Consider the following 55376-nt stretch of genomic DNA (forward strand, 5'->3'; position numbering starts at 1 on the left):
GTCGTCGGAGCTAACTTTAACAGCAAAATCAATACGGACGCGCCACTTCCATCGACATGATTCTGGATATCGATCCGTCCCCCATGCTCGTCGACAATTTTCTTCACCATCGCCAGGCCCAGGCCAGTGCCGCGCGACTTCGACGTCACGTACGGCTCGAACGCGCGCGCCAGGATTTTCGGCGCGAATCCGGGCCCGTTGTCGATGATCGCCAGCCGCACCGCCGTGCGCGTGCCGCCGTCCGCACCCTGATAATGGATCGCTTCGCTGACGACGTCAATGCGCGGGCGCGCGGCGCCGTCGACCACCGGCTGCTCGGCCATCGCGTCCTGCGCGTTCTGCAGCAGGTTGTGGATCACCTGGCGCAGTTGCGTGGCGTCGCCCATCACCAGCGGCAGGCCGGCGGCCAGCTGCGGATGGATGATGTCGTCGCCCTCGCCGCTGACGTACAGGTGCAGGATCTCCTCGACCAGCGCGTTCAGGTCCAGCGGTTGCAGCACCGCCGGCGGCGTGCGCGCGTAGTCGCGGAAATCGTCGACCATGCGCTTCATCGCCGCCACCTGGTTGACGATGGTGGCGGTGCCCTTGTTGAGCAATTCGACGTCCGGCGAGGTCAGCTTACCCTCAAGTTTCATTTGCAGGCGTTCGGCAGACAACTGGATCGGCGTCAGCGGATTCTTGATCTCGTGCGCCAGGCGCCGCGCCACCTCGCCCCAGGCGATCGAGCGCTGCGCCGAGATGACGTCCGAGATGTCGTCGAACACCACCAGGTAGCCGCTGCCGCCCTCGATCGGCAGGCGCGAGCCGCGCGTGAGCAGGGTCAGGTCGTTGTCGTCCAGGCTGGCCGAACGGCGCGGCACCTCGATCTGGCGCTGCCAGTGCAGGCGTTGCAGGTTGCGCCCGGCGGCCGACTGCGCGCTCTGCGCGGCGAACGCGGCGACGATGGCGGCGCCGAATTCCTGCATGCCCTCGACCTCGTCGAGCTTGCGCCCGATCATCGTCACGCCGGCCTGCTGCAGGATGCGCTCGACCGAGTCGTTAAAGCTGATCAGATGGAATTCGTGGTCCAGCACCATCACCCCGGCCGACATATTGGCCAGCACCGATTCCAGGTGGGCCTTGGCGTTTTGCAGCGCCGCGCGGTTGCGCTCGACAGCGCTGCGGGCGTCCGACAGCTGGCGCGTCATCGTGTTGAACGACTGCGTCAGCGTGCCCAGCTCGTCGGAGGTGGCGACGATCGGCCGCGGCGACAGGTCGCCCTCGGCCACCGCGCGCGTGCCCTCGGCCAGCAGCAGCAGCGGCTGCGCCAGGTCGCTGGCGATCAAAAAGGCGCTGGCGATGGCGCCGAACACGGCCAGCAGCAAGGTCAACGTCAGGGTGACGATGTACATCTTGCGCAGGCCGACGCGGGCCACGAAGCGTTCCTTGTAGTTCGAATAGGCGCTGCGGATGGTCTCACCGTCGGCGGCCAGCTGCGCCGGCGCCAGCTGGATCAGCTGCAGGTAGCGCGGCGCCAGCTGCGTGCCGTTCGGCCGCACGTGGTCGGGAATCGCCATCACCACCCGCAGGCGCAGCTGGCTGATGCTGTCCTGGGCGTTGACGGGGGCGTCGATCATGTCGCTGCGCAGCTCGTTGCCGCCCTCGGGCGCGCCGTAGGCGTCGTCGCTCTTGGCCTTGGCCATCATCTCGCGGGTCGGCAGGTCGGCGCTCAGGTTGCCGCTGCGGCTGGCGCGCGCGCTCACCACCAGCCCGCCCTCGGCGTCGACGATGATGGCGTTCTGCATGCCCGGCTGCTCCTTGACCAGCTGCGCCAGGATCACGCGCTCGGTGCCGTCGCCCTCGGCGGCGAGCCGCTGCGTGGTGCGCGCGGCCGTCGCGCTCAGCTCGTTCAGGGCGCGGTCCAGGCCGGCCCGGCTGAGGTTGATGCCCGATTCGAGCGCCTCCTCGACCGGCACGTTGAACCACGATTCGATCGAATGGGAGACGAACTGCACCGACACCAGGAAGATCACCAGCCCCGGCAGCACGCCGACGGCGGCGAACAGCAGCACCAGCCGCGTCATCAGCTTGGAGCCGAACTTGCCGCTCTTGTAGCGCGCGTACAGCCGGAACAGCGACACCGCCACCAGCAGCAGCAGCGCGCCGGCCACCGCCGCGTTCAGGCCCAGCAGCCAGGCGTAGTAGCGGTCGAAAAAGCCGGAATTGTCGGACGCCGACGCCAGCAGGAACAGCAGGATGCTGACCACCGCGCCGCCTATGACAAAGAAGTACCGGAGCGCTGTGCTCACTTACTCGGCCTTGTAGAGGAAGGTTTTCTTGTCGGACGCCAGGCGCCATTCATTGTTGTTGAGGGCGTTGATCTGGAACGGTTTGGGCAGGTAGTTCGGGTCCAGCCCCATGCTCAGCTTGACGCTGTAGGTCTCGCCGACCTTGAGCGCGCCGCGCGGCGCCACCACCCAGCGGTTGGGCCGGCGTATCAGGAACAGCGCGTCGTCGAGCGAGGAAAAGCTTTGCCGCACGCTGCCGATGACGGCCACGTGGTACTGGCGCGTGAGCACGTTGTACGACAGGCTGATGGTCTGGCGCGCAACGATGGCCTTCTCGTCGAACCAGTACCAGCGCGGGCGGGTAAATTCGATGCTGGTGGTGAAGTACAGCACCACGCCGTACTGCAGCGCGTCCTCCAGCCCGTGGCTGAGGTCGAAGCCGTAGTTGGCCGACAGCCGGTAGCCCTCGTCGGTGGCCTCGACGTAGGCCCGCTTGATCTCCACGCCGTCGGCGGCGCTGGCCGCCTGCGGCAGCGCGCAGGCCAGTATCAGCAGCAGGGGCCCGATCAGCAGGCGAAAAAATCGTTGTATCACGTGTGGGCCGGTGCTCAATAGGTGCGTAATACGCGGGGGTGCGGCAAACATACAGGTAAAACGCTTACGCATTTTTCTGGAAAAGCGCGTAGAACAAACCATCGTGATCCTGCCCGGAGCCGCCGGCGGGGAGCAATTGACCGGGCGCGTCCAACCTGGCCGCATTGTTGCGCACGGCGAAAGCGGCCGCCTGCGCCTCCGATTCCTGCGGCCACAAGGAACACGTCACGAATAGCAATTTACCACCCGGGGCAAGCATCTGCCAAAGATTGTCGAGGATTTTGGCCGAAAGTGTTGCAAGTTGGAGCGTGTCGCCCTTGCGCCGCAGCCAGCGGATATCCGGGTGGCGGCGCACGATGCCGGACGCCGTGCACGGCACGTCGGCCAGGATGCGGTCGAACGGTTTGCCGTCCCACCAGGTCGACGTTTGCGCCTCGGCCGCCTGCAATGCGGCTTTCAGGTCCAGGCGCCGCAAATTCTCGTCGACCCGCGCCAGGCGCTTGGGGTCGGCGTCGAGGGCCGTAACATGGACATTCGCGTCGGCGCCGGCCAGCTCCAGGATGTGGCAGGTCTTGCCGCCCGGGGCGGCGCAGGCGTCGAGCACGCGCATGCCGTCCTGGACATCGAGCAGCGGCGCGGCCAGCTGGGCGCCGGCGTCCTGCACCGACACCAGGCCGTCGGCGAAGCCGGGAATCTGCCCCACGCCGACCGCCTTGGCCAGCCGCACGGCCGACGGGCCGATTTGCGCCGCGTCCATGCCGGCCTGCGCCAAGGTCGCCAGATACTGTTCCACCGAGGTTTTGCGGACGTTGACGCGCAACGTGAGCGGCGGCGCGGCGTTGCCGCTCTCGAGCACCGCCTGCCAATCCTGCGGCCAGGCCGCGCGCGCCGCGTCGATCCACCACTGCGGGTAGTTCCACTTGGCCAGCGGCTGCAGCAGCGCCGTCTCCAGCAGCGCCTTGCGCTCGCGCAGGAAGCGGCGCAGCACGGCGTTGACCATGTTCTTGGCGCGCGCGGTGTCCGGATGGGCGTCGGCCGCCGTCACGGTCTGGTCGACCACGGTGAATTCCTCGTACGGGCGCACCGCGTCGGGCGCCGTCATCAGCGCCAGCGCGCAGGCCAGCAGCGCGCCCACCAGCGGGTCCGGCGCCTTGGGCGCCATCAGCCCGATCAGGGTCTCGCTCTGGCCCAGCTGGCGCATGCAGCGGTAGGCGATGTCCTGCATGGCGCCGCGCGCCTGCGGCGTCAGCTCGTTGTTGACATCGATCTTGGCCCACACCTGCGCCAGCGCCTGCGGCAGATTGGTGCCGGTGCGGACCTGGGCCACCGCGTGGGCGGCGCCGATCAGGCTGAAAGCGAGCGAATCGGGCTTCAAGCCGGTCTGGAAGCTGGTTTGCAGCGCCGGTTTCAGGTCACGGGCATGGCTGGCGCGCAGCTTGGGCGCTGCCGCCTTGGCGGGTGACTTCAGTGAGAGCGTCGGGCGCTGCTTGTTCATATGCTAATTCCAGAGAGCGGCCGGCAGCCGTGATCGCGCAGTATACAGTAGTGCCACAGGAGCGCATATGACAAGTCGCCCACAAGAATGTAAATGTCGGTTGCCCGTGTCCCGCCCGCGCACCGGCGGGGGCGCTCGAGTACCGTCACCGGTGCCCGGCAAACCAGTATAATGGACCCTGTTTGGCCGGTGCCAGAGCGCCGGCCGTTTTCGCTTTCAGATGATTTTTTTAGCGCGGCCCGGCCGCCATTTCGCTCATGCTCGCCCAACAAAAACAAGATATCACCGCCCTGTTCCAGGCCGCCCTCGCACCGATCCTGGCCGGCACCGACGTTAAAGCCAACGTGGTTCTGGAGCGCCCGCGCGACCCGTCGCACGGTGACGTGGCCTGCAACATCGCCATGCAACTGGCCAAGCAGCTCAAAATGAACCCGCGCGAACTGGCCACCAAGGTGGTCGAGGCGCTGCTGGCCAACCCGGCCGGCAAGGGCCTGGTGGAGTCGGCCGACATCGCCGGCCCCGGCTTCATCAACCTGCGCGTGAGCGCGGCCGCCAAGCAGGCCGTGGTCAAGGCCGTGCTGGCGCAGGGCGCCGCCTACGGCAGCAGCGACGCCGGCGCCGGCAAGAGCGTGATCATCGAATTCGTCTCGGCCAACCCGACCGGCCCGCTGCACGTCGGCCACGGCCGCCAGGCCGCGCTGGGCGACGCGCTGTCGTCGCTGTTCGGCTCCCAGGGCTACGCGGTCACCCGCGAGTTCTATTACAACGACGCCGGCGTGCAGATCCAGACGCTGGCCAACTCGGTGCAGGCGCGCCTGCGCGGCTTCAAGCCGGGCGACGCCGAATGGCCCGAATCGGCCTACAACGGCGACTACATCGCCGACATCGCCGAGGACTTCAAGGCCAAAAAGACCGTCTCGGCCTCCGACGGCGCGCCGGCCACCGCCTCCGGCGACATCGACGACATCGACTCGATCCGCGCCTTCGCCGTGACCTACCTGCGCAACGAGCAGGACATCGACCTGCAGGCCTTCGGCGTCAAGTTCGACAACTACTACCTCGAATCGTCGCTGTACGCCGACGGCAAGGTCGACGCCGCCGTCGACATGCTCAACAAATCCGGCAAGACGTACGAGGAGGAAGGCGCGCTGTGGCTGCGCACCGAGGACTACGGCGACGACAAGAACCGCGTCATGCGCAAGAAGGACGGCACCTACACCTACTTCGTGCCGGACGTGGCCTACCACATCGTCAAGTTCCAGCGCGGTTTCGGCCAGGCGATCAACGTCCAGGGCTCCGACCACCACGGCACCATCGCGCGCGTGCGCGCCGGCCTGCAGGCGGTCAACGTCGGCATCCCGCAGGGCTTCCCCGACTACGTGCTGCACAAGATGGTCACCGTGATGAAAGGCGGCGAGGAGGTCAAGATCTCCAAGCGCGCCGGCTCCTACGTCACCGTGCGCGACCTGATCGAATGGTCCGGCGGCGGCGACATCACCAAGGGCCGCGACGCCGTGCGCTTCTTCCTCATCTCGCGCAAGGCCGACACCGAATTCGTGTTCGACGTCGACGTCGCGCTCAAGACCTCGGACGAGAATCCGGTGTATTACGTGCAGTACGCCCACGCGCGCATCTGCCGCATGCTGGAACAATGGACCGGCGACGCCGCCGCGCTGGCCGATGTCGACCTGTCGCCGCTGACCGCGCCGACCGAGGCCACCCTGCTGGCCACGCTGGCCGCGTATCCGGAAACGCTGGCGCGCGCGCAGGCCGAATTGGGCCCGCACCAGATCGCGTTCTACCTGCGCGACCTGGCCGCCAACCTGCACAGCTTCTACTTCGCCGAACGCGTGCTGGTCGACGACGAGGCGCTCAAGGCGGCCCGCATCGCGCTGATGGTGGCCACCCGCCAGGTGCTGCAAAACGGTCTGGCGCTGATCGGCGTCTCCGCTCCCAACAAAATGTAATTGCGAAGGATATCCCGCACAATGAATTTCCGTACCAGCCTCACCCCACGTTCGCGCCAGCAGGGCAACACCTTCGTCGGCATCGTTATCGGCCTGGTCATCGGCCTGGCCGTCGCCGTCGTCGTCGCGCTGGTGATCAACAAGGGGGCCTCCCCGTTCACCGACAAGGGGCGCAGCAACAAGAGTACGGAAACAACCGCGGGCCAGGCGGCCGATCCGAACAAGCCGATGTACGGCAACAAGGAGGCGGCGCGCGCGGCGGCCAAGGACATCGGCCGCGACACGCCGGCGGCCCCGGCCGCTCCGGCGCCCGCCCCCGCGCCGGCACCGGCACCCAAGGCGCCGGCGGCCGATCCGCTGCAGGCGGTGGTCGACCGCATCCAGGGCGCGGCCGACAAGCCGAAAACCCCGCCGTCGGCATCGAACGTGACGCCGACGCCGGTCGCCAAGGCGCCGCCGGCCACCACCACGGCCGGCGACGCCGACGAAAAATACATCTACTATCTGCAGGCCGGCGCCTTCCGCGAGGTGGCCGACGCCGAAAGCGCCCGCGCCAAGCTGGCACTGCTCGGCTTCGAGGCCAACCTGTCGGACCGCACCACCGACACCGGCGTGCTGCACCGGGTTCGCATCGGCCCGTTCAACCAGGTCGAGGCGATGAACAAAGTGCGCAGCAAATTGTCTGAAAACGGCGTCGACGTCGCTGTCGTACGCAATCAAAAGTAACCGAAACAAGTCAGGAGTGATGATGCGAATTCTGAAATACGTTTTGAGCGCGCTGTTGTTGAGCGCCGTGGCCCTGTCGTCGGCTTCCGCGTCGCCGGCCGAGCCGAAGAACGGCGTCGAATACAAAACCCTGCCGACGCCGCAACCGGTCGACACCGGCAAGAAGGTGGAAGTGATCGAGTTCTTCGACTACGCCTGCCCGCACTGCTACGCGCTGGACCCGTCGCTGACGGCGTGGGTCAAGAAACAGGGCGACAACATCGTCTTCAAGCGCGTGCACATCTCGCGCAGCAACACCGAACTGCCGCAGCAAAAGATGTTCTTCACGCTTGAAGCGATGGGCTTGATGAACGAGGCGATCAACACCAAGATCTTCAACGAGATGCACGTCAACCGCAACCGCATGAACCGCGACGAGCTGGTGTTCGACTTCATCGCCAAGCAGGGCATCGACCGCCAGAAGTTCATCGACACCTATCGCGGCTTCGGCGTGCAGGGGCGCGTGCGCAAGGCCACCGCGATGATGGACACCTACGGCGTCGATTCGTGGCCGATGTTCGCCATCGACGGCAAATACGTGACTTCGCCATCGATGGCCGACGAAGGCTCGAAGAGCGCCACCACCGAAGCCCAGCTGCACGCCGAGGGCCTGCAGGTGATGGACTTCCTGGTCGCGAAAGCGAAAGCGGAAAAGAAGTAAGCATGTACCTCGACGACGCGTTGACACCGGCTTCGGCGCCCTTGCGGGCCCGCGCATGAGCGGTCAGCGCGTCTTCATCACCGGCGCCTCCAGCGGCCTCGGCGCCGCGCTCGCGGCCGAATACGCGGCGCAAGGCGCCACCCTCGGCCTGCTGGCCCGGCGCGGCGACGCGCTCGAGCGGCTGGCCGCCTCCCTGCCGCGCCCGGCGCCCGGCGCCCCGCATCACCGCACCTACGCCGTCGACGTGCGCGAGCACGGCGCCATCGCCGCCGCCGCGCGCGACTTCCTCGCCCACGCCGGCGGCATCGACGTGGTGATCGCCAACGCCGGCATCTCGGTCGGCACGCTGACCGAGTACGCCGAGGATCTGGCGGTGTTCGAGGACATCATCGCCACCAACGTGGTCGCCACCGCCGCCACCTTCGCACCGTTCATCGCGGCGATGAAGGCGCAGCGCACGCCGGCGCGGCTGGTCGGCATCGGCAGCGTAGCCGGCATACGCGGCCTGCCCGGCGCCGAGGCGTACAGCGCTTCCAAGGCCGCCGTGATCAGCTATTGCGAATCGCTGCGGCTGGAACTGAAACCCCACGGCATCCAGGTCGTCACCCTGTGCCCAGGCTATATCGACACGCCGATGACCAAGGTGAATCCGTATCCGATGCCGTTCCTGATGGCGGCGGACAAATTCGCCGCCAAGGCCGCGCGCACCATCGCCGCCGGCAGCAGCTACGCCGTCATCCCGTGGCAGATGGGCGTCGTCGCCAAGGTGCTGCGCCTGCTGCCGAACGCGGTGTACGACTTCGCTTTCTCCAAGGCGCCGCACAAACCGCGCAAGGACGCGCCATGAACGATGGCGCCATGACCAATAGCTCTATGACTGATACATCGCCACCGCTGTCGGCCGACGCCATCCTCGCCCGCTGCGCCACCAGCGCCACCCACGTGGCGATCGAGGTGGTCGCCGAAACCGGCTCCACCAACGCCGACCTGCTGGCCCGCGTCGACACGCTCGGCGGACCGCTGCTGCGCATCGCCGGCAACCAGACCGCCGGCCGTGGCCGCGCCGGGCGCAGTTGGCTGTCCGCGCCGGGCGCCGCGCTGATGTTTTCGCTGGCCTGGCGTTTCAAGGGGCCGCTGCACCGCATGACCGGGCTGCCGATGGCGGTCGGCGTGGCGCTGGCCGAAACCATCGCCGCGCTGGGCGTGCCGGTGCAAATCAAATGGCCCAACGACCTGCTGCGCGACGGTAAAAAACTGGCCGGCATCCTGGTCGAAACCCAGGCCGCACGCAGGGACGGCGGCGGCGACGGCGCCGTCTGGGCCGTCATCGGCGTCGGCATCAACCTGCTGATGCCCGACGAGCTGGAAGAACAGATCGGCCGCGCGGTGGCCGCCGCGCCGTGGCTTGCGAAAATGGACCGCAACGAGCTGATGGCCGCCCTGCTCAGCCGCCTGGCCGCCGTGCTGGCCGAATTCGACGACACCGGCTTCGCGCCGTTCGCCGAGCGCTGGAACCGGCTGCACGCCTGGCAGGGGCGCGATGTCGTCATCCTCGACCACGGCCGGGTGCTGCAGCAGGGCCGCGCCGCCGGCGTCGACGCCATCGGCCGCCTGATGCTCGACACCGCGCACGGACCGGTCGAGGTGCTGTCCGGCGACGTCTCGCTGCGCCTCTCGTCCACGATTCCATCTTCTAACGGACTATCATGATTTTACTGATCGACGCCGGCAACACCCGCGTCAAATGGGCGCTGGCCGAAGCGGACGCGCCACCCGGCACCTGGCTGGCGCATGGCGCCGTGGTCCACGCCGACCTCACGCAGCTTGAGCTGATCTGGAGCGAGGCCGCCGGCCAGCGCGCGGTCGAGCGCATCCTGATCGCCAACGTGGCCGGCAACGCGCTGCGCGTCCACCTTGAATACGTACTGCAGCGGAGCTTCCCCGCGCTGCCGCTGGCCAGCGCGATCGACTGGTTCGAATCGCGGCCGGCGCTGGCGGGGCTGACCAACGGCTACCGCAATCCGGGCCAACTGGGGTGCGACCGCTTCGCCGCCGCCATCGCCGGCCACACGCTGGCGCCGGGCCGCGCCATCATCGTCGCCAACTGCGGCACCGCCACCACGATCGACGCCATCACCGCCGACGGCGTGTTCCTGGGCGGGATGATCCTGCCCGGCCTGGGCCTGATGGCCAGCTCGCTGGCGCGCAACACGGCGCAGTTGCCGCAAATTGCGCAAGACGGTAAGCTGCCTGACGGATTCGCCGACAATACCGACGACGCCATTTTGAGCGGCTGCCTGGCAGCGCAGAGCGGCGCCATCGAGCACGCGTTCGCGCGGCACCACGCGGTCGAATGCATCATCTCCGGCGGCGCGGCGCCGTACATCGCGCCGATGCTCAAGGTACCGCACCGCATCGTCGAGAATATCGTGTTGATAGGCCTGCACGCCGCCGCCGGCGCCGGGCAAGACCACTGAGCCACCAAGGAAGCCCGTGCTGAAGTTTATTTTCTGGTCGCTGTTAGCCGTCAACGGCGCGCTGTTCGCGTATGGACAGGGCTACCTCGGTCATTTCAGCGGCAACGAGCGCGAGCCGGCGCGCCTTCTGAACCAGCTCAATGCCAACCAGCTGACGATCGTCTCGGCGGAGCGGGCCGGCCATCCACCGGCGGCCGCGGGCGGGGCCGATGCGGCCAGCGCGCCGGCCGAGGGCAAGGCCGCGCCGCAACCGCTGGCGTGCGTGGAGATCGGCAGCTTCGTCATCGCCGACGCGCGCCGGTTCGAAGCGCGCTTGGCCGCGCTGGAACTGGGCGACCGGCAGTCGCGCCGCAATTTGCCCGGCACCGAGATATCGAGCTACATCGTGCACATTCCGCCGCTGGGCAGCAAGGAGGCGGCCGACAAGAAGGCCGCCGAACTGCGCGCGCTGGGCGTGACCAACTACTTCATCATGTCGGACAACACGCCGATGCGCTGGGCGATTTCGCTGGGCGTGTTCAAAAGCGAGAGCGCGGCGCAGAACCAGCTGGCGGCGCTGGTCAAACAGGGGGTGCGCAGCGCGCGCGTCACGCCGCGCATGAGCGGGAGCAAGCTGCTGGCGTTCCAGTTCCGCGACGTGGACGCGGAGCTGCAGGGCAAACTCGAACAGATCCGCGCGGATTTCCCCAATACGCAAACGCATGGCTGCAGGTGACGCATGCATGGCGGATTACGGCGTTCCGCCCAATCCGCCCTACGTGGTTCAGAAAACGCACGCGTCTCGAGGAGACACGTAGGGCGGATTAGCGCAGCGTAATCCGCCATCCATGAGCCGCCACCGCCGCAAACCTCACCGCTGCACCACAATCGGCTTAAGACTCAACGAAGACGGCAAGCCCTGCGCCGCCTGCAGCGCCTCCTGGCGGCTGGCGAACGGCCCGCCGAACAAGCGGTGCACCGAACCACTCTGCACCACCTCCAGCGTCGCGAACCCGTTCCCCACCAGCTTACCGCGTATGACTTCCGCGTTCTCCGCGCGCGCGTACGCCCCCAGCTGCAGATAATAGCCACCAACCACCGCCGGCGCACGATCACCCAGCATCAACGCCTCGATCTCCGGCTTGGCCGCCGACGCGGTCGCGAGCGGCACCACCGGCGCGCTCACCACCGCCACGCCACCCGGCACCGCCTGCGGCGTCAACACCAAAGGCTGCGGCGCCGTCGACGGCTGCTTGCCGCCCTCCCCCGCATACGACGACAACCTGGTCTCCGACCGCGACTGCGACTGCAAACGCGGCGCCTTCGTCCCCGACACCCCCTCCTTGGTCGCCAACATGCGGTCGACTTCCTCCGGCAGGATGCGCTCGATCTTCAGCTCATGACTGCCCTTGCCCAGCAAGCCCAGTTTCAGCGCCGCCGTGTAAGACACGTCGATCGCCCGCTTGGCGTGGAAAGGCCCGCGGTCGTTGATACGCACGATCACCGTCGCCCCGCTGACCATGTTGGTCACGCGCGCATACGAAGGAATCGGCAGCGTCGGATGGGCCGCCGTCATCTTGTACATGTCGTAGATCTCGCCCGACGAAGTACGCTGGCCGTGGAATTTCTTCCCATACCAGGTGCCCATGCCGACCTGCGTGAACGGCTCGTTGTCGGTGATCGGCGTATAGGTCTTGCCAAGGACGACGTAGGGCCGGTTGGAGCGCGGCAGCAGCGGATCGTTGCGCACGTCGGCGTCCGGCACGTCGGCCAGGTTCTCCGGCGGCGAGTCGCCGGGACCGTCATCCTGATAATAACCGCCGCGCCCCGAATTAGCAGGCGGCAGCGCCGGCAAGCCGGTGGCCGGCTTGGTGGTGGACGGCGACTTGATCACCGGCCCCGACGCGCGCGGCGGCCTGGATGGCGCATCCTCCGATGTCGGAACGGTGCCGCAACCGGCCAGCACCAGCAGGGCCAGCGCCGCGCAGGCGTTGCGGAGTTGGCGTCGATTCATGCGCATGGCGTCCTCCTCATTGTGTTTTGCGCGCCGGCGGCACCGGCTGCGTGGCCGGCGCCGGGGCGGCGGGGGCGGCCGGTGCGGCCGGTGCGGGCGTCGTCGGAGCGCCCGGTGCCGCCGGCTGGGCCGGCGCGTTCGCATCCACGCCCGCGCCGCGTTCGAGCCGCGCGGCGGCGGCCTGCTCTTCCAGGGTCTGGCCTTCCACCGGCACCACTTCTTCCGCGTCTTCTTTTTCCACTTTGGTTGTATCCTTTCCGCCCTGGCGCTTGCCCAGCAGGTAATAGTCGAGCGCCTTGCGCGCGATCGGCGCGGCTTCCGCGCCGCCCTTGCCGGCGTTTTCCACCACCAGCGCGATCGCGATGCGCGGCTTGTCGGCCGGCGCGAACGCCGTGAACAGCGCGTTGTCGCGCAGCCGTTCCGCCAGTTTGGCGGCATTGTACTTCTCGCCCTTCTTAATCGTGATCACCTGCGCCGTGCCGGTCTTGCCGCCGACCCGGTACTCGGCGCCGGCGAAGGCGCGCACGCCGGTGCCGCCGGCCTCCGTGGTCACGCCGACCATCGCGTTCTTGATGAAATCGATGTTCTCCTGCTTGAGCGGAATCCGATAGCTCTCCTTCGACACCGTCAGCGTGCGCGCCCGGGTCGATCCATCCTCGAGAATCTTCACCAGGTGCGGTTTCATCACCACGCCGTCGTTGGCCAGGTTGGCCACGGCGTGCGCGATCTGCAGCGGCGTGTAGGCGTTGTAGCCGGAGCCGTTGCTGACCGAGATCGTATCACCACCGACCCAGCGCCCCGCCGCACCCTTGAAGCGCTTGCGCTTCCACTCCTGCGACGGCAGCACGCCGACCTTTTCGTTGGCCAGGTCGATGCCGGTCTTCTGGCCAAAGCCGAAAGGCTTCATGAAATCGTGGATCATGTCGATCCCCATGTCGTGACCGAGCTCGTAATAATAGGTGTTGCACGACACGACGATGGATTTGTGCATGGCGACCGAACCATGGCCGCCCACCACGTCATCGTTGAACTTGTGGCCGCCCAGGTAGTAGTAACCCGGATCGTAGGTGGTCTGGGTGGTGGTGCGCTTGCCCAGCTCCAGCGCCGCCAGCGCCATGAAAGGCTTGAAGGTCGATCCCGGCGCGTAGGTACCCGACAGCGGCCGGTTGACCATCGGCCGGTCCAGCGAATTATTAAGGTCGTTCCAGCTCTGCGAGTCGATGCCGTCGACGAACAGATTGGGATCGTAGCCGGGCCGGGACACATAGGCCAGGATGTCGCCGGTCGACGGCTCGATCGCCACCAGCGCGCCGCGACGGTCGCCGAAGGCGTCCTCCACCACTTTCTGCAGCTCGATATCGATCGACAGTATCAGGTTGCTGCCAGGGGTGGCGGGCTTGCGCGACAGCGTGCGAATCGCCCGGCCGCCGGCTGTCACTTCCACTTCCTCGTAGCCGGTGCGCCCGTGCAGCTGCTGCTCGTAGCTTTTCTCCAGCCCCTCCTTGCCGATATGGTCGGTACCCTTGTAGTTGGCAGCGTCGTCGCCGTCCTCGATGGCGTCGGCCTCGGCGCGGCTGATGCGGCCGATGTAGCCGATCACGTGCGACGCCGTCTCCCCCAGCGGATACTGGCGGAACAGGCGCGCCTGGACTTCGACGCCGGGGAAGCGGAAACGCTGCGCCGAAAAGCGCGCCACCTCCTCGTCGGTCAGGCGGGTGCGCAGCGGCACGCTCTCGAAGCGCTTGGATTCCTCCAGCAGCTTCTTGAACCGCTTACGGTCCTTGACCTCGATGTTGACCAGCTTGGACAACTCGTCGATCGTCTCGTCGAGCGTCGCCGTCAGCTTGGACGGCGTGATCTCCAGCGTATAGGCCGAGTAGTTGCGCGCCAGGACCACGCCGTTGCGGTCCAAAATCAGCCCGCGATTGGGCGTGATCGGCACGATGGCGATGCGGTTCTCCTCCGCCTTGACGACAAAGTCGTCGTGCTTGATCACCTGCAGCCAGATGAAGCGCGCCAGCAGCAATCCAAAGCAAACGAAAACGGCGATGCCCAGCACCGCGATCCGCAGGCGGAACTCTTTCAGTTCGCGCTCGGTGTCCTTGATCTCCATCATGCCAGCGCACCCCACGCCGGCGCGCCGGACGGGTTGCGCACACCGCGGCTATGCCGCTGGATGCTCATTAAAATGCCGGCGGCGAGGCCCAGCGTCAGCAAGGCGGTGCCGCCATAGCTCATGAACGGCAGGGGCACGCCGACCACCGGCACGATGCCGCTGACCATGCCCATGTTGACGAAAGCGTAGGTAAAGTAAATCATCGTGATGGCGCCCGCCAGCAGGCGCGTAAAGAAAGTGGATGCATTGAGTGCGATGGAGAGCCCGCGCCAGATCAGCAGCAGGTACAGCACCATCAGCACCAGATTGCCGGTGAGGCCGAATTCCTCGGAGAAGACGGCGAAAATAAAGTCGGTGGTGCGCTCGGGGATGAACTCCAGGTGCGCCTGCGTGCCGTGGGTCCAGCCCTTGCCCGCCGCGCCGCCGGAGCCGATGGCGATCATCGACTGGATGATGTGGAACCCCTTGCCCAGCGGGTCGTGATAGGGATCGATCAAGGTCAGCACGCGCTCGCGCTGGTAGTCGTGCATCACGGCCCACAACAAGGGCATGCCGGCGCACGCCGCCGCCACTAGCGCCGCCAGCGCCTTCCACGACAGCCCCGCCAGGAAGATCACGCAGGCGCCGGCCGCCACCACCAGCATCGCGGTGCCCAGGTCCGGCTGGCGCGCGATCAGCAAGACCGGCACCGCCAGCAGCAGCGCGGCGATCGCATACACCTGCCAGCGCAACTGGCCGGCCTGGCGCTGGAAGAACCAGGCCAGCATCAGCGGCATGGCGATCTTCATGAATTCGGACGGCTGCAGCTGGATGCCGATGGTGATCCAGCGGCGCGAGCCGCCCTTGATGGTGCCGGCCAGCGCCACGGCCACCAGCAGCGCCACCGCCAGCGCGTAGGCCGGCACGGCGACGCGCATCAGCGTTTGCGGCGGGACGTTCGCGGCCAGCCACATGACGAGGAAGGCGGCGGCGATGTTGCGCAGCTGGTCGGACACCTTGCCCGGAATGGCGAGGCCGGCCGAGTACAGCGTGACCAGCCCCACCGACAGCAGTGCCAGGATGACGAGGGCCAGCGGAATGTCGAACACCATGACATGGGTGCGGAGGCGCTGCCATGGCGAGCGCCCGTCGTTGAAACGCATGCGGCGGCCCCCTACCTGGCGCCGATGGGCGTGCTACCTGCGCCCATCACGTTTGCACCAGCTTGCGGTGACGTTGAATGCTCATCAGGATGCCGCCGGCGATGCCCAGCGTGAGCAGCGCGGTGCCGCCGTAGCTCATATATGGCAGCGGCACGCCGACCACCGGCAGGATGCCGCTGACCATGCCCATGTTGACGAACGCGTAGGTGAAGTAAATCATCGTCATGGCGCCGGCCATCAGGCGGCTGAAGAAATTGGGCGCGTTCCCGGCGATCATCAGGCCACGGCCGATCAGCAGCAGGAACAACACCATCAGCAGCAGATTGCCCACCAGCCCGAACTCCTCCGAATACACGGCGAAGATAAAGTCGGTGGTGCGCTCCGGGATGAACTCCAGGTGGGCTTGCGTGCCGTGGGTCCAGCCCTTGCCGGTGATGCCGCCCGAGCCGACCGCGATGGTCGACTGGATGATGTGGAAGCCCTTGCCCAGCGGGTCGGAGGTCGGATCGATCAAGGTCATGACGCGCTCGCGCTGGTAGTCGTGCAGCAGCGACCAGATCACCGGCAGGCTGGCGGCGCCCGCCAGCAGCAACCCGGCCAGCGCCTTCCACGCCAGGCCGGCCAGGAAAATCACGGCGAAACCGGCCGCCACCACCAGCAGCGCGGTGCCGAGGTCCGGCTGGCGCACGATCAGCCCGACGGGCATCATCAGCAGCAGCGCGGCGATGCTGTAGCTTTGCCAGCGCAACTGGCCGGCGCGCTGCTGGAAGAACCAGGCCAGCATCATCGGCGTGACGATCTTCATGAACTCGGACGGCTGGATGTCGATCCCCACGTGCAGCCAGCGCCGCGCGCCCAGCTTGATGGTGCCCACCAGCGCCACCGCCACCAGCAGGATCATGCCGACCGTGTAGGCCGGCACGGCGATGCGCATCATCATTTGCGGCGAGATGTTCGCCACCACCCACATCACCAGGAACGACAGCAGGATGTTGCGCAGGTGGTCCTCCATCTTGCCGGGGATGCCGATGCTGGCCGAGTACAGCGTGACGCTGCTGACAGTCAGCAGCATCAGGATGATGAAGGTCAGCGGCCCGTCGAAGACGGTGAAGTAGGGGCGAAGGCGGCGCCACAGGGAACGCCTTTCGTTGATGCGCATGCAGGTCCTTTATTCGGTATTGCCCGGGGTTTCGGCGCCCGGTTTTTTCTCGTCGACCACGCCCTGTTCGGCCTGGAGTTCCGGCACCGAGCGCAGCACCGCGTCCTCCTTGGGCACGGGCGTGGTGTCCTTGTCGCCGGAGCGTTTGCCGAGAATGTAGTAATCGAGCGCCTTGCGCACGATGGGCGCGGCCACGGCGGCGCCGAAGCCGCCGTTCTCCACCACCACGGCGATGGCGATGCGCGGCTTGTCGGCCGGCGCGAAGGCGGTGTAGAGGGCGTTGTCGCGCAGGCGCTCGGACACCAGGTTGGCGTTGTACTTTTCGTTCTTCTTGATGGCGAACAGCTGCGCGGTGCCGGTCTTGCCGCCGGACGTGTAGCCGGCGCCGGCGAACGCGCGCGCCGCCGTGCCGCCGGTGGTCACGCCGACCATCGCGCTTTTGATGAAATCGACGTTTTCCTGCTTGAGCGCGATGCGGTAGCTTTCCTTGGGCACCGTCAGCTTGCGCGCGCGCGTGGCCGCGTCCTCGATGATCTTGACCAGGTGCGGCTTCATCACCACGCCGTTGTTGGCCAGGTTGGCCACGGCGTGCGCCATCTGCAGCGGCGTGTAGGTGTTGTAGCCGTTGCCGATGCTGATCGAGATGGTGTCGCCGCCGACCCACTTCTGCGCCGCCACGTTCTTCTTGAAACGGGTGCGCTTCCATTCCTTCGACGGCAGCACGCCCTGCTTCTCGTGTTCCAGGTCGATGCCGGTCAGCTGGCCGAAGCCGAACGGCTTCATGAAGTCGTGGATGGCGTCGATGCCCAACTCGTTGCCGAGCATGTAGTAGTAGGTGTCGCACGAGTCGACGATCGATTTGTACATGTCGACCGTGCCGTGGCCACCCGGCTTGTCGTCGCGGAAGCGGTGCCCGCCCAAGGTGAAAAAACCCGGATCGAAGATCGCCTGGTGCGGCGTGCGCTTGCCCAGCTCCAGCGCGGCCAGCGCCATGAAGGGCTTGAAGGTCGATCCCGGTGGATAGGTGCCGGACAGCGGGCGGTTGACCATCGGCCGGTCCAGCGAGGTATTGAGCTCGCTCCAGCTTTGCGCGTCGATGCCGTCGACGAACAGGTTGGGATCGTAGCCGGGGCGCGAGACATAGGCCAGGATGTCGCCCGTCTCCGGTTCGATCGCCACCAGCGCGCCGCGCCACTCGCCGAACGCCTCCTCGATCACTTTTTGCAGTTCGATGTCGATCGACAGGATCAGGTTGTTACCGGGCGTGGCGTTGGTGCGCGACAGCGTGCGGATCGCCCGCCCGCCGGCCGACACCTCCACCTCCTCGTAGCCGGTGGTGCCGTGCAGGTGCTTCTCGTAGCTTTTCTCCAGGCCTTCCTTGCCGATCTGGTTGGTGCCGTTGTAGTTGGCCGCGTCGTCGGTGTCGGCGATGGCGCGGGCCTCGGCCTGGTTGACGCGCCCGATGTAGCCGATCACGTGCGAGGCCACCTCGCCCAGCGGATACTGGCGGAACAGGCGGGCCTGGATCTCCACCCCGGGAAAGCGGTAGCGCTGGGCCGAGAAGCGCGCCACCTCCTCGTCCGTCAGGCGGGTGCGCAGCGGCACGCTCTCGAAGCGCTTGGAATCCTCCAGCAGTTTTTTAAAGCGCTTGCGGTCCTTGGTCTCGATGGCGACCAGCTTGGCCAGTTCGTCGATGGTTTCGTCGAGCGTCATCGCCAGCTTGGACGGCGTGACCTCGAGCGTGTAGGCCGAGTAGTTGCGCGCCAGGACCACGCCGTTGCGGTCCAGGATCAGGCCCCGGTTGGGGGCGATCGGCACGATGGCGATGCGGTTGTCCTCGGCCTTGACGGCGAAGTCGTTGTACTGGACCACCTGCAGCCAGATGAAGCGCGCCAGCAGCAGCCCGAAGCAAATGAACACCATCGCGCCCAGTACCGTCAGGCGCAGGCGGAACTTGTGCAGTTCGCGCTGGTTGTCCTTAAGCTCGGTCATGGCGGAACGGGATCAGATCGGCCGCGTGTGGTCGCGGTCGACCGCGCGCCGCTGCGGCGCCAGCAGCAGCCACGTGGCCAGCGGCCACAGGGCCACGGCGACCACGCTTTCGACGAAGTAGTACCAGCTCGGGAATTTACCGGAGACGAAAAAGCGGATCACCAGCTGGATCGACTGCGCCATGACCAGCAGCGGGAACACGTGCATCGCCTGCGTCAGCAGCGGGAACCACAGCACGCGCCGGTGCAGCATGATGGCGAAGTACGACAGCAGCGTGTAGGCCAGCGCGTTCTCGCCCAGCAGGGTCGAGTCGTGCACGTCCATCAGCAGGCCGAGGAAGAAGGCGGTGCCGATGCCGACCTTGCGCGGCTGGTGCACGCCCCAGAACACCAGCACCAGCGCGACGAAATCGGGCACGCCGACGAACTGGCCCCACGGCAGCAGGTTCAGTAAAAAAGCGCAGAACAGGCTGAAGGCGATGAACAGCGGACTGACCGGCAGCAGAATATAGTGTGGACGATTCATCGTGCCGGCTCCTTCGGTGCGGTGGTGGCGGCCGGCGTCTGGGCCGCCGGTGGCTGGGCGGCCGGCGCGGCCCGGGTGGCCGCCGGCGTCGCCGTGGCTGCGGCGCGGGCCGGCGCGGCCGGCGTCGTCGCGGCATTGGCCGGCGTGGCCGTGGCGCCCGCCGGCTTGGCGGCGCCGCCGGCGCCGGCGCCGGTAGTCGTACTCGTAGTCGTAGTCGTTGGCGCGGCGGCGGCGCCGTCGGCCGGCGCGGTCTTCGGCGGCAGCGGCGGCGGCATCACCGGCATCAGGCCCGGCGCGGCGTTGCTGGCGGCGGCCGGCGCGGGCTGGCCCTCGGCGCCCTCCTTGGCCGGGTCCTTCACCGCCGCCATCTTGTTATTGCCCTTCTTCGGCGTGCGCGGCTCCTCCTCCGGCGGACGCGGAGGCAGCTCCGGCGTCGACATCAGGATCAGCAGCTGCGTGTTGTTGGCGACGCCGGCCAGCGGCTGGCAGATCACGCCGCCGAACGAGCCGCCGGCGCTGTTTTCCACCTGCGTCACGCGCGCCACGGCCAGGCCGGCCGGGTAGATGCCGTCCAGGCCCGAGGTGACGACGATGTCGCCGACCTGGATGTCGGCGTTGGGCGCGGTGAAGCGCAGCTCCAGCGCGCCGACCTTGCCGCGGCCATAGGCCACGCTGCGCAAGCCGTTGCGCAGCAGCTGCACCGGGATGGCCTGCTCCTTGTCGGTCAGCAGCGTGACCTCGGACGTGAACGGGAACACCCGCGTCACCTGCCCGACCACGCCCTGGTTGTCGATCACCGGCATGCCGAGCATGACGTCGCTCTTGATGCCGCGGTCGAGGATGATCTTGCGGCTGTTGGCGTCGCGCGCGTCGTACAGCACCTCGGCCAGCATCGACTTGACGGGCAGCTGCTCGCGCGCGCCCATCAGCTTGCGCAGCTGGTTGTTCTCGACGGTGCGCAACTGCGCCTGCTGCAGCGCCTGGGCGTCGGCGATCTGCTGGCGTTTGAGCTCATTGACCTGCTTTTTCATCGACGACAACGTGGAGAAGTAGTCGCCGACGCCGTAGATGGCGTCGCGCGGCAGCAGCGCGACCATTTGCAGCGGGTACAGCACGGTACCCGCCACCTGGCGCACGGTCGACAGGGTGCGCATGCGCGCGTCGACCAACAGCAGTGCAATCGATATGCACGCGAACACCGTCATCTTGACCCGGGCCGAAGCGCCTTGCTTGAAAAGTGGCGGAGGACTGTATTCCATGACTTCCAATAATCCGGCGCTCCCGCGCCAACGAGACTGTCAACTCATCCAAAGCACCGGGGCCGCTGTTTCGCGGCCCCGTCTTGATCATTCGTAGGAGAAGATCGAGCCCAGCTGGTCCATCCGTTCCAGCGCCATGCCCGAGCCCCGCACCACGCAGGTCAGCGGGTCCTCGGCCACCAGCACCGGCAGGCCGGTTTCCTCCATCAGCAGACGGTCCAGGTCGCGCAGCAGCGCGCCGCCGCCGGTCAGCATCATGCCTTTTTCGGCGATGTCGGCGCCCAGTTCGGGCGGGGTCTGCTCCAGCGCGTTCTTCACGGCCGACACGATATTATTGAGCGGGTCGGTCAGCGCTTCAAGGATCTCGTTGGACGAAATCGTGAACGAGCGCGGAATGCCCTCGGACAGGTTGCGGCCCTTGACTTCCATCTCCTTGACTTCGGAGCCCGGGAAGGCCGAACCGATGGCCTTCTTGATCGCCTCGGCGGTCTGCTCGCCGATCAGCATGCCGTAGTTGCGGCGGATGTAGTTGACGATGGCCTCGTCGAACTTGTCGCCGCCGACGCGCACCGAACCTTTATACACCATGCCGCCCAGCGAAATGATGCCCACTTCGGTGGTGCCGCCGCCGATGTCGACCACCATCGAGCCGGTGGCGTCCGACACCGGCAGGCCGGCGCCGATCGCGGCGGCCATCGGTTCTTCGATCAGGTACACCTGCGAGGCGCCGGCGCCGAGCGCCGATTCGCGGATCGCGCGGCGCTCGACCTGGGTCGAGCCGCACGGCACGCAGATGATGATGCGCGGCGAGGGACGGAAGAATTTGGAGTCGTGCACCATGCGGATGAACTGCTTGAGCATTTGCTCGGTGACGGTGAAGTCGGCGATCACGCCGTCTTTCATCGGGCGGATCGCCTCGATGTTGCCGGGGACCTTGCCCAGCATCTGTTTTGCTTCCTTGCCGACCGCCTGGATCGTCTTCTTGCCGTTGGGGCCGCCTTCCTGGCGGATCGCGACGACCGATGGCTCATCGAGGACGATGCCCTGGCCGCGAACGTAGATCAAGGTGTTGGCCGTGCCCAAATCGATGGCCAGATCGGTGGAAATATACCTGCGTAAAAAACCAAACATGAGTGTCCTGTGGCGCTACTGGGTGCGCGTAAGCTGTCGAAAGATGTCCTGTGGTGAGCGGCGGCAGCAATGATTCAGCCCCGGCAACGCATCAACCCGCCATTCTACCTTATAATTTGAATGCGATTTGCCGAAAATCCACCCAAAAGTGTATCGGCTCAGCTTGCAAGTTAAGCGGCAATCGTCCGCTTTTGCCAGCGATTAGGCGGAACTTCAAGTTTTTTATCAATGTAACAATTAAACCCCGCGCGGCCCGTCCGCGCCATTCGCTATGTCCCTGACCCTATCCGACGTAACACGCATTGCCAAACTGGCCCAACTTGAGATGAGCGAGCAGCAGAGCGCCACCGCGCTCGAGCAGCTGAATGGCATTTTCGCGCTGGCCGAACAGATGCAAGCGGTCGACACCGACGGCGTCGCCCCGCTGAGCCACCCGCTGGCGGCGCACATGAACAACATCGCCCTGCGCCTGCGCGAGGACGCGGCCACCGAGGCCAATCGCCGCGAGGACTACCAGGCCGTCGCGCCCAAGACACAGGATGGCCTGTACCTGGTGCCGAAAGTGATCGAATAAGCAATCCACACCTCGCCGCACGTGGTTTCGCCCGCACCTACGCCTCGATCATCCCCGAATTGAATTGAAACGCCATGCACACCAAAACCCTTAAAGAGCTGTCCGCGCTCCTGCAGAGCAAAGCCGTCACCGCCACCGAGCTGGCCACGCACTTCCTCGACCGCATCGAAAAGAGCGACTTGAACGCCTTCCTGCACGTGGACCGCGCCTTGACGCTGGCGCAGGCCGCCGAGGCCGACGCCCGCCTCGCCGCCGGCACCGCCACCGCGCTGACCGGCGTGCCGATCGCCCACAAAGACATCTTCGTCACGCGCGACTGGCGCTCGACGGCCGGCTCGAAGATGCTGGCCAATTACGTCAGCCCGTTCGACGCCACCGTCGTCGAGAAATTCCGCGCGGCCGGCATGGTCACCTTGGGCAAGCTCAATTGCGACGAATTCGCCATGGGCTCGGCCAACGAGAACTCGGCCTTCGGCCCGGTCAAGAACCCGTGGGACAAGAACGCCGTGCCGGGCGGCTCGTCGGGCGGCTCGGCCGCCGCCGTCGCCGCGCGCCTGGCGCCGGCCGCCACCGGCACCGACACCGGCGGCTCGATCCGCCAGCCGGCCGCGTTCTGCGGCATCACCGGCATCAAGCCGACGTACGGGCGCGTGTCGCGCTTCGGCATGATCGCCTTCGCCTCCTCGCTCGACCAGGGCGGCCCGATGGCGCAAACGGCCGAGGACTGCGCGCTGCTGCTCAACGCCATGGCCGGCTTCGACGAGCGCGACTCGACCTCGCTGACGCCGGAGCTGGGCGGCGTCGACGAGGACTACACGCGTGAGCTGAACCAGCCGCTGACCGGCCTGCGCATCGGCGTGCCGAAGGAATACTTCGGCGAAGGCCTGGCGGCCGACGTCGAGCAGGCGGTGCGCGCCGCGCTGGCGCAGTACGTGGCGCTGGGCGCCACCTTGGTCGACATCTCGCTGCCGAACACCGCGCTGTCGATCCCGGCCTACTACATGATCGCCCCGGCCGAGGCGTCGTCCAACCTGTCGCGCTTTGACGGCGTGCGCTACGGCCACCGCGCCACCGAGTACAAGGACCTCTCGGACATGTACCGCAAGACCCGCGCCGAAGGCTTCGGCGCCGAGGTCAAGCGCCGCATCATGGTCGGCACCTATGTGCTGTGCCACGGCTACTACGACGCCTACTACCTCAAGGCGCAAAAGATCCGCCGCCTGATCGCGCAGGACTTCGAAGCGGCGCTCAACGGCCCGAACGCCGTCTGCGACGTCATCATGGGCCCGGTGGCACCGACCGTCGCCTGGGATCTGGGCGACAAGTCCGACGACCCGGTCGCCGCCTACCTGGCCGACATCTTCACGCTGTCGACCAGCCTGGCCGGCCTGCCCGGCATGTCGATCCCGTGCGGCTTCGGACAAGGCGAGAAGAACGCCAACCGCCCGGTGGGACTGCAGATCATCGGCAAGCATTTCGGCGAAGCGAAGCTGCTCAACGTCGCCCACCAGTACCAGCTGGCGACCGACTGGCACACCCGCGCTCCGGCCGGCATCTAACACAGAACAGAGCGAGAATCATATGGAATGGGAAGTCGTCATCGGTCTTGAGAACCACGTGCAGCTCACGACCGAATCAAAAATCTTCAGCGGCTCGCCGATCAAGTTCGGCGCCGAGCCGAACACGCAAGCCAGTCCGGTGGACCTGGCGCTGCCCGGCGTGCTGCCGGTGATGAACAAGCAGGCGGTCGACCGCGCGATCCGCTTCGGCCTGGCCGTCGGCGCCAAGATCGCGCCGGCCTCGATCTTCGCCCGTAAAAATTACTTCTATCCGGACCTGCCGAAAGGTTATCAGATCAGCCAGTTCGAAGACCCGGTCGTCATCGGCGGCGCGCTGACGTTCGGCTACGAGAAGGATGGCGAATTCGTCACCAAGACCGTCAACCTGACGCGCGCGCACCTGGAGGAAGACGCCGGCAAATCGCTGCACGAGGACTACGCCGGCATGAGCGGCATCGACTTGAACCGCGCCGGCACGCCGCTGCTGGAAATCGTCTCCGAACCGGAGATCCGCAGCGCCGCCGAAGCGGTGGCCTACGCCAAGGCGCTGCACTCGCTGGTGATGTGGCTCGGCGTCTGCGACGGCAACATGCAGGAAGGCTCGTTCCGCTGCGACGTCAACGTCTCGGTGCGCCCCAAGGGCCAGAAGGAATACGGCACCCGCTGCGAGATCAAGAACCTGAACTCGTTCCGCTTCATCGAGGAAGCCGTGCACGTCGAAGTGCGCCGCCAGATCGAATTAATCGAGGACGGCGGCAAGGTGGTGCAAGCGACCCGCCTGTACGATCCGGACCGCAAAGAGACGCGCGAAATGCGCAGCAAGGAAGACGCGCAGGACTACCGCTACTTCCCGGACCCGGACCTGCCGCCGCTGGTGATCTCGGACGAATGGATCTCGAGCGTTAAAGCTTCCATGCCGGAGCTGCCGGCGGCCATGCGCGCGCGCTTCGTCAGCGAATACGCGCTGCCGGAATACGACTCGCTGGTGCTGACGGCATCCAAATCGATGGCGACCTACTTCGTCGCCGTGGTGGAAAAAGCCGGCAAGGAAAACGCCAAGGCCGCCGCCAACTGGCTGATGGGCGACGTCTCGTCGACCCTGAACCGCGAAGGCGTGGACCTGGACGATTCGCCGGTATCGGCCGCGCAGCTGGCCGCCCTGCTCAAGCGCATCGCCGACGGCACCATCTCCAACAAGGCGGCCAAGGAAGTCTTCGCCGGCATGTGGGAAGCCAAGTCGTCGGACGAGAACCTGGTCGATGCCATCATCGAAGCCAAGGGTCTGAAGCAGATCTCCGACACCGGCGCGCTGGAAGCGATCGTCAACGACGTCATTGCCGCCAACGCCAAATCGGTGGAGCAGTACCGCGCCGGCAAGGAAGCGGCGCTCAACGCGCTGATCGGCCAGGCGATGAAGGCGTCGCGCGGCAAGGCCAACCCGGCCCAGCTGACCGAGCTGCTGAAGGCCAAGCTGGCTGGCTAAGGTTATCCCCGCGCCTGGCTAACGCCCCGCAAGCCGCAAAGCTTGCGGGGCGTTTTCTTACGCGGAGCTCCACCTAAATCAAGCGTTCATTGGAACCACGTAGGGCGGATTAGGCGGAACGCCGTAATCCGCCAAGCTCCGTCGACGGCTCGTGGCGGATTCCGCTGCGCCCCCGCCTATCCTCCCTGGGTGTGGTAGCCTAGGAACGGGAGGCAACAATGGATACTCAATACGTTCTTTCCGATCCAGAAATCATGAGCGGCACACCGTGCTTCAGGGACACGCGTGTGCCGATAAAGACGCTCTTTGATTACCTCGAAGGCGGCTCTTCGCTGGACGACTTCCTGACCGACTTTCCATCTGTGTCGCGTGACATGGCCGTTGCGATACTAAACCTCAGCGCGGCTGGTGCGTGCAATACGTAACGACGGCCAGCGAGCGCAATATGACGCGGCTTTTTGCTCAAAAAGATCAAGATAAGGCGTCAGCGGATTTGTAGTCAATACGCCGTCATAAAGCATTTGAAGTCCGTTTGGCGCATAGACTGAATCTGGACGGATACCAACGCAGGTGGCCGGCATGAGGAAACGGTCGATCCCATCGCAGGCGCTGCGCAGCGCTTGATATGGATGACCGAAGTATGACTCGTACCAGAGGTGGACCCGCGCTTGATTCGACACATCGATCGAAATGCCCAAATCGGCAAGCACTTCGTCGACGTGCGCCTGCACCTGCCGTTCGCCATGCTCGCTCAGATCGTCCTTATCGAAATAAAAAAGATCGTAATCCTTGATATTCCCTTCCGGCGCGCGGCCGGCCTGAAGATTCCATACCGTCTGGAACAGGCATCCAGCAACCAGCCAGCCGTCAGGAAGCGCCAACGCGTTCCAGCGATCGAGAATGATGCGATTGTTCGTATTGGCCAGCACGTCGGCGCGAAATCGGTCTTGCATAAGGTATGTCGTTAAATGTTGTGGGAGCATCGAGACGATGGCGGCGGTGCCTAATGCCGCTAAGTTTAACGGACATCGGAATCACGTAGGGCGGATTAGCGGGCGAGGCCCGCTAACCGCCCAGGGGCCCATCGATGAAACGGCCTACCTGCCGGTAGGCCTTAAGAGCGCAGCGTAATCGGCCATGCATGCGTTATCGGCGGCTCATCGATGGCCGATTACGGCGTCCCGCCTAATCCGCCCTACGAAATCGCCTTAACTTAGCGTTAGCGGCACTGCACCTCGGGCTTGGGCTCAGGGTTTGACGTGACGGTCCAAAAACTCCAGCATTTGCGTGGCGATCTCATCGCCGTGGGTTTCGATGGCGAAGTGGCCGGTATCCAGGAAGCGCACTTCGGCTTTCGGGTTGTCGCGCTTGAAGGCCTCCGCGCCGGCCGGCACGAAGAACGGATCGTTCTTGCCCCAGATCGCCAGTGTCGGCGGCTGGTGGCTGCGGAAAAACTCATGCAGCCTGCCGTACTGCTTGATGTTTTGCCCGTAGTCCAGCAGCAAATCCATCTGCACCTCGACGCCGATGCGCTCGATGGCCGCGTGCGCCAACTGCCAGGTCTCCGGCGCGATCAGCGACGCATCCCGCACGCCTTCGGTGTACTGCCACTTGGTCATGTCGAGCGTGTTGAAGCGGCGTAAGGCCTCGCGGTTGGCGGCGGTCGGCTCGGCCCAGGCCTTGCGCATATCGGCCCAGCCTTCGCTCAAGCCCTCCTCGTACGCGTTGCCGTTCTGGCTGACGATCGCCGTGACCTTTTGCGGGTTCTTCACCGCCAGGCGCCAGCCCACCGGGGCGCCGTAATCGAACACGTACATGGCGTAGCGCTCCACGCCCTTGGCCACCGTGAAGGCGTCGATCACGGTGGCGAGATTGTCGAACGTGTAGGCGAACGGCGTGCCGGGCACCACGCTGGTCTGGCCGAAGCCCGGCAGATCCGGCGCGATCACATGGTATTTGCCGGCCAGTTGCGGGATCAGGTTGCGGAACATGTACGACGAGGCGCCGAAGCCGTGCAGCAGCAACACGACGGGGGCCTCGACCGGGCCGGCTTCGCGGTAAAAGATGTTGACACCCTGGACTTCCATGGCCCGGTGATGGACCTGCGCGGTGTTATCGGCTGCGGCAAACAATGACGGTGTGATGTTCATGATGGCTCCTTTGGTAGATAGGCAAGGCACAGATCGAATAACCGCTATAATTACATATAGGTGGTTACTTGGTGCGAGTATGCGCAACTTTTAGTAACCTGTCAAAGCATATTTTAACGGTTACAAAATGACGAAAGCAGAAAAACCATCCGTGAACGGCCTGTCCGAGGCGCCGATGCTGGGCGACCACCTGGCAATGGATCTGCTGAACACCGAGGCCATCGTCGACGGGCAGTCGGTCGACTACTGGCACAGCGGCGAAGACGTGCGCAAATGGTTGGCGCGCCACGGCATCGCGCCCATGGACGGCGACGGCCCGGTCGATCCGGACGCGCTGCTGGCGCGGGCGAGAACGTTGCGCTCGCTGGTGAGGCGGCTGATCGAGCAGCGCAAACAGGAAACGCTGGGCGATATCGCCGCGCTGGACGCGTATCTGCGCGCCTACGTCAGCGCGCCGCACCTGGCGCGCGACAGCGAAGGCGGCTTGACGCTGACGCGCCAGGCCCGCGCCGAGCCGGTCGCGTCGATGCTGGGGCCGCTTGCGGAAGCGACGGCGCAACTCCTGGTGGACGGCGATTTCGACCTCGTCAAACAATGCCAGCACCCCGAATGCGTCCTCTGGTTTTACGACCGCACCAAGGCGCACAAGCGTCGCTGGTGCAGCATGGCGTTGTGCGGCAATCGCCACAAGGCGGCCCAGTTCAGGAAAAAGGCTGCAATGTAGCGCTTGATCGATCGCCGGCCTCGCGCGCGATCCGGAGTCGCCATGTCATGAATGCGTCACGCGCGCTGCTTAAGATGAGCCTTCTTTCATTTTGAGCAACTGCCCACCCATGACACCATCGAATTCGCGTCGCAAATTCATCCGCAACTTTTCCGTCGGCGCCGCCGCCATCTCGCTGACGGCCTGCGGCGGCGACGATCCGTCCTACCAATCGATCACGTTCGCGCACGGCGTGGCCAGCGGCGACCCGCTGCCCGACCGCGTGATCCTGTGGACCCGCGTCACGGCCGCCGCCGGCGCCGACGACATGGACGTGGGCTGGACGGTGGCCGAGGACAGCGCCTTTACCAAGACCGTCGCCTCCGGCACCGCCCGCGCCGGCGCGGCCGGCGACTACACCGTCAAGGTCGACGCCACCGGATTGTCGGCCAACCGCGCCTACTACTACCGCTTCCGCTGCCAGGGCGTGGACTCGCCGGTCGGACGCACCAAGACCTTGCCGACCGGCGCCGTGACGCGCGCGCGCTTCGCCGTCTTCAGCTGCTCGAACTACCCGGCCGGCTACTTCAACGTCTACGGCGACGCCGCCAAATTCGACGACATCGACGTCGGCCTGCACCTGGGCGACTACATCTATGAATACGCCGCCGGCGGCTACGCGTCGCAGAACGCGGCCGGCATGAACCGGGTGTCGCAGCCGGCCACCGAAATCATCACGCTGACCGACTATCGCCGCCGCTACCAGCAATACCGCACCGACCCGGACCTGCAGGCGGTGCACGCGCGCATTCCGTTCATCGCCGTCTGGGACGACCACGAACTGGCCAACGACACCTGGCGCGAAGGCGCGGAAAACCACAATCCCGCCACCGAGGGCCTGTGGTCCGCGCGGCGCATGATGGCGATCCAGGCGTATCACGAATGGATGCCGATCCGCGTGCCCGACGCCGCGCGGCCGGACCGCATCTACCGCTCCTTCGACTTCGGCAACCTGCTGTCGCTGCACATGCTCGACACCCGCGTGATCGGCCGCGACAAACAACTGGCCTACGCCAGCTACGCCGGTGCCGACGGCAGCTTCAATAGCGCCGCGTTCACGGCGGACGTGTCGAACCCCGCGCGCCAGCTGATGGGCGCCGAGCAGACCACATGGCTGCAGGGCCAGATGGGTAAGTCGACCGCCACCTGGCAGATCCTCGGCCAGCAAGTGCTAATGGCCCGCATGCTGCTGCCGGCGCCGATGGTGCTGACCGCCACCGGCTACGCGGCCTATCTCGCCCTCGCGGCCAAGGTGCAAGCCGGCGTGGCGCTGACCGACGCCGAACAGCTGCAACTGGCCGCGCCCAAGGTGCCGTACAACCTCGACGCGTGGGACGGCTACCAGGCCGCGCGCGAAACGGTGCTCAACATGGCACGCACGCTCAACAAGAATCTGGTGGTGCTGGCCGGCGACACGCACAACGCCTGGGCCAGCGACCTGGCCGACGTCAACGGCCAGGCGGTCGGAGTCGAATTCGGCGTGCCGTCGGTGACCTCGCCCGGCTTCGAGAGCTACTTCCCCACCGCCGCGCCGGCGATGGTGGCGGCCGGCATGGAGCAACTGATCGGGCCTTTGCAATACGCGGAGACGGCGTCGCGCGGCTTCGTGGTGTTGACCGTCACGCCGGGCGAGGCACGCGCCGAGTACCGCTATGTCGACACCGTCCAGTCGAAAACCTACACGGCCTCCGTCGGCAAGACGCTGCGCATGCTGCCGGGGGCGGCCAACCGCAAGATCGTGGCCGGCTGATCGCAGTTAGCCTTGCACCAAAGCCTGGCTGGCGTTCCACAGCCGCGCGGCGACGGCGTCGTCGTGCGCCACCGGGTTGGGCGAGCGCAGCGGCCAGCCGCCGGCGCGCGAGGCCTTGTCCTTGTAGCGGGCCATCTGGCTGTAATAGGCGCCCGAGTGCTGCGCCACCTCGGGCGCCAGCAGCGCGTGCAGCGTCGTCTGCGCGCCCTCCCACGGCTCGATCATGCCGGCCAGGCGCATCACCGGAATCACCACCAGGCGCTGCAGCCACATCGGCAGCGGGACCGTCAACAGGTTGGTGTGCACGAAGCCGGGGTTGACGCTGGCGGTGGTCACGCCGGTGCCGGCCAGGCGGCGCCCCAGTTCGCGCGCGTGCAGCAGGTTGGCCAGCTTCGATTGCGCGTACGCCTCCCAGGAGTCGAATGGACGGCTGTGGTAGTTCAAGTCGTCGAAGTGGATCTCGCCCTTGCGGCCCATCGCGAATTCGTGGAAATAGCTCGACAGGTTGATCACGCGCGACGGCGCGCCGGCCTTCAGGGCCTCGGTCAGCAGGTTGGTCAGCAGGAAGTGCCCCAGATGGTTGACGCCGAACTGGGTTTCGAAGCCGTCCTTGGTGTGGCCGAACGGCGTTTTCATCACGCCGGCGTTGTTGACCAGGCCCTGCAGCTTGGGGTGATTGCGGTTGACCTCGGCGGCGAAGGCGCGCACCGACGCCAGGTCGGCCAGCTCGAGCGGGTAGACGAACAGCTGCGCCGATGCCGTCTCGCGGCGGATCTCGGCGGCCACGCGCTGGCCCTCCTTGACGCGTCGCACACCCATGACGACTGTGGCGCCTTGCCTGGCCAGTTGCTGGGTGGTGACCAGGCCGATGCCGGAATTGGCGCCGGTGACGACATAGGTTTTGCCGGTCAAGTCCTGGTTGAGCAGTTCCGAACGAACCATGAGTGGGGTAGGCATATCGCGCTCCGATGCAGGATAGAATAAATAAGGAACCAGTGGTCTTCAATATATAAGACCGCCGGTCTCTTGTCAAGCGATGTCGCAGCCGATACAGTGGCGCCATCCAGCAATTTTTATCGATGATCTTTATGACGACACCAGAACCCTTCCAACGCGCCCGCCGACCGGAACAGAAGGAAGAGCGCCGCCAGCATTTGCTGGACACGGCCAGGACGGCCCTGCACGGCGGCATGGAGGTAAGCGAACTGGGCCTGAACGAGCTGGCGCGCCAGGCGCAGATGACCAAGTCGAACGTGTACCGGTATTTCGAGAACCGCGAGGCGCTGCTGCTGGCCTTGCTGGAGGAGGAATCGGCGCAATGGAGCGTCGAGCTGGGCGCGCGCCTGGCCGCCGCCAAGCCGGTCACGCCGGAACAGATCGCGCGCGACTTCGCCGGCTCCAGCGCGGCCCGGCCGCTGATGTGCAGGCTGTTCAGCATCCTGCCGTCCATCATCGAGCGCAACGTCTCGCCGGAGCGGCTGACGCAATTCAAGCGCCATTCACTGGCCTTGATAGCGGGCGCGGCGGAGCAACTGCACCAGGCGGCGCCGGTGCTGCCGTTCACCGCCTATGTGGAATTCATGCGGCAGGCCATCGCGCTGATGATCGGCTTGTGGCCGCTCGCCAGTCCGGCCGAAGCGCTGGCCGGCGTGCTGGAGCTGCCGGACCTGCAACCGTTGCGCTATGACTTCGAAGCCGATTTCGGAACCGGCCTGCTGCTGCTGCTGCGCGGCCTGGAGACGCGGGCGGCGGGCTGACGTCGCCGGGACCGGCCCACCGCCAATTAATCGTGCATGTCGATCTCGGTGCGCTCTTTCTCGGTTTTCCCCAGCCAGCGCCGGTGCAGCATGCGCTCCAGCGGATGGCCGAGCAGGAAAAGCAGCATCACCAGTATCAAGCCGATGCCGGCCACGCGCCACGCGCCCATGCCGCAGACGATGCCGATGCAGGCCGTCATCCAGATCGAGGCGGCGGTGGTCAACCCTTTTATTTTTGCCGACCCATTATCGAGAACGATGACGCCGGCGCCGAGAAAGCCGATGCCGGTGATGACTCCCTGCACCGCCCGGCTCAGCGCCTCGCGGCTGTACTGGCCGTCGAACGGCGCGAATTCCATGCTGGCCATGGCGACCAGCGCCGCGCCCAGCGCGACCAGGCCGAGCGTCTTCATGCCGGTCGGCTTGCCGTGCAGGTTACGCTCGAGCCCGATGACGCAGCCGAACAACAGCGCGACGCCCAGACGGGCCGATATATCCCAATAATCCACCATCGTTCGACACCTGAAAAACCGGCCGCGGCCGAGCGAACCAGCATACCACCGCGATCGATGGCTTAGCAACCGCCGGCCATCGCGCGCTACTCCAGCAGCGCCGCGATGGCCAGCGGCGTGCCGCTGGTGACGACCTGCACGCCGTCGGCGAATACGGCGAAGCGATAAACGAAGACCCGAAAGCCGGTGACCGCGTCGCCGGGGAACGCCGGGCCGTCGACGGCGGCCAGCGCCACCGCGCCCCCGCCGCCACTGCGCGCCACCCGCACCTGCGCCGCCTCGCCCCTGGCGTAGGCGAACTGCACGCCGGCGCAGCTCTTACCGCCCGGCGCGCCGGTGTAGCGCAGGTAGGCGGCCATCTGCTCGCACGCGGCCAGCAGGTCGGCGACCGCGTAGACGCCATCGGCGCGCGTGACGATCGACACCCATGGCCCGTGCGAGAACTGGCCGGGCTTGCGGTTCAATTCCAACTCGGCGTTGTCGTCGTAGGCGGCCTTGGAGAACGGGAAGACGGCGCGTCCCAGCGCGTCGAGCGGCAAATCCAGGTGCGCGGTCTTGCTGTTGAGCGTCAGGCGCAGGCCGTCCATCGGGGCGCCGCCGTCGCGCGGGCGCAGGCGCAGGTGGTTCTGCAAAAACTGCTTCGGCTTGCCGTACTTTTCAAACCAGATCATCTGGCGGTAGGCGTCGCGATAGCTGATCCAGTCAGACGCCTGCTGCGACCACGCGCACGCCGGGGCGAAGGCCAGCAAGAGCAGGAGGAATCTGAGCATGGCGTGCTAGAACCGGTACGCCAGTCCGCTGGACCAGGTGATGAAATCGCGGCGGTCGACGATCGGGCTGTTGGCCGCCGGCGTGCCCAGGCGCGTGCCCACCACCGAGGTGTTGACCAGCCAGCGGCTGCTCAACTCCCAGTTCCAGTTGGCGCCAGCGTTCAGCGCCATGACGCCGCCGGCGGGCCGGTAGGCGCCGAACACCTCGTAGCGCTCGCGCATGACGGCGTCGCCGGCCCACGCCGCGCCGGCCGAAAACGACACCGTGTGGTGCGGCGCCAGCGACGCCAGCGTCTTTTGCAGGCCCACGCTGCCTTTCATGCCGCCGGCGCTGGTGTCGTAGACGAGGGTGGTGAGCAGCCGCACCTGATCGCCCAGATAGTAGTTATAGAATCCGCCCACGTCCCACGAGCCCTTGATCGGATGCGTGCCCGCCAGACGGCGGCCGTCGCCCGGATCGCGTTTGTTGCTGTCGAGCAGCAGCGGCCCGTATTCGACGCCCGGTGTGCGCGACAGGTGCATGCCGGCGACGCCGGTGGCCGAGACGAAAATACCATTGCTCCACTGGACCTGCAGCAGCGGCCGCAGCGCCGTGGAGCGGTCCTCGCCATCGGCCGGCGACGAGCGCTTGGCGACCGCCAACCCGACGTACATGTCGGAACTACCGTCGGGCATCATGCCGACGGCATGCTCCTCGGCCAGGGCCGGCAGCGCGGCCAGCCACAGTAACGCGAATATCGGGGACGGCTTGTGCATGTTTTCCTTAGAAGCCGAAGCGCACGCCCAGCGAGATCTTGTCCATCTTCGCCGTCAGCCCTTCGTATTTGATTTTAGTCGTATGTTCGAGTTCGAGCTGCAACGCCACGTCCCTGGTCACGAACCAGGCGGCGCCGACGCCCAGATACGCGCCGGTTTTGTGCACCCGCTCACCCGGTCCGGCCCCGGGGCCGCTGGCATCGAGCTTGAGCCGGCCCTGCGACACGCCGGCCTTGCCGTACAAGGACCAGTCCTGGCCCAGCTTCCAGTCGGCCCGCAGCGCCAGATAGCCCATGCTGGTGCGCAGGCGCAGCCGGCGGCCGGCATCGAGGTCGTAATCGGTCGATCCACCCGAACCGCTGTAGCCCGCCTCCAGCGCCCAACCTGGCGACAGCACATAGCCGGCGTACAGGCCGAGCGGCCGCTGCTTGCCCGAGGCGTCGTGCCGCTTGGTGGTGCCGCCTTCGGTGACGTCGACATGGCCATCGGTGCCGCCGGTGATATTGGCGCCGAGGTAGAAATCCTCCGCCTGCGCGAACGGCGCGAAGGCGATGGCGAAGACGGCGCTGACAAAGATTTTTTTCATGATGGTTTTCCGGGTTGAGGTAAGAGCCTCGAATCTTAGAACCCGCCACCGCAGAAATCCTCTCCGGACTGTATGTCAATTGTCGTCAATTTGTAGGGCGTATTTGTATAAAAAGTGTACGAATCTGTACCGGATTGTCTAAATCGCCACTTCGGCGCGGGCTGCCGCTACAATGCTGGTCAAAACGGAGGGCGAATGCAGCGAGTGATGCTGGTGGAGGACGATGCGCGGTTGGCCGCGCTGGTCGGGGAATACCTCGGCGAGTTCGACTACGCGGTCGACGTGGTCGGCCGCGGCGACCGCGCGCTCGAGCGTTTCAGCGCCACGCAGCCGGACCTGGTGATCCTCGACCTGACCCTGCCCGGCACCGACGGCATGGTGGTGTGCCGCCAGCTGCGCCAGTTGAGCGCCGTGCCGATCCTGATCCTGACCGCGCGCGAGGACATGTTCGACGAAGTGTCCTGCCTCGAACAAGGCGCCGACGACTACGTCAACAAACCGATCCAGCCGCGCGTGCTGCTGGCCCGCCTGCGCGCGCTGCAGCGGCGCGGCAGCGCGCCGGCCGGCGCCGACGTGGTGGTGGGCGCGCTGCGCATCGCGCGCGCCGACCGCGCGGTGTTCTGGCGCGGGCGCGAGGTGGCCATGAACAGCGCCGAATTCAAACTGTTCCTGATTTTGGCGGAGGCGGCCGGCAAGGTCCAGTCGCGCAACGACATCCTGATCAAGATGCGCGGCATCGAGTTCGACGGCCTCGATCGCAGCATCGACAACTGCGTCTCGCGCCTGCGCCGCAAGTTCGACGACGGCGCCTGCGAGCGCATCAAGACCGTCTGGGGCGAAGGCTACCTGTTCAGCCCCTCGGCCTGGGAATGAACCGCCTGTTCCTGCGCTTCGCGCTGCCGGTGCTGCTGGCCATCGGCCTGGCCACGGTGGTCATCTACCTCACCTTCGCGCGCCTGTTCGGCGACCCGGTCGACGAGATCGCGCGGCGCCAGGCCACCGGCCAGATCTTCCTGCTGGAGCAGTACATCGACAAGGCCGGCGCCGACGAGTGGCTGGTGCGGCTGAACAAGGTGCGCGAAGTCTCCGGCGTCACCTTCGAGCTGCTGCCGCTGCGCGCCGCGCTGGCCGCGCTGCCGGAATCGAAACGCGGCCAGCTGGCGCAAGGCGCGATCGTGATCGACGCCGGCGGCAAATCGTTTTACCGGCGCGTGGACCGCGACGGCGCGCGCTACGTCGGCAGCGACGACGACGTGATCCTGGCGCGCCATCTGCCGATCGATATCGGCCAGGCGCTGGGCATGGAGGCGATCCGCTTCGGCGTGATCGCCTTGTTCCTGCTGGTGCCGATCGGCTGGTGGTCGCGCCGCCACTGGCGCGAGCTGGAGGCGCTGTCGCGCGTCGCCGACGATTTCGGCCGCGGCGACCTGGCCGCGCGCGCCGCGCCGCGCCGGGGTTCGATCATCGCGCCGCTGGCGGGCCGCATCAACGACATGGCGGGCCGCATCGGCGCGTTGCTCGAGGCGCGCAAGAATCTGCTGCACTCGGTGTCGCACGAACTGCGCACGCCGATCGCGCGGCTCGAATTCGGACTGGAGCTGCTGCTGCACCGGCACGCGGGCGCCGATCCGGCGCTGCGACAGCGGGTGCGGGCGATGGCCACCGATGTCGATGAATTGAAGGCGCTGGTCGACGAACTGCTGGACCTGACCCAGCTCGATCAGGCGCGCTCCATGCCGACACGGCCGGTCGCGCTGGAGCCGCTGCTGCGCGCTTGCGCGCCCTCGGCGTCGGCGGCGCATCGTTACAGCGCCAGCATCGGCGCCGACCTTGGCGAGGTCGAAGGCGACCAGCGGCTGCTGGCGCGCGCCGTCAACAACCTGCTGGGCAACGCCGCCAAGTACGCGGCGTCGCGCATCGATTTGAGCGCCGCGCGCGACGGCGCGGGCGTGCGCGTCGTCATCGAGGACGATGGCCCCGGCATACCGGTGGACGCGCGCGCCAAGGTCTTCGATCCGTTCTTCCGGCTCGCGCGCGACGAGGACCACGCGGCCGGCGGCTACGGCCTCGGTCTGGCGATCGCGCTCAAGGCGGCGCGGCTGCACGGCGGCGACATCGCCATCGACGACTCGCCGCTGGGCGGCGCACGCTTCACGCTGACGCTGCCGATCTAGCGCGGTGACTTAAACCAAGCCTGCCGAGGGCGGCCTGGTTGCAGCAATGCTATACGTCTGGAAGCTGGATTAAGTTCAACAGACTGCTCCTCCCCAGGCTGTAGTTGATGCCTCCATTGTTTTGAATCAGACCACATCCATTTCATCCTAAAGAGGCTCGCGATTTCGACGAAAATATTCGATAGCCCAGCTGGGAGGCTTACGTGCTATCGATACGAGACCTTGAGGAAATTTCGGCAGCCCGTTTGTTAGACGGAAAAGTTCTATATGGCGCGCGACGTTTTGATGGCGCCTTCTACATCTCTGGTTACGCCATTGAGCTTGCGTTGAAAGCAAGAATTTGCAAAACCCTGCAATGGAACGGTTTTCCCGACACCAACAAAGAATTTGAACGTTTCAGTTCTTTCAGGGTCCATGATTTAGCGGTACTCTTAAAACTGACCGGCCTGGAGTCCATCGTCATGACACAGCATGTAGCGGAATGGTCCATCGTCGCCGCTTGGAAGCCGCAGGCACGCTACGCTCAAATTGGCACGGTCGGTGAACGTCAAGCGAATAGAATGCTGGAGGCAATCGAGATACTGGTGAGGGAACTATGAACACCTTCGTCAAAAAACTACAACGCATTGAACGACGGCTTTCGGTCGAGCGAGGTCCGTTTGAACTGTTTGCCGCGCTCCGGCCGGACAGCTCGTTGCGACTATGGGACCTACTCGTCACCGCGCGGTGGCTGGATGACTGGGGCCTGACGGAAATGCGGACCATCGCGTCACAACTGAATGCGGAATTCCCACTCCCGGAAATCTTAAAATTCTCACGCATCGCGATCATCGAACGCGACAATCCCGGCTTGCAGGCTATCCATTCGGCGGTCCAGGTTGAGCATGGCCTGCGGGAGTTTCGAAACGTCACGTTCTTTGACGTACGAATTTTGCACGCGTACATCATCACCTCGCGCCACACCAATGCCGCGCAGCACCCTTCGCAGCGCGCCGCCTGAACTATACATTCCTGTCTAGATAAAACAACACCGCCTTTCAGCCCTGAAAATTAAAGTATACATTTTTGTCTAGACAGACTAATCTACAAATACTTTAGCAAGCTGACAAGAGGCGACAATGTCCATTCCCAAACCCACGGCGGCCGAGCTCGACCTGCTGCAAGCGTTGTGGCCGCTCGGCTCGGCCACCGCCAAGCAGGTGCACGAGGCCATGCTGGCCGATAAACCGGAGCTGGCCTACGGCACCGTGCTGCGCCTGATGCAGATCATGCACAGCAAGGGCATCCTGATCCGCGACGAAAGCCAGCGCTCGCACGTCTACGCGCCGGCGCAGGCGCAGGACGCGCTGCAAACCAATCTGCTCAAGGACCTGGTGCAAAAGGCCTTCGCCGGCTCGGCCAAGGCGCTGGTGCTGGCGGCGCTGCGCAGCGGCATCTCCAAAAAGGAGCGCCAGGAGATCGAACAAATGCTGAAGGACGACGACCAATGAGCGCCTTCACCTTCGCGCTCGGCCTGACCTTGATGCACTTCCTGTGGCAAGGCTTGCTGATCGGATGCGCCACCGCGCTGGCGCTGGCGTTGATGCGCAACGCGCGCGCCGAATACCGCTACCTGCTGGCCTGCTCCGCGCTGATGGCCTGCCTGTGCTGGCCCGCGCTCGACCTGTACCAGCGCCTCGCCGGCGGCGGCGCGGCCGCGGGCGTCGACTTCAGGATGATCGAACTGGCCGCGCACACCATCGCCAGCGGCGAGCCGTTCGACCTGCGCAATTCGTTGCGCGGCATCGTCGGCCTGTGGGCGGTATGTGCGGCCGCGCTGGCGCTGCGCATGGTGCTCGGCCTGCTGTGGATCAACCGCGCCGCCGCCGAGGACGCGCCCCGCCACCGCGCCGACCGGCTGCGCTGGGAGGCCAGCCTGGCACGCCTGGCGCGGCGCGTCGGCGTCACCCGCACGGTGCGTCTGCGCATCGTCGACACCTTGGCCAGCCCGGTCACGGCCGGCTGGTGGCGGCCGGTGGTGCTGGTGCCGGCGTCGCTGGTGTCGGGCATGCCGCCCGACCTGCTGGGCGCGCTGCTGGCGCACGAGATGGCGCATATCAAGCATCATGATTATCTGGTCAACCTGCTGCAGAACGCGATCGAGACGGTGCTGTTCTACCACCCCGCTGTCTGGTGGATATCGAACCGCATCCGCGCCGAGCGTGAACTGATGGCGGACGATTTAGCAGCAAGGACACTGGGCGAACCGCGGCGTCTGGCCCTTGCACTTTCAGAACTGGAAAAACTCCAGTTCTCCACCCACCACCTGGCCCAAGCGGCCAACGGAGGAAATTTGATGGAACGTATTCAACGCTTGATGCGCCCCGCACCGCGGGCCCTGAACTGGAAGGCGGCGATTCCGATGCTGGGATTGGCGCTGGCCTGCATGACGGTCTACGCCGAGGCGGTCGCCGCCGACAAAGCGGCCGGCAAGACGGCCGGCGCGGTGGTCGATTTCAACAGCTGCGCCAAGCCCCTGTGGCCGGAAGGCGCCAGCGCCCGCAAAGAGGAAGGTACGGTGACGCTGTCCTTCACTGTCGGCACCGACGGCAAGGCAAAGAGCTCGCAGGTAGTCAAATCGAGCGGTTTCACCGACCTGGACGAAGCGGCCCGCACCGGCATCGAGAAGTGCACGTTCAAGGCCGCCACCCGGGCCGGCAAACCGTTCGAATCGAAAATGAAGATGCAGTACGTGTGGGTGTTGGAGTAAACCCGACGCCGCCCCCGGCGCGATGACGATCAGCCGGCGGGCGGCAGCCGCATCCACCCCAGGATGTCGGCAAAGATCTCTTCGCGATTGAGCTCGTTGAAGTTCTCGTGATAGTTGTGCGGATGGCGCCGGTACGTGAGCAACGCCGCCGGCACCGACTTGAGCATCGCCTCGGCCGCGTCGGCGTCGGCCAGCTTGTCGTCGCCGGCCACCACGGCGAACAAGGGATGCCGCCACGCCGGCATCCGCGCCGCCAACCCTTTTTGCGCCGCCGTCAGCGCGTTGCCGAAGCGGACCGTGATTTCCGTGGCGCGCACGCCGTCGCGCTCGTCGGCGTGGTGGCGCGCGGTGATGGCGCTGTCGTGCGTGAGCGAATCGATCAGCGACGCCAGCGGCACCTTCATGCGCGGCGCCAGCGCGCCCAGCACGCCGGCCAGCGCCAGCAGCACCGGCGACACCTTGATCGCGTTGACGTAGTACGGCGACGACAGGATGTAGCCCTGGATGCCGGCGTCGCCGGCGAAGGGGCCCAGCCCCAGATGGGTGGCGATGAGCGCGCCCATCGAGTGGCCCATGACGAAAACCGGCACGCCGGGATATTCGCGCTTGACCCACTGCAGGAACAGCACGCTGTCGTCGAGGAACACGTGGAAGCCGGGGATGTCGACCCGTCGCGCGTCCTGATGGCCGCACAGGTCGTAGGCCACGGTGGCGATGCCGTGCCGCCGGAAGAACAGCGCCGGCGTGACGTAGTCGCCGCCGTGCGCCATGCCGCCGTGGATGGCCAGCAGCACCGCGCGCGGCGCGGCCGGCGGGTCCGGCTCCCAGATATGCACGCGCCGCTCCGCCTGCCCGCAACGAAGCCCGGCCAGCCGCGTCTCGGCGAAGCGCATCAGGCGGTGATGCTAAGCGTGATGCCCATGTCGACCAGCAAGGTCAGATCGGCCAGGGTGAAGTCCAGGCTGGGCGTGGCCGCCCCGCGCTCGGTGGTGAAGGACACGCGCAGTTCGGCGGCCACGTCCGAGCGTTCGAAGTGGATGCCGCGCGCCGAGCATTCGGCCAGATAATGGCGGATCTGCTTGAGCAGTTCGTCCGGATTCTCGTCGGTGCCGATGGCCACGTAGAAGCCGGAATCGATGCGCACCCGGCCGTCAGGCTTGACGTCGCCCTTTTGCCAGTCGCTGTCCGGTTCGGTTGGCAAGCCGTCACGGACGTCCGCCAGGCCGTCGTCGTCGCCGTGCACCTTCAATGTTGCGATGTTCATGATCTGCCTTGTTTGTCCACGGCCTGTATGCCGTCTCAAAAGGTTACACCATAGAAATATCAAAGTCTAGCAAGATGGCCGATTCGGCAACGCATCGGCCACCGCTACTGCGCCAGATCAGGCAATGCCGTAGCGTTGGCGATACGCCGCCACCGCATCCTTGTGCTGGAGCAGTTGCGGATCGGCGCCCTTGCTGTTCAGATAAGTGAACAGGTCGTCCAGGTTGCCGATCGAAATCACCGGGATATTGTAGAGATTGGACACCTCTTGCACCGCCGAGTTCGGCGACAGCGTGCCGTCCGGGGCGCCGGAGCGCTCCATGCGGTCCAGCGCGATGAGCACGGCGCACGGTTCGGCGCCGGCCGCGCGTATCATGTCCACCGATTCGCGCACCGAGGTGCCGGCCGAGATCACGTCGTCGATGATCACCACCTTGCCCTGCAGCTTGGCGCCGACCAGGTTGCCGCCCTCGCCGTGCGCCTTGGCTTCCTTGCGGTTGAACGCGAACGAGGTGTTGCGGCCCTTGCCGGCCAGCGCCACGGCGGTGGCCGAGGCCAGGGTGATGCCCTTGTAAGCCGGGCCGAACAGCATGTCGAATTCGATGCCCGAGTCGAGCAGCGTCTGCGCGTAGAACTGCGCCAGCTGCGCCAGGGTGGCGCCATCGTGGAACAGGCCGGCGTTGAAGAAGTACGGCGACTGGCGCCCGGCCTTGGTGGTGAACTCGCCAAAGCGCAGCACCCCGGTGTGGACCGAAAACTCGATAAATTGCTGACGTAAATTGTTCATGCTGCCTCATTTCTTTAAAGTGGCCGTATTTTAACGCTACACTAGCGCATTCCGAAATTTCCGACTCATTTTTAAGCACTTTTTTAAGTCAATCCGCCATGCCAAAAATCATTTCCGCCAACCTGAACGGCATCCGTTCCGCGTCCTCCAAAGGCTTTTTCAAGTGGATGGCCACGCAGGACGCCGACTTCATCTGCGTGCAAGAGCTCAAGGCCCAGGCGCCGGACATGACGCCCGAGTTCCTCAACCCGGGCGGCTACCACGGCCACTTCCACTACGCCGAGAAAAAAGGCTATTCCGGCACCGGCGTCTACAGCAAGATCGAACCGGACCGCGTCGTCATCGGTTTCGGCGCGCCGGAGTTCGACGCCGAGGGCCGCTACGTGCGTTGTGATTTCGGCAATCTTAGCGTGATTTCGGTGTATTGCCCATCGGGATCTTCCGGCCCGGAGCGGCAGGAGGCCAAATTCCGCTTCATGGCGCTGTTCCTGCCGCACCTGCAACAGCTGCACGCCGAGGGGCGCGAAGTGGTCATCTGCGGCGACTGGAACATCGCGCACAAGGAAATCGACCTGAAGAATTGGAAGGGCAACAAGAAGAATTCGGGCTTCCTGCCGGAGGAGCGCGAATGGATGACGCGCGTGTTCGACGAGGTGGGGTTTGTCGACGTCCACCGCGGCCTCGATCCGCGCGAGGAGCAATACACGTGGTGGAGCAACCGCGGCCAGGCGTACGCGAAGAACGTCGGCTGGCGCATCGACTACCACGTGGCGACCCCGGGCATCGCCGCCAAGGCCACCACGGTGGCGATCTACAAGGAAGAGAAGTTCTCGGACCACGCGCCGTTGATCATCGACTACGCGCACGACTGAGCGGGGCTGACCTCGGAACCACGTAGGGCGGATTAGGCGGAACGCCGTAATCGGCCATGCATGCGCCGTCGACGACTCATGCATGGCCGATTACGCTACGCTAATCCGCCCTACGTGATCAATCAACGGATCGCCGTCTACAGGCTGCGGCGGCTGCTGAATTCGCGCCAGTCGTTGGTCAGCGGGTCAAGGAAGCAAATACGCCGCGCCAGCAGCTTGAGCGGCTGCGACACGTCGTCCTCCTTGCACGGCAGCGCCACCGGATAAAACGCGTCGTTGATGATCGGGATGCCGAGCGAGGCCAGATGCAGCCGCAGCTGGTGCTTGCGGCCCGTGTGGGGAAACAGCCGGTACAAGGTGCAATCGGCGCGCTGCTCGATCACCTCGATGATGGTCTCGGAATTGGGCTCGCCCGGCTCCTCCTTCATGATGAAGAATTTGTCGCCGTCGACCATCCGGCTGCGGTACGTGAACGGAAACTCGACACCCTTCAGCGTCGGCGCCAGCGCCTCGTATTCCTTCTCGATCAGCCGCTTCTGGAACAAGGATTGATAGGCGCCGCGACTGGACTCCTTGCGCGAGAAGATCACCACCCCGGCCGTCTCGCGGTCGAGCCGGTGGATCGGCGTCAGCGCCGGCTCGCCCAGCGTTTTCTTCAGCCGCACCAGCAAGGTCTCGTGCAGGAAGCGGCCGCCCGGCGTCATCGGCAGGAAGTGCGGCTTGTCGACCACCACCAGGTGCTCGTCCATGTGGAGGATCTCTTCGGCGAACGGGATCGGCGTCTCCGCCTCCAGTTCGCGATAGTAGAAGATGCGCATGCCGCGCTTGAACGCGCTGCCGGGCGACAGCGGCTTGCCGTCGCCGTCGACCACTTCGTTGCGCGCCATGCGGTCGTACCAGGTCGACACCTCGACATCGGGGAACCGCTCGATGAGGAAGGTGATCAGGTCCGGCCACCGCCCTTCCGGCAGCCACAGGTAGCTGGGCGCGACGCCGTCGCGCATCGGCAGCGGGGGCCGTGCCGACGACATTACGACTTCGGCAGCGCCAGCGAGTGGTACTTGGGCAGGTTGTTCGGGTCCAGACCCTTGGCGCGGGCGAACACCGGCAGCACCAGCGGCATGTTCTTGTTCATGTTGGCGATGCGGTCCTTGCCGGTCGGGTGGGTCGACAGGAAGCTGATCGGCTGGCTCTTGTTGATCGCGCCCATCTTCTGCCACAGCGCCACGCCGGCGCGCGGATCGAAGCCGGCGCGCGCCGCCAGATCGATGCCAACCAGATCGGCCTCGCTTTCATCACCGCGCGAGAACTTCAACGCGGCGCCCTGCGAGACCATGCCGGCGGCGGCGTCGCCCAGACGCGGATCGACGCCAAAATAGGCCGAGCCCAATGCGCCGAGTATGCGCGAGCCGACTTGCGTGACGGTGTTCTTGCCGGCCTGCTCGCGCGCGTGCTCGCGCAGCGCGTGGGCGATCTCGTGCCCCATCACCGCCGCCACTTCATCGTCGGTCAGATTGAGCTTGGTCAGGATGCCGTTGTAAAACGCGATGCGTCCGCCCGGCATGCAGAAGGCGTTGACGGTGTCGGACTTGAGCAGATTGACTTCCCACTTCCATTGCGCCGCGTCGGGATTCCAGCGCGTGGTGAATGGAATCAGGCGTTTGGCGATGGCGCGCAGGCGTATCAACTGCGGATTGTCATCGGTGGCGACGGCATCCTTGTCGTGCGCCTGCTTGAGCATCTGATCGTACTGTAGCTTGGACTGTTGATCGAATTGCGAGGCATCGCCGCCCAGCCCGCGCATGCGCGACAGCTTTTCGACCGGAATCCCATCGTTCTGCGCGTACACCGGGAACGCACCGATCACGCACACCAGCGCCAGCGCGGCGCCCTTCAATTTAAGCTTTTTCATTTGCACTATTCCAAGGAGCGATTTTCGGCAGCATCATCATCGCCGGGAAGGCGAGGATGAAACAGACGATAAAGAACCAGAACCAACCCGTTTCGGCAACAATATAACCCACGGAGGAATTAATAAATGTGCGCGGGACCGCAGCCAGACTAGAAAACAACGCGTACTGGGTGGCAGTATAGCGGGGATCGGTCGCGCGCGACATGAACGCCACCAGCGCCGCCGACCCCAGCCCCAGGCTGGCGAACGCCTCGAATCCGAACACGGCGCTCAGCAGCACCGGGTCCGGCCCCCCCCTGGCGAGCCAGGCGAAACCGAGGATGGCGATCGCCTGCAGCACGCCGAACACCCACAGCGCGCGGTTGATGCCCAGCTTGATCATCCAGATGCCGCCGACGGCGCCGCCGGCCAGGCTGGCCCACCAGCCGGTGGCGTTGGCCGCCAGCCCGATCTGCTTGGTGGTGAAGCCGACATCGAGGAAGAACTTGGTCGACAGCGCGGTCGCCATGCTGTCGCCGATCTTGTACAGCAGGACGAACATAATGATGATCAGCGCCTGTTTCAAGCCGTCGCGCAGGATAAATTCGCGGAACGGCAGCACCACCGCCTCCTGCAGGTTCTTCGGCGGCGCGCCGTAGACGGCCGGCTCCCTGGCCAGCAAGGTGCAGACGAAGCCCGGCAGCATGAACGCGGCCACGATCCAGAACACCGCCTGCCACGACATCGTGTCGGCCAGCACCAGTCCCAGCGCGCTGGGGATCAGGCTGGCGGCCTTGTAGGCGTTGACGATGATGGCCGCGCCCAGGCCCTGCTCGTCCTCGGCCAGGATCTCGCGGCGGTAGGCGTCGATCACCACGTCCTGGCTGGCCGACAGGAAGGCGATCACGCCGACGAAGACGGCGATCAAGGTCAGCTCCAGCTTGGGATCGAGCATGCCCAGCCCGCCGATGACCAGGAACAGGCCGATCTGCGTGAGCGCCATCCAGCCGCGCCGCCGGCCCAGCGGGCCGATGGTGTAGCGGTCCATGAACGGCGCCCACAGGAACTTGAAGGTGTACGGGAACGTCACCAGCGCGAACAGGCCGAGCGCCTTCACATCCAGCCCGGACTTGGCCAGCCACGCCTGCATCAGGTAGATCAGCGTGTACAGCGGCAGCCCGGAGCTAAAGCCCAGGAACAGAATGGAAACGGTGCGGCCGTTCAGGTACGACAGCCAGTGGCGCTCCCGCTCCGGGGCCGCCATCAGTGCGCCGCCTTCGAGCTGACTTTTTTACGCAGCCGGAACACCGCCAGGTCGCCGCGCAGGTTCGGCAGGAACGACACGCGCCGGCCCTCCGCCAGCGCCACGTATTCGATCACCTCCAGCCCGCATTCGGCGGCCAGGTCGCGGAAGTCGTTGATGGTGGCGCAGCGCAGGTTGGGCGTGTCGTACCATTCGTACGGCAGCGATTCGGACACCGGCATGCGGCCCTTGAGCAGCGCCACGCGGTGCGGCCAGTAGGCGAAGTTGGGGAACGAGACGATGGCCTCCTTGCCGACGCGGACGATATCGCGCAGCAGCGCCTCGACATGCTTCATCATCTGCAGCGACGACAGGCACAGCACCGTGTCGAACGAGTTATCGCCAAACAGCGACAGGCCCTTTTCCATGTCCTGCTGGATCACCTGCACGCCGCGCCTGGTGCTGCCGAGGACTTTGTCGTCGGCGATCTCGATGCCGTAGCCGCTGCAGCGCTTGTCGCTTTGCAGATAATCCATCATCACGCCGTCGCCGCAGCCGACGTCCAGCACGTGCGCGTTGTTCGGCACCCAGTGGGCGATGAAGGCCAGATCCGGCCGGGCGATGCTCAATTCCGCGAAGTTCATGCGTTGCCTTTCACTGGCGCGTTAGTCTCGTTCCACACCTGGTCGTAGTAGGCGCGCACCAGGTTCAGGTAGCGCGGGTCATCCAGCAGGAAGGCGTCGTGGCCGTGGGGGGCGTCGATTTCGGCGTAGGTCACCTGGCGGCGGTTGCTCACCAGCGCCTGCACGATCTCCTGGCTGCGCTCCGGCGAAAAGCGCCAGTCGGTGGTGAACGAGGCCAGGAAGAACTTGGCCCGGGTGCCCGCCAGGGTCTTGGACAGGTCGCCGCCGTGGTGGCGCGCCGGGTCGAAGTAGTCGAGCGCCTTGGTGATCAACAGATAGGTGTTGGCGTCGAAGTACTCGCTGAACTTGTCGCCCTGGTAGCGCAGGTACGATTCGATCTCGAAGTCGATGCCGAAGCCGAATTTGTAGTTGGCCGGGCTGTCGCCCGCCCCGGCGGTGACGTCGTCGACCGCCGCGCGCAGCTTGCGGCCGAATTTTTCGGCCATGTCGTCGTCGGACAGGTAGGTGATGTGGCCGACCATGCGCGCCACGCGCAGGCCGTTCTTCGGTACCACGCCGTATTCGTAGAAATCGCCGCCGCGGTAGTCCGGATCGGACAGGATGGCCTGGCGGGCGACGTCGTTGAAGGCGATGTTCTGCGCCGACAGCTTGGCCGTCGAGGCGATCACCACGCAGTGGCGCAGCCGCTCCGGGTACATGATGGACCAGGCCAGCGCCTGCATGCCGCCCAGCGAGCCGCCCATGACGGCGGCGAATTGGGTGATGCCCAGCGCGTCGGCCAGGCGCGCCTGCGCGGCCACCCAGTCCTCCACCGTGACGACCGGGAAGGCGGCGCCGTATGGCTTGCCGGTGGCGGGATTGTTGTGCATCGGGCCCGTCGAGCCGAAGCACGAGCCGAGGTTGTTGATGCCGATGACGAAGAACTTGTCGGTGTCGAGCGATTTGCCCGGACCGACCATGTTGTCCCACCAGCCCAGGCTTTTCGGCACGCCCTCGTATTCGCCGGCCACGTGGTGCGAGGCGTTGAGCGCGTGGCACACCAGCACCGCGTTCGATTTGTCGGCGTTGAGGGTGCCGTAGGTTTCGTACATCAGCATGTAGTCTTGCAGCGAGGCGCCGCTTTGCAGCAGCAGCGGCTGCGCGAAATGCATGGTTTGCGGTTTGACGTATCCCAGGGATGACATATTTTAATTAGAGTTTGGGGGCGGCCCCACGGGCCATCATTATGGGCGGGACCGCGAGGATGGGTCCCACCGACTTACATCAGCTGCAATTGTTCGACCGCGTCTGCAATTGCCGCTGGTTCCATCGAGCGCATGATCTTGCGCGTTTGCGGCACGATACGCGCAAGGTCGCTGTTCAGGATTTCCTGCTTGACCGACAGCAGCTGCGCCGGGTGCATCGAGAATTCGCGCAGTCCCATGCCCAGCAGCAGGCGTGTCAGTTTGACGTCGCCCGCCATTTCGCCGCACACGGCGACATCGATGCCGGCCTTGTGGCCGGCCGCGATGGTCATCGAGATCAACTGCAGCACGGCCGGGTGCAGCGGATTGTAAAGGTGCGCGACCTCATAATCAACCCGGTCGATCGCCAAGGTGTACTGAATCAGGTCGTTGGTGCCGATCGACAGGAAGTCCATGCGCTTGACGAACATCGGCAACGACAGCGCCGCCGCCGGGATCTCGATCATCGCGCCCACCGGCACCGTGTCGTCGAACTTGACCTTCGCCTCGCGCAGCTCGGCCTTGGCCTGGGCGATCATCGCCAGCGACTGGTCGATCTCGAACGCGTGCGCCAGCATCGGGATCAGGATCTTGACCTTGCCGAACGCCGACGCGCGCAGGATGGCGCGCAGCTGGGTCAGGAAAATCTGCGGCTCGGCCAGGCAGTAGCGGATCGCCCGCAGGCCCAGCGCCGGATTGAGCGCCGTGTGCTCGCTCTGGTCGAGCGGCTTGTCGGCGCCGATGTCGAGCGTGCGGATCGTCACCGGCCGCCCCTTCATCGCCACCACCGCCTTTTTGTACTGCTCGAACTGCTCGTCCTCGGACGGGATGCGGCTGTTGCGGCCCATGAACAGGAACTCGGAGCGGAACAGGCCCACGCCGTTGGCGCCCGCCTCCATCGCCGCCGGGCAGTCGTCGGGCAGCTCGATGTTGGCCAGCAGCGTGATCTCGGTGCCGTCCTTGGTGATGGCCGGCGTCTTCTTGAGCTTATTGAGCTTCTTGCGGGCGCGCGCGGCGGCGCCCTGGCGCTCGCGGTACTGCTCGAGCACCAGCGCGCTGGGGTTGGCGATGACCACGCCGGCGTCGCCGTCGATGATCAGCCAGTCGTCCTGCTCGATCAGGGTGGAGGCGCCGGACATGCCGACCGCCGCCGGGATGTCCAGGCTGCGGGCGACGATGGCGGTGTGCGAGTTCTGGCCGCCGACGTCGGTGACGAAGCCGATGAACGAGCGGTCGCGGAACTGCAGCATGTCGGCCGGCGAGATGTCGTGGGCGACGATGATCATCTGCGCCTGGAACTCGTCGTCGCCGCCGGCGGCGGCCGGCAAAATCTGCTCGGTGCCCATCAACACCTTGAGCACGCGCTCGGCCACCTGCTGGATGTCGGCCTTGCGCTCGCGCAGGTACGGGTCCTCGATCTCGTCGAACTGCGCCGACAGCTCGTCGATTTGCGTCAGCAGCGCCCATTCGGCGTTGTAGTGGCGCGCGCGGATGATGTCGAGCGGCGCCTCCGAGATCATCGGGTCCGACAGGATCAGGGCGTGGACGTCGATGAAGGCGCCCAACTCGGTGGGGGCGTCCTTGGGCAGCTCGTTCCACAGCGTTTGCAGTTCCTTGTGCACCTGGGCCAGCGCCTGGCGCAGGCGCGTGACCTCGGCCTCCAGGTGCTCCTCGGCCACCAGGTAGTGCTTGACGTCGAGCGCCGCCGGCGCCAGCTTGTGCGCGCGGCCGATGGCGATGCCGCGGGAGACCGGGATGCCGTGCAGGGTGAAGGAAGCCATGGGTGGACCAGTGAAAATGCGCGGACGGCTGCGATCCGAGGGCATTACTCGCCTTCGCCGAACTTGTCGTTGACCAGCGCCGACAGCGCGGCGATGCATTCGCTTTCATCGGCGCCGTCGGCCTCCAGCGTGACCTTGGCGCCCTTGCCGGCGGCCAGCATCATCACGCCCATGATGGACTTGGCGTTGATGCGGCGCGCGTTGCGGGTGAGCCATACGTCGCTTTGAAACTTTGCTGCCAGCTGGGTGAATTTGGCGGACGCCCGGGCGTGCAGCCCGAGCTTGTTGATAATCTCAAGTTCTTGTTGAATCATTTTTATTCTGTCTCAGTGAGAAGGCCGCACAAAAATAAGCCGCAAAAAAATTCCCGCGCCGCGACTACACGACGCGAATCCGGTTGTCGACGCGCACCGCTCCGCTTTGCGCGCCGGCCAGGGCCATCTCGACCACCACGTCCAGCGTGTCGCGCCGGTAGGTGATGGCCCGCAGCAGCATCGGCAAACTGATGCCGGCGATGACCTCCACCCTGCCCGCGTCCGCCAAACGGTCGCAGCAATTGGCGGGGGTGCCGCCCTTGACATCGGTCATGATCAACACGCCGTCGCCGTCGTCGAGGCGCTTGATCGCCGCCGCCGCCAGCGCCTGCACTTCGCCGAGGTCCTGGTCGGCGATCACGTCGATCGCCTCGAGCCGCTCGGTGGGACCACGGAACACATGCGCGCAGGCGGCGATGAAGGCCTGCCCCAGCGGTGCGTGCGTCATAAGCAGTATGCCAACCATATTCTTAAACCGCCAGTGAGCGCGGAGGTTTTTGAGGCCGTCCGGCAAAATTATTTTGAATATCCCTCATCGGGCCCGCGCCGCCGCCTCGACGGCCGCCTCGACCGCGTCCACGAACATCGCCGCCACCGGGAAGCCGGCCTGCTGGGTGATTTCCTGGAAACAGGTCGGGCTGGTAACGTTGACTTCCGTCAGGCAATCCCCGATCACGTCCAATCCTACCAGCAACAGGCCGCGCGCGGCTAGCACCGGACCGAGGGCGTGGGCGATTTCGAAGTCGCGTTCGGTCAAAGGTTGCGCCACGCCAAGGCCGCCGGCCGCCAGATTGCCGCGCACCTCGCCGTTTTGCGGGATGCGCGCCAGCGAAAACGGCACCGGCTTGCCGCCGATGACGAGGATGCGCTTGTCGCCCTTGGCGATGTCCGGGATGAAGCGCTGGGCCATGATGGTGCGCCGGCCATTGTCGGTGAGCGTCTCGATGATGGCGCCCAGGTTCATCGCGTCGGGCTTGACGCGGAAGATGCCGGTGCCGCCCATGCCGTCCAGCGGCTTGAGGATGACGTCGCCATGCTCGGCCTGGAAGGCGCGGATGCGCGCCTCGTCGGCCGTCACCAGGGTCGGCGAGGTGAATTCGCTGAACTGGGCGATCGCCAGCTTTTCGTTGTGGTCGCGGATCGCCGACGGCTTGTTGAACACGTTGGCGCCCTGCTTCTCGGCCAGCTCCAGCATGTAGGTGCCGTAGATGTACTCCATGTCGAACGGCGGGTCCTTGCGCTGGACGATGGCGTCGAACTCGCCCAGGTTGGTCTCGCGCGCGGGCGCGGCGCGGTACCAGTCCTTGGAATCGTCCAGAATGGTGATTTCGGCAACGTTGGCGTAGGCCACGCCGGCGTTGACGGCCATGTCTTTTTGCTCGAAGGCGTAGACGGTGTGGCCGCGCTTGGCGGCCTCGACCATCATGGCGTAGGTCGAATCCTTGTAGGTCTTGAAACTGGCCAAGGGATCGGCGAGGAAAGCTATTTTCATGGGCGCATCCAGTCTGGGTAATGCCTGATTTTAGCCGAGATTCGCCGCCGGCACCGGCTGGGCCGCTGGAGGCCGGCCCGACATTAACCCGCAAGGCCAGTCGGGGTCGTACCCGAGCGGGTACGACCCCTGTGCGCCGCCGTGCGGGTTGAAAGCTGGCGCCGCCAGCAGGCAAGCGATTAATACACTTCCGGATTCGGATCGGTGCGTTCCATTTCCAGCGACGCCGCCAGCAGCGCCAGGCGCGCCACCACACCGTACACGTAGAAGCGGTTCGGCGCCGCCGTGCCCGGCTTGGCCTTGAGGTCCGGCACCGCGTGCTGCTGGGCGAACGCCAGCGGCACGTACTGCGAACCGGGCGCGTTGAGGTTCTGGTCGATGCCCTTTTCCGCGTGCACGCGGTAGAAACCGCCCACCACGTAGCGGTCGATCATGTACACCACCGGCTCGGCGACATCGTCCTTGATGCTCTCGAAGGTCGGCACGCCCTCCTGGATGATGAAGTCGGTCACTTCCTTGCCATCCTTGATGACGATCATCTTGTCGCGCTGGGCCTGGCTCAAGTCCTTGATTTCACTGGAATCCTTGATCGTCAGGATGCTGGTGCCGTAGGTCCCGGCGTCCGGCTTGACGATCACGAACGGCTTCTGGTCCTTCATGCCGTATTCCTTGTACTTCTTCTTGATCTTGGCCAGCAGCGCGTCGACGTTGGCGGCCAGGCAATCGTAGCCGTCGCCGGTGCGGAAGTTGACCGCGTCGCACTTGGCGTGGAACGGGTTGAGCATCCACGGATCGACACCGATCAGCTTGCCGAATTTCTTCGCCACCTCGTCGTAGGCGTTCAGGTGGTTGCTCTTGCGGCGCAGCGCCCAGCCGGCGTGCAGCGGCGGCAGCAGGCTCTGCTCGTGGATGTTCTGCAGGATGTCCGGAATGCCGGCCGACAGGTCGTTATTGAGCAAAATCGTGCACGGATCGAAATCCTTGAGCCCCACGCGGCGGCCGTTGGCCGAGCGCACCAGCGGCTCGACCACCAGCATGTTGCCGTCCGGCAGAGCCAGCGGGGTCGGCTGCGTCACCTCCGGCGACAGCGAACCAAGCCGCACGTGCAGGCCGGTCTGGCGGAAGATCTGCATCAGCCGGGCGACGTTCTGCCAGTAGGTCGGGTGGCGCTCGTGGATCTCCGGAATCAGCAGCAGGTTGCGCGCGTCGGGACAGTATTTGTCGATCGCCGCCATCGCCGCCTGCACCGACAGCGGCAGCATTTCGGTGGCCAGGTGGTTGAAACCGCCGGGGAACAGGTTGGTATCGACCGGCGCCAGCTTGTAGCCGGCGTTGCGCATATCGACCGAGCAATAGAACGGCGGCGTGTGTTCCTGCCACTCCAGGCGGAACCAGCGCTCAATGGCCGGCGTGGCGGCCAGGATTTTCTCTTCAAGATCGAGCAACGGACCGGTCAGAGCCGTGACGAGATGGGGAACCATGATTACTTCCTTAAATGTGCGGGAGGACGGCCCTCCAGGCAACAGAACCTCAAATATTACCTTGCAGATAGCCCAAATCGGGGCGAAAACCCTATTTTAAAGGTGGAAATGGAAAAAAGCGGGGGGGGGGGGCTGGCGTCCGCGCGCCCCGCTACGGCCGCCGGCACGGCTCAAATCGGCGTCAATCCACGATCCAACAGTCCGATCAGTGGATCAAGCCGGCAGTTGTAGGCGGCGATGTTGGCTTCGACCCACTCGGCACGCACGACCGGCTCCCACCGCAAGGCATAGCCAGCACCGTAGGCGGCGCCAAGCCTTCGAGGCGCAGGCTCGCTCGGTAATTTTCAGCGCGCAACTTCATGAAAATCTGACGTTTCATTTCATTTGTCAACATCGCAACCCTCCATCATGCTATGTCCATCAGGTGCAAGACATTGTAACGCACCTGATTTCGTGCCGAATTAACCACCTGCTTCCGGCTGCGCCCTCACTTGCGGGACGAAAAAAAAGCGCCTCATACCGAGGCGCTTTGGGGGACTGCCTTATCAATTAAACATGGTAAGCGGATTCGCCATGGGTGGTGATGTCCAGGCCTTCGCGCTCTTCCTCTTCCGGAACGCGCAGGCCGATGACCACGTCGACCAGTTTGTAGGCGATGAACGAGACCACGGCCGACCACAGGATGGTGACGCCGACGGCGGTCGCCTGGGTGGTGACCTGGGCGGCGATCGAGTAATCGGCCGACGCCTTGTTGGCGACGTAGTCGAAGATGCCCTGGCCGCCCAGCGATGGCGCGGCGAACACGCCGGTCAGCAGCGCGCCGAGGATACCGCCGACGCCGTGGACGCCGAACACGTCCAGCGAATCGTCAGCGCCCAGCAGGCGTTTCAGGCCGTTCACGCCCCACAGGCAGATGACGCCGGCGGCCAGACCCATGATCAGCGCGCCCATCGGACCGACGAAACCGCAGGCCGGGGTGATGGCGACCAGACCGGCCACCGCGCCCGAGGCGCCACCGAGCATCGATGGCTTGCCCTTGAAGATCCATTCGGCGAATACCCACGCCACGGTGGCGGCGGCGGTGGCCAGCAAGGTGTTGATGAAGGCCAGCGCAGCAATGTCGGCCGCTTCCAGCGCCGAACCGGCGTTGAAACCGAACCAGCCGACCCACAGCAGCGAGGCGCCGATCATGGTCATGGTGACCGAGTGCGGCGCCATCGATTCGCGGCCGTAGCCGACGCGCTTGCCGATCATGTAGGCACCGACCAGGCCGGCGACGGCGGCGTTGATGTGCACCACGGTGCCGCCGGCGAAGTCCAGCGCGCCTTTTTGGAACAGGAAGCCGGCTTTGGCGGTTTCGCTGGCGGCGGTGGCGGCGTCCTTGATCGCGTCAGGACCGGTCCAGAACCAGACCATGTGGGCGATCGGCAGGTAGGCGAAGGTGAACCACAGCACCACGAAAGCGAGCACGGCGGTGAACTTGGCGCGTTCGGCAAAGGCGCCGACGATCAGGCCGCAGGTGATGGCGGCGAACGTGGCCTGGAAGGCGACGTAGACGAATTCAGGAATCACCACACCCTTGCTGAAGGTGGCGGCGTAGGCGAAGGCGCCCTTGGCCGGATCCCAGATGCCGTTCAGGAAGGCGCGGTCGAATTTGCCGTAGAAGGCGTTGCCCTCGGTGAATGCCAGCGAATAGCCGTACACGCACCACAGCACCACGATCAGCGCGAAGACCATGAAGACCTGCATCAGGATCGACAGCATGTTTTTGGAACGGACCAGGCCGCCGTAGAACAGCGCCAGGCCGGGAATCGTCATCAGAATCACCAGCAGGGTCGACACCATCATCCAGGCGGTGTCGCCCTTTTGTGGCGCGGGGGCCGGCGCCGGTGCGGCGGCGGCAGCGGCTGGCGCGGCGGCGGCCGGGGCGGCGGCGGGAGCGGCCGGCGCTTCCGGTGCGGCGGCGGCGGGCGCGGTGGCGGCGGCGGCCGGCGCGTCAGCCGGTTTGGCCTCCTGGGCGTGGACCGGCGCGGCGAGTGCGAACAGGATGGATACCCCAGCGAGCAATGTTGTTATAGTTTTCTTCATCAATCTTCCCCTTAAAGAGCTTCGTGGCCGGTTTCACCGGTACGAATACGGATCACCTGTTCCAGGTTGTACACAAAGATCTTGCCGTCACCGATCTTGCCGGTGCGCGCGGCGCCTTCGATCGCTTCGATCGCTTGTTCGACGATGGCGTCGTCCACCGCCGCCTCGATCTTGGTCTTCGGCAGGAAGTCCACCACATACTCCGCGCCGCGATACAGCTCGGTGTGGCCTTTCTGACGGCCGAAGCCTTTGACTTCGGTCACGGTGATACCTTGCACGTTGATCGCCGACAGGGCCTCGCGGACCTCGTCGAGCTTGAACGGCTTGATAATCGCGGTAATCATTTTCATGCTGGCCTCGCTTAGAAGGTTTTGGAAATAGTAAGCACAGCCCCGGTTTTACCGAGGTTCTTACCGCGTCCGACGTAGGCGTCGGTATTGGTGAAGACCGCCGCCAATGCCACCGTTACCACGCCGAAATCTTTGGTCACGCCCACTTTGTAATCGCTGTAGCTGGACGCGCTGGTGTTCTTGACCTTCTGGTGGCCGGCGTGCAGGTTCAGCGTGTAGCCGTCGTAGACGTCCTGGTTGTACTGGGCGTCGACGTAGCCGCTGTTTTTGCTGTCGGCAAAGCCGAACAGGTTGGTCGTCGAGTGCGAATACTTGAGCGAGAACGGGCCGGTGCCGATCTGCGCGTACAGCTCGAAGGTGTTGGCGCTCGGCGTCAGGCCGTTCGACGGGTAGAGGTAATACAGGCCGCCGACGTCATAGGTCACGTCCTTGGTGATCTCGCCGCGCTTGCCGCCGTAGATGTCGACTTCGACGTTGTCATCGCCGCCACTGTCCTTGATCCACTTGATGCTGGACGCCCAGGTGCCGACATACAGGCCGGTAGGATTGTTGACGTAATCCACGCCCCCCTGCAGCGCCGGCTTCAGGCGCGATTGCGAGATGCCGCGATAGCGGTAGTCGCTGGTCAAGGCCACGTTGTAGCTGATTTGGTTGTCCGGGACTGGCGCGGCGGCAGCGGCCGCGTCCTGGGCCTGCGCCACCGAGGCGCTCATGGAGGCAAATGCCAGGGTCAATGCTGCGATCAGGGTCAGGTTCGTGCTCTTCATAATTTTGTCCTTGTAGTTATTGAACTTAGTCACAGATACGTAGAATACGGTTGC

At 65.5% G+C, this 55376-nt stretch carries 56 protein-coding genes (1 of these 56 cut by a window edge); 21 read left to right on the forward strand and 35 right to left on the reverse strand.

All coding sequences use genetic code 11. The features are described 5' to 3' along the window. The 3 genes in view from JOD97_RS26475 to rsmB are tightly spaced (each overlapping or abutting the next) and all read right to left on the reverse strand, a layout consistent with a single transcriptional unit that may run on beyond the window. Positions 1 to 2288: the 5' portion of an ATP-binding protein gene (locus tag JOD97_RS26475; protein WP_209725213.1), read on the reverse strand. The gene continues 13 nt to the left of window position 1, outside the view; the window shows 2288 of its 2301 coding nt (coding positions 1-2288); the start codon lies at positions 2286 to 2288; its stop codon lies beyond the left edge, outside the window. After that, complete coding sequence (locus tag JOD97_RS26480) at positions 2289 to 2933, reverse strand: DUF4390 domain-containing protein (RefSeq protein ID WP_209725215.1); 645 nt, start codon at positions 2931 to 2933, stop codon at positions 2289 to 2291. After that, entirely contained in the window at positions 2926 to 4356 is a 1431-nt protein-coding gene (gene rsmB / locus JOD97_RS26485) for a 16S rRNA (cytosine(967)-C(5))-methyltransferase RsmB (protein ID WP_209725216.1), read from the reverse strand. Before rsmB ends, JOD97_RS26480 begins: the two co-directional genes overlap by 8 nt. Positions 4357 to 4613: 257 nt before the next feature. Here rsmB and argS point away from each other — a divergent pair, with 257 nt between their 5' ends. Genes argS through JOD97_RS26520 form a run of 7 tightly spaced genes read left to right on the forward strand, consistent with a single transcriptional unit; the run spans position 4614 to position 10941 of the window. Next, positions 4614 to 6323: an arginine--tRNA ligase gene (gene argS / locus JOD97_RS26490; protein ID WP_209725218.1), complete on the forward strand. Its 1710-nt coding sequence runs from the start codon at positions 4614 to 4616 to the stop codon at positions 6321 to 6323. A 21-nt stretch (positions 6324 to 6344) separates the two neighbouring features. Further along, positions 6345 to 7049, forward strand: coding sequence for an SPOR domain-containing protein (locus JOD97_RS26495; RefSeq protein WP_209725220.1), 705 nt, complete (start codon positions 6345 to 6347; stop codon positions 7047 to 7049). A 22-nt stretch (positions 7050 to 7071) separates the two neighbouring features. After that, entirely contained in the window at positions 7072 to 7749 is a 678-nt protein-coding gene (locus JOD97_RS26500) for a thiol:disulfide interchange protein DsbA/DsbL (RefSeq protein ID WP_209725222.1), read from the forward strand. A gap of 55 nt (positions 7750 to 7804) precedes the next feature. Further along, entirely contained in the window at positions 7805 to 8596 is a 792-nt protein-coding gene (locus tag JOD97_RS26505; protein ID WP_209725224.1) for an SDR family oxidoreductase, read from the forward strand. Positions 8597 to 8622: 26 nt separating this feature from the next. Beyond that, complete coding sequence (locus JOD97_RS26510) at positions 8623 to 9459, forward strand: biotin--[acetyl-CoA-carboxylase] ligase (protein ID WP_209725226.1); 837 nt, start codon at positions 8623 to 8625, stop codon at positions 9457 to 9459. Next, complete coding sequence (locus JOD97_RS26515; protein WP_209725228.1) at positions 9456 to 10226, forward strand: type III pantothenate kinase; 771 nt, start codon at positions 9456 to 9458, stop codon at positions 10224 to 10226. The genes JOD97_RS26510 and JOD97_RS26515 overlap by 4 nt, the downstream gene beginning before the upstream one ends. Positions 10227 to 10242: 16 nt before the next feature. Next, positions 10243 to 10941, forward strand: a complete 699-nt coding sequence (locus JOD97_RS26520) for an SPOR domain-containing protein (protein WP_209725230.1) — start codon at positions 10243 to 10245, stop codon at positions 10939 to 10941. A gap of 135 nt (positions 10942 to 11076) precedes the next feature. Here JOD97_RS26520 and JOD97_RS26525 read toward each other — a convergent pair whose 3' ends face one another. From JOD97_RS26525 to JOD97_RS26560, 8 genes are all read right to left on the reverse strand, one after another. Further along, positions 11077 to 12225 carry a septal ring lytic transglycosylase RlpA family protein gene (locus tag JOD97_RS26525; RefSeq protein ID WP_209725232.1) on the reverse strand — a complete coding sequence of 383 codons (1149 nt, stop codon included), beginning with the start codon at positions 12223 to 12225 and terminating at the stop codon, positions 11077 to 11079. A 10-nt stretch (positions 12226 to 12235) separates the two neighbouring features. Beyond that, complete coding sequence (gene mrdA / locus JOD97_RS26530) at positions 12236 to 14335, reverse strand: penicillin-binding protein 2 (RefSeq protein WP_209725234.1); 2100 nt, start codon at positions 14333 to 14335, stop codon at positions 12236 to 12238. After that, complete coding sequence (gene rodA, locus JOD97_RS26535) at positions 14332 to 15477, reverse strand: rod shape-determining protein RodA (protein WP_209725236.1); 1146 nt, start codon at positions 15475 to 15477, stop codon at positions 14332 to 14334. The genes mrdA (JOD97_RS26530) and rodA (JOD97_RS26535) overlap by 4 nt, the downstream gene beginning before the upstream one ends. A 46-nt stretch (positions 15478 to 15523) precedes the next feature. Then, a complete protein-coding gene (rodA, locus tag JOD97_RS26540; RefSeq protein ID WP_209725238.1) occupies positions 15524 to 16636 on the reverse strand; it encodes a rod shape-determining protein RodA in 1113 nt (370 codons plus the stop codon). Positions 16637 to 16645: 9 nt separating this feature from the next. Beyond that, positions 16646 to 18628: a penicillin-binding protein 2 gene (gene mrdA, locus JOD97_RS26545; protein WP_209725240.1), complete on the reverse strand. Its 1983-nt coding sequence runs from the start codon at positions 18626 to 18628 to the stop codon at positions 16646 to 16648. Positions 18629 to 18640: 12 nt separating this feature from the next. Further along, positions 18641 to 19153 carry a rod shape-determining protein MreD gene (gene mreD / locus JOD97_RS26550; protein WP_209725242.1) on the reverse strand — a complete coding sequence of 171 codons (513 nt, stop codon included), beginning with the start codon at positions 19151 to 19153 and terminating at the stop codon, positions 18641 to 18643. Further along, positions 19150 to 20412, reverse strand: a complete 1263-nt coding sequence (gene mreC, locus JOD97_RS26555; RefSeq protein ID WP_209725244.1) for a rod shape-determining protein MreC — start codon at positions 20410 to 20412, stop codon at positions 19150 to 19152. Before mreC ends, mreD begins: the two co-directional genes overlap by 4 nt. A gap of 87 nt (positions 20413 to 20499) precedes the next feature. Next, positions 20500 to 21543 (reverse strand): rod shape-determining protein, encoded by a 1044-nt coding sequence (locus JOD97_RS26560; protein WP_008445008.1) that lies wholly within the window; start codon positions 21541 to 21543, stop codon positions 20500 to 20502. Between the two features lie 271 nt (positions 21544 to 21814). On the opposite strand from JOD97_RS26560, the gene gatC reads away from it, so the two are divergent. The 4 genes from gatC to JOD97_RS26580 all read left to right on the forward strand — a co-directional run bounded on the left by gatC (position 21815) and on the right by JOD97_RS26580 (position 25584). Further along, positions 21815 to 22117 carry an Asp-tRNA(Asn)/Glu-tRNA(Gln) amidotransferase subunit GatC gene (gatC, locus tag JOD97_RS26565; protein WP_209725246.1) on the forward strand — a complete coding sequence of 101 codons (303 nt, stop codon included), beginning with the start codon at positions 21815 to 21817 and terminating at the stop codon, positions 22115 to 22117. A gap of 74 nt (positions 22118 to 22191) precedes the next feature. Continuing rightward, the gene (gene gatA / locus JOD97_RS26570; RefSeq protein WP_209725248.1) at positions 22192 to 23676 is read left to right on the forward strand and encodes an Asp-tRNA(Asn)/Glu-tRNA(Gln) amidotransferase subunit GatA; all 1485 of its coding nucleotides are present in this window, start codon (positions 22192 to 22194) and stop codon (positions 23674 to 23676) included. Between the two features lie 22 nt (positions 23677 to 23698). Then, positions 23699 to 25159 (forward strand): Asp-tRNA(Asn)/Glu-tRNA(Gln) amidotransferase subunit GatB, encoded by a 1461-nt coding sequence (gatB, locus tag JOD97_RS26575; protein ID WP_209725250.1) that lies wholly within the window; start codon positions 23699 to 23701, stop codon positions 25157 to 25159. A 218-nt stretch (positions 25160 to 25377) separates the two neighbouring features. Continuing rightward, complete coding sequence (locus tag JOD97_RS26580; protein WP_209725252.1) at positions 25378 to 25584, forward strand: DUF433 domain-containing protein; 207 nt, start codon at positions 25378 to 25380, stop codon at positions 25582 to 25584. Here JOD97_RS26580 and JOD97_RS26585 read toward each other — a convergent pair. Both JOD97_RS26585 and JOD97_RS26590 read right to left on the reverse strand, forming a co-directional pair. Further along, positions 25549 to 26112 carry a nucleotidyltransferase family protein gene (locus JOD97_RS26585; RefSeq protein WP_209725254.1) on the reverse strand — a complete coding sequence of 188 codons (564 nt, stop codon included), beginning with the start codon at positions 26110 to 26112 and terminating at the stop codon, positions 25549 to 25551. The genes JOD97_RS26580 and JOD97_RS26585 overlap by 36 nt on opposite strands. 294 nt (positions 26113 to 26406) lie before the next feature. Then, complete coding sequence (locus tag JOD97_RS26590) at positions 26407 to 27309, reverse strand: alpha/beta fold hydrolase (protein WP_209725256.1); 903 nt, start codon at positions 27307 to 27309, stop codon at positions 26407 to 26409. A 127-nt stretch (positions 27310 to 27436) separates the two neighbouring features. Here JOD97_RS26590 and JOD97_RS26595 point away from each other — a divergent pair, with 127 nt between their 5' ends. Both JOD97_RS26595 and JOD97_RS26600 read left to right on the forward strand, forming a co-directional pair. Continuing rightward, positions 27437 to 28033, forward strand: a complete 597-nt coding sequence (locus JOD97_RS26595; RefSeq protein ID WP_209725258.1) for an ABATE domain-containing protein — start codon at positions 27437 to 27439, stop codon at positions 28031 to 28033. Between the two features lie 109 nt (positions 28034 to 28142). Then, positions 28143 to 29822 carry an alkaline phosphatase gene (locus tag JOD97_RS26600; RefSeq protein ID WP_209725260.1) on the forward strand — a complete coding sequence of 560 codons (1680 nt, stop codon included), beginning with the start codon at positions 28143 to 28145 and terminating at the stop codon, positions 29820 to 29822. 6 nt (positions 29823 to 29828) lie between these two features. On the opposite strand, the gene JOD97_RS26605 is transcribed toward JOD97_RS26600, so the two are convergent. Further along, a complete protein-coding gene (locus JOD97_RS26605) occupies positions 29829 to 30779 on the reverse strand; it encodes an SDR family NAD(P)-dependent oxidoreductase (RefSeq protein ID WP_209725262.1) in 951 nt (316 codons plus the stop codon). A 131-nt stretch (positions 30780 to 30910) separates the two neighbouring features. Here JOD97_RS26605 and JOD97_RS26610 point away from each other — a divergent pair, with 131 nt between their 5' ends. Continuing rightward, complete coding sequence (locus JOD97_RS26610) at positions 30911 to 31579, forward strand: TetR family transcriptional regulator (RefSeq protein ID WP_209725264.1); 669 nt, start codon at positions 30911 to 30913, stop codon at positions 31577 to 31579. Between the two features lie 26 nt (positions 31580 to 31605). Here JOD97_RS26610 and JOD97_RS26615 read toward each other — a convergent pair whose 3' ends face one another. The 4 genes from JOD97_RS26615 to JOD97_RS26630 form a co-directional block, all read right to left on the reverse strand. After that, positions 31606 to 32091, reverse strand: a complete 486-nt coding sequence (locus tag JOD97_RS26615; protein WP_209725266.1) for an MgtC/SapB family protein — start codon at positions 32089 to 32091, stop codon at positions 31606 to 31608. 86 nt (positions 32092 to 32177) lie between these two features. Further along, the gene (locus JOD97_RS26620; RefSeq protein ID WP_209725268.1) at positions 32178 to 32861 is read right to left on the reverse strand and encodes a hypothetical protein; all 684 of its coding nucleotides are present in this window, start codon (positions 32859 to 32861) and stop codon (positions 32178 to 32180) included. 6 nt (positions 32862 to 32867) lie between these two features. Beyond that, positions 32868 to 33617 (reverse strand): MipA/OmpV family protein, encoded by a 750-nt coding sequence (locus JOD97_RS26625; RefSeq protein ID WP_209725270.1) that lies wholly within the window; start codon positions 33615 to 33617, stop codon positions 32868 to 32870. A 7-nt stretch (positions 33618 to 33624) separates the two neighbouring features. Beyond that, positions 33625 to 34203 carry an outer membrane beta-barrel protein gene (locus JOD97_RS26630; RefSeq protein WP_209725272.1) on the reverse strand — a complete coding sequence of 193 codons (579 nt, stop codon included), beginning with the start codon at positions 34201 to 34203 and terminating at the stop codon, positions 33625 to 33627. A 195-nt stretch (positions 34204 to 34398) separates the two neighbouring features. Between JOD97_RS26630 and JOD97_RS26635 the strand changes: the two genes are divergently transcribed. The 6 genes from JOD97_RS26635 (at position 34399) to JOD97_RS26660 (ending at position 39126) form a co-directional block, all read left to right on the forward strand. Continuing rightward, positions 34399 to 35076 carry a response regulator gene (locus JOD97_RS26635; protein WP_209725274.1) on the forward strand — a complete coding sequence of 226 codons (678 nt, stop codon included), beginning with the start codon at positions 34399 to 34401 and terminating at the stop codon, positions 35074 to 35076. Then, a complete protein-coding gene (locus JOD97_RS26640; protein ID WP_209725276.1) occupies positions 35073 to 36377 on the forward strand; it encodes an ATP-binding protein in 1305 nt (434 codons plus the stop codon). Before JOD97_RS26635 ends, JOD97_RS26640 begins: the two co-directional genes overlap by 4 nt. 203 nt (positions 36378 to 36580) lie before the next feature. Further along, positions 36581 to 36976, forward strand: coding sequence for a hypothetical protein (locus JOD97_RS26645; RefSeq protein ID WP_209725278.1), 396 nt, complete (start codon positions 36581 to 36583; stop codon positions 36974 to 36976). Continuing rightward, positions 36973 to 37377 (forward strand): hypothetical protein, encoded by a 405-nt coding sequence (locus JOD97_RS26650; protein WP_209725281.1) that lies wholly within the window; start codon positions 36973 to 36975, stop codon positions 37375 to 37377. Before JOD97_RS26645 ends, JOD97_RS26650 begins: the two co-directional genes overlap by 4 nt. A 118-nt stretch (positions 37378 to 37495) precedes the next feature. Continuing rightward, positions 37496 to 37867 carry a BlaI/MecI/CopY family transcriptional regulator gene (locus JOD97_RS26655; RefSeq protein ID WP_209725283.1) on the forward strand — a complete coding sequence of 124 codons (372 nt, stop codon included), beginning with the start codon at positions 37496 to 37498 and terminating at the stop codon, positions 37865 to 37867. Continuing rightward, entirely contained in the window at positions 37864 to 39126 is a 1263-nt protein-coding gene (locus JOD97_RS26660) for a M56 family metallopeptidase (RefSeq protein WP_209725285.1), read from the forward strand. Before JOD97_RS26655 ends, JOD97_RS26660 begins: the two co-directional genes overlap by 4 nt. Before the next feature lie 29 nt (positions 39127 to 39155). Here the strand turns inward: JOD97_RS26660 and JOD97_RS26665 are convergent, their stop codons facing one another. The 3 genes from JOD97_RS26665 to pyrE all read right to left on the reverse strand — a co-directional run bounded on the left by JOD97_RS26665 (position 39156) and on the right by pyrE (position 41176). Beyond that, the gene (locus JOD97_RS26665) at positions 39156 to 39962 is read right to left on the reverse strand and encodes an alpha/beta fold hydrolase (RefSeq protein WP_373999947.1); all 807 of its coding nucleotides are present in this window, start codon (positions 39960 to 39962) and stop codon (positions 39156 to 39158) included. Between the two features lie 56 nt (positions 39963 to 40018). Further along, positions 40019 to 40390, reverse strand: a complete 372-nt coding sequence (locus JOD97_RS26670; protein WP_209725289.1) for a hypothetical protein — start codon at positions 40388 to 40390, stop codon at positions 40019 to 40021. 117 nt (positions 40391 to 40507) lie between these two features. Further along, positions 40508 to 41176 (reverse strand): orotate phosphoribosyltransferase, encoded by a 669-nt coding sequence (pyrE, locus tag JOD97_RS26675; protein ID WP_209725291.1) that lies wholly within the window; start codon positions 41174 to 41176, stop codon positions 40508 to 40510. A 98-nt stretch (positions 41177 to 41274) separates the two neighbouring features. On the opposite strand from pyrE, the gene JOD97_RS26680 reads away from it, so the two are divergent. Next, on the forward strand, positions 41275 to 42048 hold the full coding sequence (locus JOD97_RS26680; protein WP_209725293.1) for an exodeoxyribonuclease III: 774 nt from the start codon (positions 41275 to 41277) through the stop codon (positions 42046 to 42048). A 137-nt stretch (positions 42049 to 42185) separates the two neighbouring features. On the opposite strand, the gene JOD97_RS26685 is transcribed toward JOD97_RS26680, so the two are convergent. The 14 genes from JOD97_RS26685 to JOD97_RS26750 form a co-directional block, all read right to left on the reverse strand. After that, positions 42186 to 43079: a pseudouridine synthase gene (locus JOD97_RS26685; RefSeq protein WP_229264731.1), complete on the reverse strand. Its 894-nt coding sequence runs from the start codon at positions 43077 to 43079 to the stop codon at positions 42186 to 42188. Then, positions 43079 to 43960 carry a M48 family metallopeptidase gene (locus tag JOD97_RS26690; RefSeq protein WP_209725294.1) on the reverse strand — a complete coding sequence of 294 codons (882 nt, stop codon included), beginning with the start codon at positions 43958 to 43960 and terminating at the stop codon, positions 43079 to 43081. Before JOD97_RS26690 ends, JOD97_RS26685 begins: the two co-directional genes overlap by 1 nt. After that, positions 43947 to 45203 (reverse strand): AmpG family muropeptide MFS transporter, encoded by a 1257-nt coding sequence (locus JOD97_RS26695; protein WP_209725296.1) that lies wholly within the window; start codon positions 45201 to 45203, stop codon positions 43947 to 43949. The genes JOD97_RS26690 and JOD97_RS26695 overlap by 14 nt, the downstream gene beginning before the upstream one ends. After that, entirely contained in the window at positions 45203 to 45826 is a 624-nt protein-coding gene (gene metW / locus JOD97_RS26700; protein ID WP_209725298.1) for a methionine biosynthesis protein MetW, read from the reverse strand. Before metW ends, JOD97_RS26695 begins: the two co-directional genes overlap by 1 nt. Next, positions 45823 to 47010, reverse strand: a complete 1188-nt coding sequence (locus JOD97_RS26705) for a homoserine O-acetyltransferase (protein ID WP_209725300.1) — start codon at positions 47008 to 47010, stop codon at positions 45823 to 45825. Before JOD97_RS26705 ends, metW begins: the two co-directional genes overlap by 4 nt. A gap of 74 nt (positions 47011 to 47084) precedes the next feature. After that, the gene (gene ptsP, locus JOD97_RS26710; RefSeq protein WP_209725302.1) at positions 47085 to 48830 is read right to left on the reverse strand and encodes a phosphoenolpyruvate--protein phosphotransferase; all 1746 of its coding nucleotides are present in this window, start codon (positions 48828 to 48830) and stop codon (positions 47085 to 47087) included. Positions 48831 to 48874: 44 nt separating this feature from the next. Further along, positions 48875 to 49144 (reverse strand): HPr family phosphocarrier protein, encoded by a 270-nt coding sequence (locus tag JOD97_RS26715; RefSeq protein WP_209725304.1) that lies wholly within the window; start codon positions 49142 to 49144, stop codon positions 48875 to 48877. Between the two features lie 64 nt (positions 49145 to 49208). Then, complete coding sequence (locus JOD97_RS26720) at positions 49209 to 49610, reverse strand: PTS sugar transporter subunit IIA (protein ID WP_209725306.1); 402 nt, start codon at positions 49608 to 49610, stop codon at positions 49209 to 49211. Between the two features lie 66 nt (positions 49611 to 49676). After that, positions 49677 to 50636 carry a glutathione synthase gene (gene gshB / locus JOD97_RS26725; RefSeq protein ID WP_209725308.1) on the reverse strand — a complete coding sequence of 320 codons (960 nt, stop codon included), beginning with the start codon at positions 50634 to 50636 and terminating at the stop codon, positions 49677 to 49679. Positions 50637 to 50815: 179 nt separating this feature from the next. Beyond that, positions 50816 to 52117: a glutamate--cysteine ligase gene (gshA, locus tag JOD97_RS26730; RefSeq protein ID WP_209725310.1), complete on the reverse strand. Its 1302-nt coding sequence runs from the start codon at positions 52115 to 52117 to the stop codon at positions 50816 to 50818. Between the two features lie 205 nt (positions 52118 to 52322). After that, positions 52323 to 52511, reverse strand: a complete 189-nt coding sequence (locus tag JOD97_RS33320; protein ID WP_209725312.1) for a YhfG family protein — start codon at positions 52509 to 52511, stop codon at positions 52323 to 52325. 155 nt (positions 52512 to 52666) lie between these two features. Continuing rightward, on the reverse strand, positions 52667 to 54205 hold the full coding sequence (locus JOD97_RS26740; protein WP_304511221.1) for an ammonium transporter: 1539 nt from the start codon (positions 54203 to 54205) through the stop codon (positions 52667 to 52669). Positions 54206 to 54216: 11 nt separating this feature from the next. Next, positions 54217 to 54555, reverse strand: a complete 339-nt coding sequence (locus JOD97_RS26745) for a P-II family nitrogen regulator (protein WP_090317127.1) — start codon at positions 54553 to 54555, stop codon at positions 54217 to 54219. A gap of 11 nt (positions 54556 to 54566) precedes the next feature. Next, positions 54567 to 55322, reverse strand: a complete 756-nt coding sequence (locus JOD97_RS26750) for a TorF family putative porin (protein WP_209725314.1) — start codon at positions 55320 to 55322, stop codon at positions 54567 to 54569. Positions 55323 to 55376: the final 54 nt, after the last annotated feature.

The organism is Duganella sp. 1411, assembly GCF_017833525.1.
GTDB lineage: Bacteria > Pseudomonadota > Gammaproteobacteria > Burkholderiales > Burkholderiaceae_D > Rugamonas.

Bases quoted from the DNA above. Each gene is read 5' to 3' on its own strand.
- JOD97_RS26580 (WP_209725252.1), top strand. From the start codon at position 25,378: ATGGATACTCAATACGTTCTTTCCGATCCAGAAATCATGAGCGGCACA.
- JOD97_RS26620 (WP_209725268.1), bottom strand. From the start codon at position 32,861: ATGCTCAGATTCCTCCTGCTCTTGCTGGCCTTCGCCCCGGCGTGCGCG.
- JOD97_RS26625 (WP_209725270.1), bottom strand. From the start codon at position 33,617: ATGCACAAGCCGTCCCCGATATTCGCGTTACTGTGGCTGGCCGCGCTG.
- JOD97_RS26500 (WP_209725222.1), top strand. From the start codon at position 7,072: ATGCGAATTCTGAAATACGTTTTGAGCGCGCTGTTGTTGAGCGCCGTG.
- JOD97_RS26740 (WP_304511221.1), bottom strand. From the start codon at position 54,205: ATGAAGAAAACTATAACAACATTGCTCGCTGGGGTATCCATCCTGTTC.
- JOD97_RS26685 (WP_229264731.1), bottom strand. From the start codon at position 43,079: ATGTCGTCGGCACGGCCCCCGCTGCCGATGCGCGACGGCGTCGCGCCC.
- JOD97_RS26605 (WP_209725262.1), bottom strand. From the start codon at position 30,779: ATGCCTACCCCACTCATGGTTCGTTCGGAACTGCTCAACCAGGACTTG.
- JOD97_RS26585 (WP_209725254.1), bottom strand. From the start codon at position 26,112: ATGCAAGACCGATTTCGCGCCGACGTGCTGGCCAATACGAACAATCGC.
- JOD97_RS26750 (WP_209725314.1), bottom strand. From the start codon at position 55,322: ATGAAGAGCACGAACCTGACCCTGATCGCAGCATTGACCCTGGCATTT.
- JOD97_RS26670 (WP_209725289.1), bottom strand. From the start codon at position 40,390: ATGAACATCGCAACATTGAAGGTGCACGGCGACGACGACGGCCTGGCG.
- mrdA (WP_209725234.1), bottom strand. From the start codon at position 14,335: ATGATGGAGATCAAGGACACCGAGCGCGAACTGAAAGAGTTCCGCCTG.
- JOD97_RS26655 (WP_209725283.1), top strand. From the start codon at position 37,496: ATGTCCATTCCCAAACCCACGGCGGCCGAGCTCGACCTGCTGCAAGCG.
- JOD97_RS26505 (WP_209725224.1), top strand. From the start codon at position 7,805: ATGAGCGGTCAGCGCGTCTTCATCACCGGCGCCTCCAGCGGCCTCGGC.
- pyrE (WP_209725291.1), bottom strand. From the start codon at position 41,176: ATGAACAATTTACGTCAGCAATTTATCGAGTTTTCGGTCCACACCGGG.
- JOD97_RS26690 (WP_209725294.1), bottom strand. From the start codon at position 43,960: ATGAAAAAGCTTAAATTGAAGGGCGCCGCGCTGGCGCTGGTGTGCGTG.
- JOD97_RS26510 (WP_209725226.1), top strand. From the start codon at position 8,623: ATGACTGATACATCGCCACCGCTGTCGGCCGACGCCATCCTCGCCCGC.
- JOD97_RS26610 (WP_209725264.1), top strand. From the start codon at position 30,911: ATGACGACACCAGAACCCTTCCAACGCGCCCGCCGACCGGAACAGAAG.
- JOD97_RS26695 (WP_209725296.1), bottom strand. From the start codon at position 45,203: ATGGCGGCCCCGGAGCGGGAGCGCCACTGGCTGTCGTACCTGAACGGC.
- gatC (WP_209725246.1), top strand. From the start codon at position 21,815: ATGTCCCTGACCCTATCCGACGTAACACGCATTGCCAAACTGGCCCAA.
- JOD97_RS26590 (WP_209725256.1), bottom strand. From the start codon at position 27,309: ATGAACATCACACCGTCATTGTTTGCCGCAGCCGATAACACCGCGCAG.
- JOD97_RS26595 (WP_209725258.1), top strand. From the start codon at position 27,437: ATGACGAAAGCAGAAAAACCATCCGTGAACGGCCTGTCCGAGGCGCCG.
- metW (WP_209725298.1), bottom strand. From the start codon at position 45,826: ATGAACTTCGCGGAATTGAGCATCGCCCGGCCGGATCTGGCCTTCATC.
- JOD97_RS26495 (WP_209725220.1), top strand. From the start codon at position 6,345: ATGAATTTCCGTACCAGCCTCACCCCACGTTCGCGCCAGCAGGGCAAC.
- argS (WP_209725218.1), top strand. From the start codon at position 4,614: ATGCTCGCCCAACAAAAACAAGATATCACCGCCCTGTTCCAGGCCGCC.
- JOD97_RS26560 (WP_008445008.1), bottom strand. From the start codon at position 21,543: ATGTTTGGTTTTTTACGCAGGTATATTTCCACCGATCTGGCCATCGAT.
- JOD97_RS26705 (WP_209725300.1), bottom strand. From the start codon at position 47,010: ATGTCATCCCTGGGATACGTCAAACCGCAAACCATGCATTTCGCGCAG.
- JOD97_RS26525 (WP_209725232.1), bottom strand. From the start codon at position 12,225: ATGCGCATGAATCGACGCCAACTCCGCAACGCCTGCGCGGCGCTGGCC.
- gshA (WP_209725310.1), bottom strand. From the start codon at position 52,117: ATGGTTCCCCATCTCGTCACGGCTCTGACCGGTCCGTTGCTCGATCTT.
- JOD97_RS26630 (WP_209725272.1), bottom strand. From the start codon at position 34,203: ATGAAAAAAATCTTTGTCAGCGCCGTCTTCGCCATCGCCTTCGCGCCG.
- JOD97_RS33320 (WP_209725312.1), bottom strand. From the start codon at position 52,511: ATGTTGACAAATGAAATGAAACGTCAGATTTTCATGAAGTTGCGCGCT.
- rodA (WP_209725236.1), bottom strand. From the start codon at position 15,477: ATGCGTTTCAACGACGGGCGCTCGCCATGGCAGCGCCTCCGCACCCAT.
- JOD97_RS26650 (WP_209725281.1), top strand. From the start codon at position 36,973: ATGAACACCTTCGTCAAAAAACTACAACGCATTGAACGACGGCTTTCG.
- gatB (WP_209725250.1), top strand. From the start codon at position 23,699: ATGGAATGGGAAGTCGTCATCGGTCTTGAGAACCACGTGCAGCTCACG.
- JOD97_RS26660 (WP_209725285.1), top strand. From the start codon at position 37,864: ATGAGCGCCTTCACCTTCGCGCTCGGCCTGACCTTGATGCACTTCCTG.
- rodA (WP_209725238.1), bottom strand. From the start codon at position 16,636: ATGCGCATCAACGAAAGGCGTTCCCTGTGGCGCCGCCTTCGCCCCTAC.
- JOD97_RS26615 (WP_209725266.1), bottom strand. From the start codon at position 32,091: ATGGTGGATTATTGGGATATATCGGCCCGTCTGGGCGTCGCGCTGTTG.
- JOD97_RS26720 (WP_209725306.1), bottom strand. From the start codon at position 49,610: ATGGTTGGCATACTGCTTATGACGCACGCACCGCTGGGGCAGGCCTTC.
- mreD (WP_209725242.1), bottom strand. From the start codon at position 19,153: ATGAATCGTCCACACTATATTCTGCTGCCGGTCAGTCCGCTGTTCATC.
- JOD97_RS26600 (WP_209725260.1), top strand. From the start codon at position 28,143: ATGACACCATCGAATTCGCGTCGCAAATTCATCCGCAACTTTTCCGTC.
- mrdA (WP_209725240.1), bottom strand. From the start codon at position 18,628: ATGACCGAGCTTAAGGACAACCAGCGCGAACTGCACAAGTTCCGCCTG.
- gatA (WP_209725248.1), top strand. From the start codon at position 22,192: ATGCACACCAAAACCCTTAAAGAGCTGTCCGCGCTCCTGCAGAGCAAA.
- gshB (WP_209725308.1), bottom strand. From the start codon at position 50,636: ATGAAAATAGCTTTCCTCGCCGATCCCTTGGCCAGTTTCAAGACCTAC.
- JOD97_RS26515 (WP_209725228.1), top strand. From the start codon at position 9,456: ATGATTTTACTGATCGACGCCGGCAACACCCGCGTCAAATGGGCGCTG.
- JOD97_RS26480 (WP_209725215.1), bottom strand. From the start codon at position 2,933: ATGCGTAAGCGTTTTACCTGTATGTTTGCCGCACCCCCGCGTATTACG.
- JOD97_RS26745 (WP_090317127.1), bottom strand. From the start codon at position 54,555: ATGAAAATGATTACCGCGATTATCAAGCCGTTCAAGCTCGACGAGGTC.
- JOD97_RS26635 (WP_209725274.1), top strand. From the start codon at position 34,399: ATGCAGCGAGTGATGCTGGTGGAGGACGATGCGCGGTTGGCCGCGCTG.
- JOD97_RS26640 (WP_209725276.1), top strand. From the start codon at position 35,073: ATGAACCGCCTGTTCCTGCGCTTCGCGCTGCCGGTGCTGCTGGCCATC.
- JOD97_RS26680 (WP_209725293.1), top strand. From the start codon at position 41,275: ATGCCAAAAATCATTTCCGCCAACCTGAACGGCATCCGTTCCGCGTCC.
- rsmB (WP_209725216.1), bottom strand. From the start codon at position 4,356: ATGAACAAGCAGCGCCCGACGCTCTCACTGAAGTCACCCGCCAAGGCG.
- ptsP (WP_209725302.1), bottom strand. From the start codon at position 48,830: ATGGCTTCCTTCACCCTGCACGGCATCCCGGTCTCCCGCGGCATCGCC.
- mreC (WP_209725244.1), bottom strand. From the start codon at position 20,412: ATGGAATACAGTCCTCCGCCACTTTTCAAGCAAGGCGCTTCGGCCCGG.
- JOD97_RS26715 (WP_209725304.1), bottom strand. From the start codon at position 49,144: ATGATTCAACAAGAACTTGAGATTATCAACAAGCTCGGGCTGCACGCC.